A 57,671-nucleotide genomic window follows, 5' to 3' on the forward strand; every position below is an offset into this window, starting at 1 on the left:
CGAGCACGGTCACCCTGGTCTCGAAGCCGATGGCGTCCTTGATGTTGTCGGCGATGTTCTGGGCGCGCCCGGCCCCCTCGGCCAGGATGATGATGGCGTTGCTGCGGCCCTCCTCATAGCGCCTGCGCAACTGGTTGCAAAGGTCAGCCACGTCGTGCTCTACCTCGGGTATGATGGCGTACTCGGCCCCGGTGGCTATGGCGGACATGCTGGCCAGGTAGCCCGAGTTTCTCCCCATCACCTCGATGACGAAGGCGCGGTCGTGTGAGCTTGCCGTATCCTTGATGCAGTCGACGGCGTAGATGATGTTGTTGAGCGCGGTGTCGACGCCGAGCGCCATGTCGGTGAAGGCTATGTCGTTGTCGATGCTCGCCGGTACGCCGATCACCGGGACCCCGAGCTTGTGCAGGGCGAGCGCGCCGTTTAAGGAACCGTCCCCTCCGATCACGACGAGCCCTTCCACCCCGAAATCCTGCAGGTGCCGCACCGCCTTCTCGCGTCCGAGCACGGTGCGGAACTCCTCGCTGCGCGCCGACTGCAGAAAGGTGCCGCCGCGGTGCAGGATGCCGGCGACCTCTCTGGTCGTCATCTCGATGAAGTCACCTTTTAAAAGCCCGGCGTACCCCTTGCGGAAACCCACAACCTGCACGCCGCGTGCGAGGGCTGTGCGGGTCGCGCTCCGAATGGTGGCGTTCATGCCGGAGCAGTCGCCGCCGCTTGTCAGAATCCCTATCCTCTTCATCTGTCGCTCCGCTTTGCTGTTGCCGCCCTTGACGTTTCCCTCTGCGAGAGGGGGCCTCCAGGCCAGGGTTGAATATAACATGCGGGGAATCGTTTTCAACGACAGCGGCAAGGCGCCGCTAGGCCTTCTCCCGCTCTCCCCTGATCCACTCCATTCTCTCCTTGATGCTCTTTTCATAGCCGGAGGCCTTGGGTGTGTAAAAGCGCCTCCCGGCTAGCTCTTCCGGCAGGTAGTCCTGCACCACGATGCCGTCCTTGTGGTCGTGCGGGTAGAGGTAACCCTTCCCGTAACCTAAGCCTTTCATCAGCTTGGTCGGCGCGTTGCGGACCTGCATCGGTACCGGAAGCCCTCCGGACTTTCTCACCTCGGCGAGCGCCTCGTTGATCCCGGCGTAGCTCGCGTTGGATTTCGGCGCGGTGGCCAGGTAGGTGACCGCCTGGCCGAGGATGATCCTCCCCTCCGGCATGCCGACCAGACGGAACGCATCGAGCGCAGAAACCGCCATCTGCAGCCCGCGCGGGTCGGCGTTTCCCACGTCTTCCGAAGCGAAGATCACCATGCGCCTCAGGATGAAGATCGGGTCCTCGCCCGCTTCCAACATGCGCGCGAGCCAATAGAGGGCCGCGTCCGGGTCCGAGCCGCGCATGGACTTTATGAAGGCGGAGATGACGTTGTAGTGCTCCTCGCCCCCTTTGTCGTAGAGCAGCGGTTTTTTCTGCAGCGCGTCGCGCGCCGTCTCCAGGGTGATGGTCCCGTCCTGGGCGAGGCGGGCCGCCATGTCCAGGGTGTTCAGCGCGATCCTCGCGTCACCCCCTGCCTGCTCGGCGATGAAGGCGAGCGCCTCATCGGCCGCGGTGAGGCCGGCGGCGCCCAGTCCCCGCTCCTCGTCGGCTAACGCCCCCTTGAGGATCTCGAGGATGTCCTCGTCGGAAAGCGGGTGCAAAACGAGCACCTTGCAGCGCGACAAAAGCGGCGCGATCACCTCGAAAGAGGGGTTTTCCGTGGTGGCGCCGATCATGGTGAAGGTGCCGCGTTCCACGTAAGGAAGGAAGGCGTCCTGCTGGCTCTTGTTGAAGCGGTGGATTTCGTCCACGAAGAGGATGGTCCGCTTCCCCTGGTACTTGAGGGCTTCCTCAGCCTCCTTGACCACCTCGCGGATCTCCTTTATCCCGTTCATGATGGCGGAGAAGAAGATGAAGTGGCTCTTGGTGGCTCCCGCGATGATGCGGGCGAGGGTGGTCTTGCCGGAGCCGGGCGGGCCCCAGAAGATGAGGGAGGTGATCCTGTCGCTCTCGATGAGCCTTCTGAGCATCTTCCCTTCGCCCAGAAGGTGACCTTGCCCCAGATATTCGGAGATGGTGCGCGGCCGCATGCGCTCGGCAAGCGGCGCGAATTGTTCTTGGTTGCCGTTGAATAGATCCAATCAGAGCCTCTGTAGTTCCACGGCCCCCGGGCGGATGTCGATCGGTTTGATGCCCCAGATCTCTCTGGCGTACTCGTCGATGGTCCTGTCGCTGGAGAATTTACCCATGCCGGCGCAGTTCAGAATCGCGCGCCGCGCCCACTCGCGCTGGTCCCTGAAAAGCGCGGCCACCTGCTCGTGACAGGCGACGTACGAGGCGTAGTCGGCCAGGAGCATGTAGTGGTCGCCGAGGTCCAGAAGCGAGTCGGTGAGCGGGGTGAAAAGGTCGGGAGCCCACGGGGAGAAGAACCCCGAGGAGATCATGTCGATGACACGTTTCAGTTCCCGGTTGCCGTTGTAGTATTCCCGCGGATTGTAGCCGCGCTCGCGCAGCTGCATCACTTCGGCCGCGGTCATGCCGAAGATGAAGATGTTTTCGCGACCCACCTCTTCCATGATCTCGATGTTGGCGCCATCCAGGGTGCCTATGGTGAGCGCGCCGTTCAGGGCGAACTTCATGTTGCCGGTCCCTGACGCCTCGGTCCCGGCGGTGGAGATCTGTTCGGAGAGGTCGGAGGCGGGGAAGATCTTTTCCGCAAGGGAAACGCCGTAGTTGGCGAGGAACACCACCTTGATCCTGCCCGCCACGTCCGGGTCGTGGTTCACCACCGCGGCTACCGCGTTGATGAGCCTTATGATGAGCTTCGCCGCCGCGTAGGACGGAGCCGCCTTCCCTGCGAAGATGAAGGTACGGGGGGCCACGTCCCGCGCCGGGTCGTCCTTGATGCGGTTGAAAAGTGTGATCACGTGCAGCACGTTCAAAAGCTGGCGCTTGTACTCGTGGATCCTCTTCACCTGCACGTCGAACATCGAGTCGGGGTCGACGTCGATGTCGTTATGCTGCTTGATGTAGCGGCAAAGGTCCTCCTTGTTCCCCCGCTTCACCTGCTGCCAGCGCCCGAGGAACTCCGGGTCCCCCGCGATGGCGCGCAGCTTCTCGAGCTCGAAGAGGTTCTTGGTCCAGCCGTCGCCTATGTACTCGTCGATGAGGGAGGAGAGGGCGGGGTTGGACATCTTGAGCCAGCGTCTCTGCGTGATGCCGTTGGTCTTGTTGTTGAAGCGCTCCGGGTACATCTCGTAGAAGTCGTGGAAGAGCTCGTTTTTCAGGATCTCGGTATGCAGCGCGGCGACGCCGTTCACCGAGTGACTCCCGACGATGGCTAAGTGCGCCATGCGTATCTTCCTCTCCCAGTGCTCCTCCACGATGGACATGCGGGTGAGGCGTTCGGGTTCGCCCGGAAAGCGCGCCTTGATCTCCATCATGAACTGCTCGTTGATCTCGTAGATGATCTGCAGGTGCCTGGGGAGAATCTGCTCGAAGAACCAGACCGGCCACTGCTCCAGCGCCTCGGGGAGGATGGTGTGGTTCGTGTAGGCGAAGGTCTTCGTGGTGATCGCCCACGCCTCGTCCCAATCGATCCCTTCCTCGTCCATGAGAACGCGCATCAGCTCGGGGATGGCGAGGGTGGGGTGGGTGTCGTTCAACTGGATGGCGACCTTGTCGGGAAGCAGCTTCATGTCGCGATGCTTCTTCTTGAAGCGGTACAGGACGTCGTGCACGGTGGCCGAGGCGAGGAAGTACTCCTGCTTGAAGCGGAGCTCCTTTCCCTCGACGACGTTGTCGGCGGGGTAGAGGACCTTGGAGATGGTCTCCGATTGCATCTTCTTTTCTACCGCGCGAATGTAGTTTCCCTCGTTGAAGAACTTCAAGTCGAATTCGCGGCTCGACTTGGCGCTCCAAAGCCTAAGCGTATTCACGCTGTGGGTCTGGTAGCCGGGGATCGGGGTGTCGTAGGCCATGGCCATGACGTCGTCGGTATCGACCCATTCGCGCGCGAGCTTGCCGTTTTTGTCGAAGGTCGAGATGACCCGCCCGTAGAACTTCACCGTGTGCAGGTGCTCCTGCCGGTCGAGCTCCCAGGGGTTTCTGTAGCGCAGCCAGTTGTCCGGGATCTCCACCTGCGCCCCGTCGGCGATGTGCTGCCTGAAGATCCCGTACTCGTAGCGGATGCCGTAGCCGTATGCGGGAATCGACATGGTGGCCATGGAGTCGAGGAAACAGGCGGCAAGCCGTCCGAGGCCGCCGTTGCCGAGCCCCGCGTCCTGCTCCTCGTTGAGGATCAGGTCGAAGTCGTTGCCGAGCGAGGTGATCGCGTCCTTGAAATCGTCCCAGAGGCCCAGGTTGATGAGGCTGTTGGAGAGGGTTCTCCCCATCAGGAATTCCATCGACATGTAATAGACGCGCTTGTTGTCGGAATTGTAATAGGCCTGCTGTGTGTCGAGCCAACGCTCAACAAGATGATCCCTTACGGCATAGGCGAGAGCGTTATACCTGTCATACGGGGTGGCGGAGTATTTGTCCTTTCCCAGTGTGTATTCCAGGTGTTCCAGGAAGGACTTTATGATGAGCATCTGCTCGTCTAGTTCTTCGTTGATACCGATCTGCTCTTCGGTCATGAGTCACCCTGCATCTGCACGTAGTTATTACGGGAAAGGCGTCAACTGGAGCAGCCGCACCGCCCCAGTTTTCCGTTGGACATGATACAACAACTGTGCTAGTAAATCCTAGATTACAGTACAAGTAAAGGGCCAGTGATGAAAAAAATCGCCATTTTCGCCAAAGTGCACGATCCGCGCTGTCTCGGGGTCGCAGAGGAGCTCATCGAGTGGCTTGCTGCCCGGGGCATCACCGCTCAGGTCGAGAAGCACCTCTCCAGGCGTCTCAGGCGCACGACGCTGGCCGAGAGCGCGGAAAGCTCCGACATCGCGCAGGACGCGGATTTCGTCGTGGTTTTGGGCGGCGACGGCACCCTCATCGCGGCGGCCCGGCTCGTGGGGGAGCGCGACGTCCCGATCCTCGCGGTGAACCTCGGGAGCTTAGGTTTTCTCACCGAGATCACCCTGGGCGAGCTTTATCCATCGGTAGAGCGCTGTCTCGCAGGCGACTTCGAGGTGAGCGAACGCATGATGCTCATGGCGAGTGTCGAGCGCGACGGCGAGGTGGTCGAGCTGCATCGCGTGCTGAACGACGTGGTCATCAACAAGGGGGCGCTCGCGAGGATCATCGACATGGAGACCTCGGTGAACGGCCGCTACCTGACCACCTTCAAGGCCGACGGCCTCATCCTGTCCACGCCCACCGGTTCGACCGGCTACTCCCTCTCCGCGAACGGGCCGATCCTGCATCCCGAGCTCGAGTGCATCTCGCTCACCCCGATCTGCCCGCACACCCTGACCAACCGACCGCTCGTCATGGCGGCCGACGCGCACATAGCGATAAAGCTCAAGTACGCCCCCGACGAGTCCGTCTTCCTCACCCTCGACGGGCAGGTCGGCATGAAGCTCGTCTCCGGCGATACGGTCCAGATCACCAAGGCCGCGCACGTGACCCGGCTCATCCAGTCCCGCAGCAAGGACTACTTCGAGGTGCTTCGCACCAAGCTCAAGTGGGGTGAACGGTAAGTGCTCAGAGAACTCCAGATCACCAACCTCGCCATCATCGATAAACTCCACGTGGAATTCAGCCCCGGGCTCAACATCCTGACCGGCGAGACCGGCGCGGGAAAGTCGATCATCATCGACGCGGTGAACCTCATCTTAGGGGGGCGCGGCAGCTCGGACCTGATCCGCTCCGGCGCGAAGGAGGCCTCCGTGGAGGCGGTCTTCGATCTCACCGGGCGGGACGCGCTCCTTAAGTCTCTTGCCGCGGCGGGGATCGAGTGTGACGGCGAGCTCCTCGTGAGGCGCTCGGTGGCGCCCGGCGGCAAGAACCGTGTCTTCATCGGCGGCGGGCTCGCCACTACGGCCCTTCTTGCCGAGGTCTGCCGCAGCCTCATAAACATCTACGGCCAGCACGACGCCCAGACCCTCTTGAAGACCGACCAGCACCTGCTTCTTCTGGACGGCTTCGCGGGGAGCCTCCCCCTGCGCCATGAGTTCGCCGCCCGCTTCGAGGAGTACCAGGGAGCGAGGCAGGAGTTGAAGGCGCTCGAGGAGGGGGAGCGTGAGGCGGCGCGGCGCCTGGATCTCATCGCCTTTCAAAGCGGCGAGATCGCCGACGCGAAGCTCGTTTCCGGCGAAGAGGAGGAGCTTTCCGAGGAGCGCGTGCGTCTTGCCCACAGCGGCAGGCTCATGGAGGTCTCCCAGGGCGCCTTCGATCAGCTCTACGGCGGCGACGCCACCATCCTCGGCGGGCTCACCGGCGTCATCCAGGGGGTGGTGGAGGCAGGGCGCATCGACCCGGCCCTGACGCCGGTCGCCCAGGCACTGGAAACGGCCTACGCCCAACTCGAGGATGCCGCGCTTTCCCTGCGCGACTACGCCGCGCGCATCGATTCCGACCCGGCGCGCCTCGAGGAGCTCGAGGACCGGCTCGACCTCATCAACCGGCTCAAGAAGAAGTACGGCGCCACGGTGGAGGAGATCCTCGCCTACCAGGCCGAGATCGACGCGGAACTCGCCGCCCTCACCAACCGGGGCGAGACCCGCGAGGGGCTGCAGGCGCGCATCAGCGATCTCGAGGGGGAACTGGCGGCGCTCGGGAAAAAGCTTACCGGCGCGCGCGAGGCGGGAGCGGTACGGCTCAAGGAGGGGATGGAGCGCGAACTCTCCGAGCTCGCCATGAAACATGCCGTCTTTGAGACCTCCTTCGAGAAAAGCGCGGAACCCAGGTCCTTCGGCTTCGAGCGGGCCGAGTTCCTCTTCTCCCCGAACCCGGGCGAGCCGGCCAGGCCGATCGTGAAGGTCGCCTCGGGGGGCGAACTCTCACGCCTCATGCTCGCGCTCAAACAGCTCCACCCCGACTCCGAGGTGCCGACCCTGATCTTCGACGAGGTGGATACCGGCATAGGCGGGGCGACCTCGGCGCTCGTAGGTGAAAAACTGAAGCGCGTGGCGCGCGAACAGCAGGTGCTTGCCATCACCCATCTCCCGCAGGTGGCCGCCTTCGCGGACCAGCACCTGAAGGTGGAGAAGGGTGTGGAGCACGGTAGGACCGCCACCAGCGTCCAACTCCTGGAAGGAGAGGAACGGGTGGCCGAGGTGGCGCGCATGCTTTCAGGCGCGCGCGTCACCGACAAGACCCTGGAACACGCCAGGGAGATGATTCAGGAGGCGGCAAGATGATCAGAAAGGCCAGAATCGGCGACGTAAAGGACATTCAGAAACTGTTGACCAACTTCGCGAGCCGCGGAGAGATGCTCTCTCGCTCGCTTTCCGAGCTATACGAGGCGCTGCGCGACTTCTACGTTTTCGAGGAGGACGGGCAACTGCTAGGTACCTCGGCGCTGCACATCGTCTGGGAAGACCTGGCAGAAGTGCGCTCCGTGGCGGTTGCCGAAAGCGTCGGACGCCGCGGCATCGGGAGCCAGGTGGTGGGCGCCTGCATCGACGAGGCGAGATCGCTCGGTTTGAAGCGCCTCTTCTGCCTCACCTACAAGCCCGATTTCTTCGCAAAGTTCGGCTTCAAGGTGGCCGACAAGTCCGAGCTCCCGCACAAGGTGTGGGGTGACTGCATCAAGTGCGTGAAGTTCCCGGACTGCGACGAGATCGCCATGATACTGGAGCTTTGATGGAACTCACCCGGCATGCAGAGACGGTGGAGCGCCTGATCGGGGCGCGGCGCATCGACGGTTGGGAGATCGCGCTCTACGCCTCGCGGGATCTCGCCATCGAGGTGAAAGAGGGGAAGGTGGACGCCTTCCGCTGCGCCGAACCCTTCGGTGTGGCGGTCCGGCTCCTCGTCGGAGAGGGTCTCGGCTTCTCCTTCTCCACCACGATGGACCCCGCAGCACTCGAGCGGATGGTGGACGCGGCCCTGGTCGCCGCCCGCATGCAGAGCCCGGACTCGTGGTACACCCTTCCCGGACCCGCCGCATCCTACCCCGAACTCCCCTGGCTCTACGATCCCGCACTCCCGGCTCTTGACGAGGAGGTGAAGATCGGCCGCGCCCTCGAGCTCGAACGCCTGGTGCGCGCCTACGATCCGCGCGTGAAAAGGGTCAGAAAGTGCAGCTACGGCGAGTCGGTCTACCATACCCTGGTCCGGAACTCGCACGGCCTGAATGCAACCACGATGGGGAGCTACAACAGTTGCAGCGTTTCCGCCGTGGCCGAGGCCGACGGTGATGCCCAGACCGGCTGGGATTTCGCCTTTGCCCCGAGCTTTGCCGCCATCGACCCGGAAAAGGTCGCCGCCGGTGCCGGCCGCAAGGCGACGGCGCTTCTGGGCGCACGCAGCATGCCCACCATGCGCTGCCAGGTCGTGCTCGACAACCGCGTGGCGGCCGACCTCCTCGACGTCCTCACCACCTCGTTTCTCGCCGAGAGCGTGCACAAGGGTAAGTCGCTCCTCGCCGGCAGGGTAGGTGAGCGCATCTTCTCCGAACTGGTCTCGGTGCGCGACAACGGGGTCCTCGAGGGAGGGGTGGGGAGTGCCCCCTGCGACGGCGAAGGGGTGCCGCAGCAGGATACGCCCCTCGTCACCGCAGGCGTGCTCCAGGGGTACCTCTACGACAGTTACTGGGCGAAGCGCCTTGGCGCTGCGTCCACCGGGAACGCGCAGCGCGGCACCATCAAGAGCCCCCCCCGGTTAGGCGCGAACAACCTTTTCATCGAGCCCGGAACTGCGGACGCAGGCGCGCTTGTCGGCGGCGTGGCCAAGGGTGTGTTCATCACGGACGTGATGGGGATACATACGGCAAACCCCATTACCGGCGACTTCTCGGTGGGGGCCTCAGGGTTCTATGTGGAAGATGGGGAATTGCGGTATCCGGTGAAGGGGCTCGCCCTGGCAGGAAACCTTTTGGAACTCTTCAGGAAGGTGGATATGGTCGGCAGCGACCTGCGCTTCTTCGGTTCAACCGGCGCGCCGTCGCTCAGGATTGCGGAACTGGACGTGAGCGGCACATAAGGCCGCACCCCCGAGAGGGTGCGGCACAAAAGCCTGTTGCCGCCTAAATGCTTCTTTTACGGTTCGGCGTGCAGGATCTCGATCAGCCTGCGCACGAACGGGCTCACCACAGCGTAGTGCACCTCGACCCCGTCGCGGGTCCCCTCGATGATCCCCTTGTTCTTCAAAAGCGCCAGGTGCTGCGACACGGTCGCCTGAGGCAATGCGAGGCACTCCCAGATGTGCTTCACGTTGCATTCCTGGGCGCAAAGCCCCGCAACTATTTTCAGGCGGATCGGGTGCCCGAGCACCTTCAGCATTTCCGCTTCTTTCCCGTAATCCTTCGTCTTGTCAAATGCCAAGTTGGTATCCTCCGTCTGTGCTAGAAAACAATCTATATATGCTAATTGGACTTGTCAACGAATTACTTGCTGCCGCCTAGGTAGATCTCCTCAGAGAAATGACAGGCGGCTTTTTGTCCCGGCACCTTCTCTTCGAGCTCGGGGCGCTTCCGGCTGCACACCTCCTGCGCGTACGGGCAGCGCGGGTGGAAGGGGCAGCCGCTCGGGGGCGACACCGGGGAGGGGAGCTCCCCCTTGGCGATCACGTGCTTTCTGCGCCTGTTCGGATCGATGCTCGGGATGGCGGAGAGCAACGTCTCGGTGTAAGGGTGCAGGGGGCGCGAGAGCACCGCGTCGCGGCTTCCGGTTTCCACGATCCTACCTAAGTACATCACCGCCACCCGGTCGCTCATGTGCCGAAGCACCGAGAGGTCGTGGGTGATGAAGAGGAAGGAGAGCCCGAGGTCCTTTTTCACCTCCTGGAGCAGGTTGATGATCTGCGCCTGGATCGAGAGGTCGAGCGCGGAAACCGGTTCGTCCGCGATCACGAGCTTGGGGGCGACGGCGAGGGCGCGGGCGATCCCGATCCTCTGGCGCTGCCCGCCGGAAAACTCGTGGGGAAAGCGCATCATCTGTTCGGGAGAAAGCCCCACCCGTTGTAAAAGCTCCGCGACCCGTTCGCGCCGCTCGGACGCGTTACCGATGCCGTGGATCGCGAGCGGCTCCCCGACGATCTCGGCGACCCGCATGCGTGGGTTCAGCGAGGAGAAGGGGTCCTGGAAGACCATCTGCACCTCGCTGCGGTACCGGGTGAGCTCCTCCTTCGACATTGCGGCGAGCTCGCGACCCAGGTAGCGGATGCTCCCGGAGGTCGGCGCGGTGAGCCCCGTCAGCAGCCTCGCCATGGTCGATTTGCCGCAGCCGGACTCGCCGGCAAGACCCAGGGTCTCCCCCGGGTAGAGCTCCAGGTCCACCCCTGCGACGGCGGTGAGCGTCCTTTTCGGGGCGAACATCCCTCCGCGTACCGGGAACTCTTTCACAAGGTTTTCGGCGGTCAGTATGGGGGTCACGATACCTTCCTGCAGCGCACGAGATGTCCCGGCGCCACCTCCCGCATTTCGATGTTCGCTTTGCCGCACTCCGCGTCGCCGATCGGGCAGCGCTCCCTGAAGGGGCAGCCGATGAAGTCGCTTTTCAGGTCGGGCACGCCCCCGGCGAAGGTGGCGAGCTTTTCCCCGGGGGTACCGAACTCCGGGAGCGAGGCGAGGAGCCCTTTCGTGTACGGGTGCAGCGGGTTTGCGAAGAGTTCGGAGGTGGCGGCGCTCTCGACGATCTCGCCGGCATACATGATGGCGGTTTTATGGGCGCGCTCGGCCACGATCCCCAGGTTGTGCGTGATCAGGACGAGCCCCATCCGGTTTTGCGCCATGAGCCGGTCCAAAAGCTCGAGGATCTGGGCCTGGATGGTGACGTCGAGGGCGGTGGTCGGCTCGTCGGCAATGACGAGCTCAGGCCCGCAGGCAAGCGCCATGGCGATCATCACGCGCTGGCGCATGCCGCCCGAGAGCTGGTGCGGGTAGTCCCTTATGCGCTCTATAGCCGCCGGGATCCCCACCTGGGTGAGCAGGTCGACCGCTTCGCGCTCGGCGGCAGCCGCCGAGAGGCCGCGGTGGATGCGCAGTCCCTCCGCCACCTGATAGCCGACGGTGAAGACCGGGTTCAGCGAGGTCATCGGGTCCTGGAACACCATGGCGATCCGGTTGCCGCGGATCTCGCGCATCCCCTCTTCGGAGAGCTCGAGGAGCTCCTTCCCCTTGAAACGGATCGACCCGGCGACGATCTTTCCCGGAGGAGGAACCAGTCGCAGCACCGAGGCGGCCGTGATGCTCTTGCCGCAGCCCGATTCGCCGACGAGCGCCAGGGTTTCCCCCGCCTCCACGGCGAGATCAACGCCGCGCACCGCTTTTACCGTGCCGCCCTTCACGCGGAACTCGGTACGCAGTCCTGTTATTTCGAGAAGTACCGGCACGGGGCTCTCCGGGTCATTTGGGGTACAAAAATGGCGCGAACCGGCTCTGCGGGCCGCGCTGCGAAAAGTTTACCTTATACCATTATCCGGATTACTGGGCAATACAGGAGTGCGGCGCGTTGCTACTTGATTTCTGCGAGGCCGGCACCACGTGCAGACCCTGTTGCTCCTCGCGGTGCGGCAGGAAGTTCGGCGTCTTCAACAGCTTGATGAAGATGGGCACGAGCTCGGGGTCGAACTGGGTTCCGGCGTTCTCGGCGAGCTCCTGTATGGCTACCTCGAGCTTCAGTGCCGTTCGGTAGGGGCGGTCCGAGGTCATGGCGTCGAAGCTGTCGGCGATGGCGAGGATTCTTGACTCTAGGAGCAGCTCCTGGCCGGTGAGGCGGTTTGGGTACCCTTTGCCGTCGTAGCGCTCGTGGTGCTGCCCGATGCAAAGGCGGACGTCGTGTAAGAACTCGATCGGCTCCAGGATCTTCATCCCTATGCTCGGGTGCTGCTGCAACTCCGCGACGTCCTCGCTGGTGAGGGCATCCTCCTTGTGCAAAAGCGAGAGGTCGATGCCGATCTTGCCGATGTCGTGCAGGATCGCGGCGCGCTCGATCACCTTGAGGCGGTTGGCCGGGAGCTCGAGCTTGCGGGCGAGCGCCAAGGAGAAGCGGGTGACGCGCTCGGAGTGCCCCCTGGTGTAGCTGTCGGAGGCCTCGATGGCGGAGACGAGCGCCTGGATCGTGTTCAGGTAGGTTTTTTGCTGCTCGTCGTAGAGCATCGCGTTCTTCATGGCGATGGAGGCCTGGGCGGCTATGGTGGAGAGGAGCTCCAGCTCCTCGTGGTTGTAGACCGTGTTGTTCAGCTTGTTGACTACGGTGAGGGTGCCGATGATCTCGTCCTTCACCATGAGCGGCGCGCAGATCAGGGTCTTTCTCTCGAAGCCGAGCGGGCTCACCCGGTCGAACTCAGGCGTCAGGGCGATGTCGGTGATGAGCAGCGGCTTGCTGTTCTGGATCACCCAGCTGGAAACGCTGGAGGGTTTCATCGGGACGCGCAGGTATTGCGAGTTCGGGTCGCGGTAACCGATCAGGTTGGTGATGCGCAGTTCACCGTGCTCGGCGTCGTACAGCACGATGTAGCCGACCTGGGCCTGGAGCGTGTCCATGGTGGTCTTCACCACGAGCTGGTAGAGGTCCTCGACTTCGATGGTGGAATTGATGGCGAGACCTAAGCGGTTCAGGGTGGAGAGCTTGGCGACCGCCTTCTCGAGGTTGGTGTTCTTGTCCTCGAGCTCCCCGGCGAGGTCGGCGATCTTGTAGTTCGCCTCCTCGATCTCCTCGATGCGCTCCTCGAGGGTGATGTTCAGGTTTTCGATCTCGCGGATCTGTTCCTCGAGCCTGCCGTTCATCTGGTGCGTCTCTCGGTGGTGTTCCAGCTTCTCCTGGGCACGGGCGAGTTCCCTCTCATGGTTTACCGTCGCCTCCATGAGGTTCGCAATGGTGCCGACCATGTGGTTGAAGCTGTTGCCGAGGGTGTACATCTCGTGGCTCGAGGTGAGGCTGATCTCCTGGTCGAACTCGCCGTGCTCCACCTTCTCCATGGACCGGACCAGCTTGCGTATCGGGCGCTCCACGTAGATGACGAGGAATACGAATATGGTTGCCACGGTAAGGAGCACCAGCATGATCGCGGAGACCACGGCTATGTTGCGCTCCCGGGTGATGAACCCGTTCATGTAGCCCAGCGACAGCTTGATCTCGAGCAGACCGAGCGTCTCCTTGCTTGCCGGGTGGCATTTATAACACTGGGGGGCGTTGAAGATGCGCGCGTAGGAGAGGAAGACCCCGTCCTCGGGGAGTACCGAGAGGTTTCTGGTCGGTAGTTGCTGCCGGCCGAGCTCGGGGAGCGTGCTGCCGATCTCCTCGCGGTCGGCGGAGTTGAGGATCTTCCCCGACTCGTTGACGATCCTGATGGAGTTCACGAACTCGCGGGACTTGATCCGCGCGAAGATGGCGGCGACCTCGTCGGAACGGCCGGAGAGCATGGCGTTGGCAACGGAACTCTTTATCGTCTCAATGAGTACCGAGGTGTTGCGGTTCGCAATCTCGTGCAGCATTTCCTTCTGCTGCCGGTAGTTCTGATAGGCCACCGTAGAGATAATGACCACAAGTATGACAGTGATCAGGGCCAGTATCTTGATTTTAAGGGAGTTGCACATACGGTTCCGTACTTATAGGTGTGCGGCAAATCACGCAAAAACGCTAGGCCACACAGCGATATAGCCTTTTTTTCAACTTCTGGCAACAGTTTATTTAGTATAGGCGGCGCCGCGACGACGGCCCCAAACCGATTGAGTTCGGCACCTTAGCGCGAGATGGGGGAGGGGACCCCTCCCTGCCGCGACGGTGTCGTCATACATTTAATGAGAATGACAGCAAAACGCTTGCCAATTACGCCCCCTGCGACCAAGCATTAGAACGACAAAATTATTGACTTTGTCGGCTGTTCCATGGTTTATATCTAGGGCTTTTCAGGCTCGCGCCAAACCCATGTGTAAACGGAATTGATGAGTTTCTTCAGGACGTTGATCATAGTTGTCATCTGCCTCGCCGCCGGAGCGAGTGCCGCCGCGACGAGACCCGAGATGGTTCGGGTCGCTCTCTTGAGAGGGGCGGAAACGGTCCGCATCGACGGCGACGGCGTGCTCCTTACCGACGGCAGCGGCGAGCCGCTCCGGGTCGATATGCCCCTTGAGGTGAAGAGGTCGGGAAGTGCGGTAACCGTGAACGGCAGGACCGTGAACCGGCTGGTCGCCTCGGCTTTTTCCCGCGTCACCGTGAACGGCAAAGGGTACCGTGCCCTCATCGAGGTCACCCCGGGAGACAAGGGGCTCCTCGTCGTGAACGAGCTGCCGCTCGAGGAATACCTGATCGGGCTCATCAACTGCGAGATCAGCTCCGCCTGGCCCATCGAGGCGATCAAGGCGCAGGCGGTCATCGCTCGTTCCTACGCCATGTACCAGATCCAGGCCCGCCGAGGCGCCGCGTACCAGCTCGAGTCGAGCGTGATGGACCAGGTCTACGACGGCGCCGATGCCGAGGACGGCCGCGCCGCCTACGGGGTGCGCGAGACTGCCGGCCAGGTCCTGACCTATGACGGCAAGATCATCCAGGCCTTCTACCATTCCAACTGCGCCGGGCACACCGAGTCCTCCCGCAACGTCTGGGGACTCTCCATCCCGTACCTCCAGGGCGTCCCCTGCCGCTACTGCAGCGAGTCCAACCCCATCAAGTGGGATGTGAACCTCACCATGCGCAAGGTGGAGAGCGCGCTCAGGTCGGCCGGGTATCCGGTCTCCGGGCTCAAAGAGCTCCGTGTGCGCGGGCGCAACCAAAGCGGCAGAGTGCAGGACGTGGTTGCCGAGTGTGCCCGCGGGTCGGTCACCGTTCCGGGCGTCGCCTTCAGAAAGGCGCTAGGCTACGGCGTCGTTAAGAGCACCAACTTCGAACTGCGCATGAAAGGTGACGGGCTCCAGGTGGCCGGCACCGGCTCCGGGCACGGGGTCGGCCTTTGTCAGTGGGGCGCCAAGGGGCGCGCCAACGAGGGGTTCGCCTACCGGGAGATCCTGACCTACTACTACCCCGGGGTGAAGCTTGCCGAGGGGTACGGTCGATAACATGCGTCTTTCCGATTTCGACTACGAACTCCCGCCGGAGCTGATCGCGCAGCACCCGGCAAGCCGCAGGGACGCCTCGAGGCTTTTGACCCTGGATCGCGCAAGCGGGGCGGTCGCCGAGACCACCATCGCCTCCATCGCCGGAGAGTTCCGGGCGGGCGACCTGCTGATTTTGAACGACACCCGCGTGATCCCGGCACGGCTCAAAGGGCAGAAGGAGACTGGCGGCGCGGTCGAGGTTTTCCTGGTGCGCCGTCTCCCCGGCGCGGCCGAGATCTGGAGCTGCCTCATCAAGGCCTCCCGCTCCCCCGGCAAGGGGACCCGGATCCTCCTTCCCGGCGGCGTCAACGCGACCGTGGTGTCGCGCGAGGACGGGGAGTGGCAGGTCCTCTTCGAGGGGGCGGCCGACTTCATGAGCTGGGTGGAGGGGGCCGGGAGCATGCCGCTTCCACCTTACATCAAGCGGCAGCCCGAGGGGGAGGACCTGGAGCGTTACCAGACCGTGTTCGCCCGCGAGAAGGGGGCCGTCGCCGCCCCGACCGCCGGGCTGCACTTCACTCCGGAGCTTCTGGACGAGATACGGAGCCGGGGCGTTCAGATCGCGCCGCTCACCCTGCATGTGGGGCTTGGGACCTTCATGCCGGTGCGGGTGGAGGAACTCTCCGAGCACACCATGCACCGGGAGAGGTATCGGATCCCCGAGGAGACCGCCGCCGCCATCCGCAGGACCAAGGAGGCGGGGGGGAGGGTGATCGCCCTCGGAACCACGTCGCTGCGGGCTTTGGAGCATGCCGCGTCCTCCGGGGAACTCGTGGCCGGGGAGCGCGAGGCGGACATCTTCATCCTTCCCGGGTACCGCTTCCGGGTGGTCGACGCACTGATAACTAATTTTCATCTCCCCAAATCGACACTATTTATGTTAGTGTGCGCATTCGCCGGGAAGGAGACCATGCTGCACGCCTACGGCGAGGCGGTGAAGCGGCGTTTCAGGTTCTTCAGCTACGGCGACGCGATGTTCATCTCCTGATGCCGGAGGGGGAGGGTGTGACGCCCCCGAAATGGAAGCGGGTGACACCGCGGACGCAGGGCGATTGCACGGAAAAGAGACGTGGGGCCTGGGCTCCCCCCTTTGCGCAGGGGGGCGGGGGGGATTTGCCTCTGCCAACCCCGGCTAAATCCCCCTAAATCCCCCTTCGCAAAGGGGGACTTAAAAACCGAGACGGTTTCACAGAATTTAATGACGGGAAGAGTTATTGGCAGCCATATCGTTTGAACTCATCAAGAAGGACCCGGGCTGCTCGGCCCGGCTCGGCTCTCTGACAACAACGCACGGCAGGATCGAGACCCCGATCTTCATGCCGGTCGGCACGCAGGCGACGGTGAAGGCGATGACCCCGGAGGAACTGGTCGAGGTCGGCTCCCAGATCATCCTGGCGAACACCTACCACCTCTACCTGCGTCCCGGGCACGAGCTGATCGGGCGCCTGGGCGGCCTGCACCGCTTCATGCACTGGGACCGTCCCATGCTGACCGACTCCGGCGGCTTCCAGGTCTTCTCCCTCGGCGAACTGAGAAAGATCTCGGAGGAGGGGGTGAAGTTTCGCTCCCACATCGACGGCTCGCGCCACTTCATCTCTCCCGAGGTCTCCATCGCGATCCAGGAGGCGCTCGGCGCCGACATCGCCATGTGCTTCGACGAGTGTCCGCCGTACCCGGCGGAGCGCCGATACGTGGAAAAATCGCTCGAGCTCACCACGCGCTGGGCCAGGCGCTGCAAGGACGCCCACAAACGCGAGGACCAGGCCCTTTTCGGCATCGTCCAGGGGGGGATGCACGGGGACTTGAGGCGCGAGAGCGCGAAACAGATCACCGACATAGGTTTCGACGGCTATGCGCTCGGCGGCCTCTCCGTAGGCGAGGAAAAGGAAGTGATGCACGGCATGATGCAGGAGTGCAGCGACATCCTTCCTGAAAACGCGCCGCGCTACATCATGGGGATCGGCGCCCCGGAAGACCTCGTCGAGGCGGTCTACAACGGCTTCGACATGTTCGACTGCGTCATGCCCACGAGAAACGCGCGTAACGGTGCGCTTTTCACGAGCTTCGGCAGGATCAACATCAAGGGGGCGCAGTTCGCCGAGGACCAGGGACCGATCGATCCCCTTTGCGACTGTTACGTCTGCCGCAACTACAGCAGGGCCTATCTCCGGCATCTGTACCGCAGCCAGGAGATCCTCGCCTCGCGGTTGAACAGCTGGCACAACCTGCACTTCTTCCTGAACCTGATGAAACAGGTACGGGAGGCGATCGGCAAAGGCGAGTTCGTGCAGTTCAGGAAAGATTTCTATGCGGCAAGAAGCGCCGCTTTGCACCAGTGAAAGAGTAAGAAAACAATCCAGGAGGTAACTAAATGTTAGGTTTGGCGTTTGCGATGGCTGCTCCCCCCCAGGGTGCTGCTGCGGGCGGAGGTATGATGGCCCAGTTCCAGGGGGTGATCCCGCTGGTATTCATGTTCGCCATCTTCTACTTCCTGCTCATCAGGCCGCAGCAGAAAAAGGCCAAGGAGCACAGGGCGCTTTTGGACGCGCTCAAGAAAGGCGATCAGGTCGTAACTGCCGGCGGCATGCACGGCAAGGTGACCGCACTGGACGACCAGGTGGTGACCCTCGAGATCGCTCCCGGCGTCAACGTCAGGATCAACAAGGGGTATATTGCGTCTGTGAAGCAGGACTAATGCATTGATCCAATTTTTCCGAAAGGAGCTTTTCCCATGAAGGGTTATACCTGGCGCATTTCTCTCATCCTTATTTTCATCATCGCCTCGTGCGTCTACCTGACGCCGACGCTGGTCGACACGCTCCCCACGTGGTGGAGCGGTCTGCTCCCCAAGGACAAGATCCACTTAGGTCTTGACCTGCAGGGGGGTACCCACCTCGTCATGGAGGTTGAGACCCAGAAGGCCGTCGAAGGCTCCCTCGAGCTGATCGCAACCGACCTTGAGGACTCTCTCAACTCCCAGAACCTCCGCTTCAAGAGGGTGGCCCGTCTTGGCGGCGACAAGGTGCAGCTCACCCTTTACGACCGCGGTTCCGCCGACAAGGTGCAGGCCATGGTCAAGAAGAAGTACCCCGACCTCGAAGCCCTTCCGGTGTTCGACGAGGGTGGCTTCGTCAACATGCAGCTGCGCATCAACGAGAAGGAAGCCCAGGTCAGGAAGGACCGCGCCGTGGCGCAGGCCCTGGAGACCATCCGCAACAGGATTGACCAGTTCGGCGTTTCCGAACCGGTGATCCAGCGTGAGGGGCTCAACCACATCGTCGTGCAGCTCCCGGGCATCAAGGATCCGAAGCGCGCCATCGAGCTGATCGGCAAGACCGCCCGTCTCGAGTTCAAGCTGGTCGATGAGTCCGTTAACGCGGCAACCGCGACCGCAAGCTCGGTCCCCGAGGACGACGAGCTCCTCTACGAGAAGAGAACCGATCCCGCCACCGGCGCGGTCAGCGAGACGCCGCTTGTCGTGAAGAAGAAAGCCATGATCACCGGCGAGCTTCTGACCGACGCCCAGATCAGGATCGATTCCCAGTACAACCAGCCTTACGTCGCCATCGAGTTCAACTCGACGGGCGCGCGTCTGTTCGACCAGGTGACCGCGGCCAACGTCGGCAAGCGCTTCGCCATCGTGCTCGACAGCAACATCTACTCCGCTCCGGTGATCCGCGAGAGGATCTCCGGCGGTTCCGCCCAGATCTCCGGCTCCTTCACCGAGAAGGACGCCGCCGACCTCGCCATCGTGCTGCGCGCCGGTTCGCTTCCCGCACCGGTCAAGATCCTGCAGAACATCACCGTCGGTCCTTCCCTCGGGCGCGACTCGATCCACAAGGGTCTCATGGCAGGCCTCATCGGCGTACTTCTCGTCGTGAGCTTCATGGCGATGTACTACAAGATCTCCGGCATGGTGGCGAACTTCGGGATGGTGCTGAACATCCTCTTCCTGATGGGCGCGCTCTCGGCCCTTGGCGCCACCCTGACCCTGCCGGGCATCGCTGCTATCGTTCTCCTGGTCGGTATGTCGGTCGACTCCAACGTCCTCATCTTCGAGAGGATCAGGGAGGAGCTGCGGCTCGGCAAGACGCCGCACGCAGCCCTCGACGCAGGCTACGACAAGGCGTTTCTCACCATCATGGACTCGCACGTGACCGCCCTCATCACCGCGGCGGTGCTGTTCCAGTTCGGCACCGGTCCGGTCAAGGGTTTCGCCGTCTCCCTGAGCCTCGGTATCATCATCAACCTGTTCACGTCGCTTGTTTCCACCAAGGTGATCTTTGACGCCTTCCTGGAACGCGTCCACGTGAAGAGACTCAGCATATAAGGAGGGGGACGAACATGGAACTGATCAAGAAGACCAACATAGACTTCATCGGCATGAGGAAGTTCTCCTTCCTCGCCTCCGGCATCATGGCCATCATCGGCATTCTCGGCATCATCGCCATCGCCCGCGGGACCGCCAACATGGGGATCGATTTCTCCGGCGGCACCTCGATGCAGATCAAGTTCGCCCAGCCTGCCAACAGCCAGGCCGTGCGTGACGCGCTCGGCAAGGCCGGCATCAAGGAAGTGGAGCTGCAGGAAGTAACCGGCGGCAACCAGATCCTCATCAAGATGCACAAGTCGACCGGCAAGTCCGCCGACGCGGTTTCCGACGCGCTGAAAGCAGGCATCCCCGGAAACAGCTTCACCGTTGAAAGCTCCACCGAGATCGGCCCGTCCATCGGGGAGAAGCTCAAGCAGGACACCCTCGTAGCCGTGGCGCTCTCCATGCTCGGGATCATCATCTACATCGCCTGGCGCTTCGACTTCAAGTTCGGCGTGGGCGCGGTCGTCGCCACCATGCACGACGTCCTGGCCATGATCGCCGTGTTCTACGTGCTGCACCGCGAGGTCAACATCCTCTTCATCACCGCGGTGCTCACCATCGCCGGTTACTCGCTCACCGATACCGTCGTCGTCTTCGACCGTATCCGCGAGAACATGCACAAGAGTCTCAAGGACCCGATGCTCATCATCTTCAACCGCAGCATCAACGAGACCCTTTCCCGTACCATCATCACCTCGGTGACCACCTTCCTTGCTGCCGTTTCTCTCTTCCTCTTCGGTGGCGAGGTGATCCACGATTTCGCCTTCGCGCTGGTCGTGGGGGTCGTGGTGGCCACCTATTCTTCCATCTTCGTGGCGAGCCCCATCGTCGCGGTTTGGGAAAAGAAAGCGGTAGAGGTTGAGGCCGCCTAAGGAGGTGCCGTGAACAGGGAAAACGTACTCACCATCGTGGTGGCGTTGATCGTGGGGCTTCTCGGCGGGTACCTGATCTTCAGCATCGCCGGGCACAACAAGGCGCCTCAGCAGGAGATGTCGGTCCCGCAGGGCGCCGGTTCTCCGACCGACTACCAGCGCCGCATCATCGAAGCGGAGAAGATCGTTGCCAAGGATCCGGACAACCTTCAGGCGTGGATCCAACTCGGAAACGACTACTTCGACACCGATCAGCCCCAGAAGGCGGTGAACGCCTACGGCAAGGCCCTGGAACTGGATCCGAAAAACCTGAACGTGATGACGGACCAGGGGATCATGTACCGAAAGATCGGCTGGTATGACAAGGCGATCGCCAACTTCGAGAAGGCGCAGACCATCGATCCCAAGCACCTGCAGAGCCTCTATAACCTCGGCGTGGTGTATTGGCAGGACCTGAAGCAGCCGGAAAAGGCCAAAGAGGTGTGGATGAAGTACCTGCAGTTCGACTCCACGAGCCCGACGGCGCAGCAGATCCAGAGCGATCTGAGCACCATGGGGAACATGCCCCCAAGTTTCAAAAAGTAGAAGAAAAACCCGCTTCGGCGGGTTTTTTTTTGCCCGGTGCCGCACCACATTAGTTTCGCAGGGGCGCGGCGCTTATGATATTATTGCTCACTGTTTTTCATCGGGGGGAAGGTGAATGAAACCTGTTACGGATAGATGCTGGCGGGCAAGAGAAGCCGATGCCGGGACCATAGCTGAGCTCGCGCGCTGCGGCGTCTCTCCGCTTATCGCCCGCCTTCTTGCGCAGCGCGGCGTCTCGACTCCGGACGACGCCGAGGCGTACCTTAACCCGGTCCTCTCCAAGCTGCACGATCCCATGCTTTTGAAGGGGATGGCGCAGGCGGTGGAGCGGCTGGCGCGTGCCCTCTCCGATAACGAGCGTGTCTGCGTGCACGGTGACTACGACGTGGACGGCGTCACCTCCTCCGCGCTTCTCATCAGCTTTTTCAGGGGCATCGGCCTCGATTGCTTCCCGTACATTCCGAAACGGCTCACCGAAGGGTACGGCCTTTCCCCCCAGGGCGTTGCCGCCGCATCACAGGCGGGCGCCAAGGTGCTCGTCACGGTTGACTGCGGCATCACTGCAGTTGCCGAGGCAGCCCTTTGCCGCGAGGCCGGTATCGACCTGATCGTCACCGATCATCATGCTCCGGCGGCGGAACTGCCCGACGCCTGCGCCATCGTGAACCCGCTGCAGCCGGGGTGCCCGTTCCCCTTCAAATCGTTGGCCGGCGTCGGTGTCGCCTTTCACCTCGTCGTCGCACTGCGCGCGAGGCTGCGCGAGGAAGGGCGCTTCGAGCGCGGCAGCGAGCCGGACTTGAGGGAGTACCTCGACCTGGTGGCCCTTGGCACCATCGCGGACGTGGTGCCGCTTTTGGGGACGAACCGGGTGCTGACGAGCTACGGGCTGAAACAGCTTAGCTCCGGGAGCAGGGTCGGCATAGAAGCGCTCAAGGAGGTGGCGGGGATAACGGGTGACATCGGCTGCGGCGCGGTCGGCTTCCGTCTTGCTCCCCGCATCAACGCGGCGGGGCGACTCGAGGACGCAGCCTTAGGGCTCGAGCTTCTCCTCTGCAGCGATCCCCCGCGCGCCCGCACCATAGCAAAAGAGCTCGACGAGGCGAACGCCGAGCGGCAGGCCCTCGAACGGGCCACCTTCGAGGAGGCGCGCGCCATGCTCGAGCAGGGTGCCTGCCGCGGCAGAAAGAGCATCGTGCTAGGCTCCGAGATGTGGCACCCCGGCGTGATCGGCATCGTCGCCTCCCGCATCGTGGAGATGTTCCACCGTCCCGCCATCCTCTTCGCCTTCGAAGACGGCACCGGGCGGGGCTCCGGGCGAAGCATTTCCCGTTTCCATCTGCTGGACGCCATAAAAAGCTGCGCCGACCACCTGCTGCGCTTCGGCGGACACAGCCATGCCGCAGGCCTCTCCATAGCGCAGGATGAGCTGGAGCGTTTCGCGCTCAGCTTCGATGAAGCCGCCCAGGAGGTCCTCGACGCCGATGCGCTCACGCCGACGCTCGCCTTCGACCTGGAGCTCGAAGCCCTGGCCATCGACCAGGGGCTTGTCAAAGAGCTCGAGCGGCTGAAGCCGTTCGGCATGGGGAACCCGGAACCGCTCTTCGTTCTGAAGAGCGCCGTTGTTGAGGAGAGCCGCGTGCTGAGGGGCGGGCATCTGAAACTGAGGGTAGGGCAGGGTGGGCGCAGTTTCGACGCCATCGCCTTCGGCCTTGCCGAAAAAGGGATCCCGGACGGTCGGGTGGACCTCCTCTTCTCGCCGGCGATCAACGTGTGGAACGGCAGGACCTCGCTCCAGCTCACGGTGAAGGACCTGCGCCCGGAGGGAACATGTTAAGGGGGGAGCGCTTCAACAAGGCGGACCGCGTGATCAGGATCGGCTTCTGGAGTAACGCCGTCCTCATGGTCATGAAGCTTGCCGCCGGGCATTACGGCCATTCCGGCGCCGTGTTCGCCGACGGTATCGAGAGTGCCTGTGATTTCATCGCCATCGGGCTGACCATCATCGCCCTCAAGGTGGGGCGCAAGCCCTGCGACGAGGATCATCCCTACGGACACGGCAAAGTGGAAAGCCTTTCCGCCATCCTCGTTTCCCTGGTGATCTGCGGCACCGGTGCCTGGGTCCTTTACGGGGCCGCCTCCACCGTCAGAGCGGGTAGCTATGAGGCCCCGGCACTCGTCGCCGTGGTCACCGCGGCGGCGACCATCGTGGTCAAGGAGTCCTTGTACCGCTATTCCATCAGGGTGGGGGGGAGCCTCGGCAGCCCGGCGCTGCTCGCCATCGCCAAGGATCACAGAAAGGACGCCGTCACATCCATCGCCACCCTGATCGGCGTCGGCGGCGCCTATATGGGCTTCGGCATCATGGACCCGATCGCCGCAGGCGTCACCTCGATTTTCATCTTCCACATCGGCATCCACACCTTCCGCACCTCGGCGCACGAGCTCATGGACGGCCAGCCCGAACAGGAGATCCTCGACGCCATCTCGCGCCTGGCCGGATCGGTCGAGGGGGTGGACCAGGTGCACGAGATAAGGGCCCGCCACTCAGGACAGTACCTCATAGTAGACTTAAAGCTCGACATGCCCCCCGACATGACGGTCAAGCACTCTCACGACATCGCGACCGAGGTCAAAAAACGCATCTTCGACCACTTCAACAACGTGGGGGACGTCATGATCCACATCAACCCTTCCGACGAGCCACACGAGGATCTCATCCGGCTGTGACTTTTCCTTTACACCCACCTTTTCGGTCGGCTTTTGTCACAACTCTCTTGACAGATACTCATGTTAGGTAGTATTAGGATCAGTCGATTGCAGTGAATACAATGTTATTTTGGGGAGGAATGATGAAAAAAAGTAGTCTGTCGCTGTTCATCGCGGCCTTGATTCTCGTCGCTTCTACGGCCTTCGCGGGCAAGATGGCGACCGTTGACATCCCGGAAAAGCCCGAGATGTACGCCACCGCTCCGGCTGCGCTTACCCCGCAGCAGTGCGCCCAGTGTCACACCGGCGCCTTCAACGGCCTGAAGAACGCCGGCGGCAAGCACCGTTTCGATTGCCAGGCCTGCCACACCGTGATCCACGCTTACAATCCCAAAAAGGCCAACTACGACGAGGTGATGCCTAAGTGCGCCTCCTGTCACACCGATATCCACGGTCCGACCGCGAAGGACTGCGCCAGCTGCCACAGCAACCCGCACACCCCGCGCAAGGTTGCCATGACCCCGAGGCTTGCCGGCGCTTGCGCCACCTGCCATGCCGACGAGAAGGCAGAGCTGGTTAAGTTCCCGAGCAAGCACACCAACGTTTCCTGCGACCGCTGCCACACCTCGCACGGCTACAAGCCGTCCTGCTTCATGTGCCACAGGCCGCACTACAGGGATCAGCCTGTTGAAGCCTGCGCCAAGTGCCACTCGGTTCACAAGCCGAAGATGGTCACCTACCAGGGTACCGACTGGAACCAGACCTGCGCTTCCTGCCACGGCAAGATCGCTGAAAAGCTGAGGAAGACCGCCAGCCGCCACAACAAGGTCGCCTGCGCTTCCTGCCACAAATCCAAGCACGGCTACATCCCGCAGTGCACCGAGTGCCACAAGGCTCCGCATCCGAAGACCATCCTGGATCGCTTCCCGAAATGCCTGGGTTGCCACCTCGATGTTCACGACCTGCCGAGCATGAAGTAAGTTTCGCCTCTATGGCAAACAAAGGCCCCGGGAATCCCCGGGGCCTTTGTTGTTTCAGCGCCAAAACGTGACCTCCGTCACAAAAAAATCCCAGCCCATCCTGTATCGTAGCTTCCAGCTTGTTTTCCTGCAGAAGACCGTTCGCCCGCCGAAACCTCCCGCTTCTGCACTTCAACGTCAACCGCAGTCCTAACTCGAAGTTTCTGTGGCAACACGGAACGTAAAAGGAAGCTCGTGCGCGTTATAGTCCTGTTTCTGTTACTCCTGTCGTTCCCGCTTCTCGCCCCGGTCAAGCTCCACGCCATGGTCGACCCCGCGGTTACCGCTTCCGTCACCACTGCAAACCTCGATCGCCTTCTGGAACGTGCCATGGCCGACGACCTCATCGCAGGCGGGGTGGTGGTGGTCGGCAATCACGAGGGGATCCTCGCCACCGCGGCGCGCGGCCAGGTGAGTCCCTCCGCCGGGGCGCCCGCCATCACCGACCGTACCATTTTCGATGTCGCCTCCCTTACCAAGGTGATCGCCACCACCCCGGCGGTCATCAAACTCCTGGACGAGGGACGCATCGCGCTCACCAACCCCCTTTCCCGTTGGTTCCCCGAACTTGCAGGCACCGACAAGGGAAGCATCACCATCCTAAACCTGATGACCCACACCTCCGGCCTATCCGACGTGATGGTCGGCCAGGACCGCAGCGTTGATGGGCTCGTGCGCAAGGTGGCGGCACAGCGGTCGCGCCTTCCCGGCTCGGGCTTCGAGTATGCCGATATAAACTTCATCCTGCTCGGCGAACTGGTGCACCGCGTTTCCGGCGAGCGGCTGGACCGGTTCTGCCGCGAAGAGATTTACACTCCGCTCGGCACTCGCGACACGGCTTTTCTTCCCTCGCGTGACGGCACAAGCGATATCGCCCCGACCTCCGGGAGCCAGGGCGGGGTAGTGCAGGATCAGAACGCGCGCCTTCTGGGCGGGGTTGCCGGGCATGCCGGTCTCTTCAGCTCGGCCTATGACCTCGCACGCTATGCGCGTCTCATGCTGGGGAAGGGTACCCTCGACGGCACCCGGATCCTCTCGGAAGAGGCGGTCGGCCAGATGACGACCCCGTATCTATGCAACAACGGCCGGGTGAAGCGCGGCCTTGGCTGGGATATCTCTTCACCCTTCTCCGCACCGAAGGGGACCTTGTTCTCGGATGCCTCCTACGGCCACACCGGCTACAGCGGCTCTTCGATCTGGATCGACCCCCAGCAGGACATGTTCGTGATCATGCTGACCAGGCGCGTCGATTACCGTAACGTGCACAACTTCAACCAACTGCGCCGCAACGTTTCCACCGTTGCCGCCGCCGACTTCAGGGTAGGGGCGGGTGACGAGGTGCCTGCAGTCGAAGCGGAGGCCGTGAAAGCCCGCATCATCGCGGCGTCGGCCGCCGTGTTCAGGAAGGAGCCTCGCCGTTTCAGGCTCGCCTTATTCGGGCACCGTGACGATCGTCGTGCGGCGAAGTGTTCGGTCAAGCCGGGACGTCGGGCGGTACAGGCTCGCGCCGGGCATCGCAGCAAGATCACCGCCAAGGTTGCCAAGAACGATGCAAGCAAGGCACGCGCGGGTGCCAAAAAACGCCGCACACTATCAAGAAGCTGATCCGACGACTATGACGCTCGAAGCAGAAGTTTAAGAACCTTGCCATAGCTTTCAGATTGTGTTACCATTTCTCAGATTAAAAACAGCACATGCTTTTTGCTGGGGCTCTGACATGGAAACGTACGATACAGGTCTTGATCTTGGGATTCTTTGTCGCTGCTGTGACTGTCGCTCGTTTAGGCTGCCTGACACTACTGGGCTCACTGCCGCACAGGTAGCTACCATTGAGAAGCTGTGCAAACTCTGTATCGAGATCAACAACCCCAATGTCTCCAACCTCTAGTCGTTCACGCACCTGCAAGTTCCACTCTCACTTTTCCTTCTTGATCCTTCTGCTGCTGGTCTGTTTCGGGACCGTCTCCGCCGTTCATGCCGAGACCCTGTTTCAGCGCTCCAGCGTTCTCCTGCAGCAGCTTGCCGATAAGGCGCCCCTCGGCGACTACAGCTTCGTCGTGCTCGGCGACAGCCGCGGCAACGATGCCGTCTTCAAGAAGGCGCTGAGCGTTGCCGCCACCTACCGGCCGCTCTTCATCCTCCATGGCGGCGATTATTCCGACAAGGGGAGCGAAGAAGAAACGAGGAAGTTCCTGTCGCTGGTGGAGAGTACCGTCCCGGGCATCCCGGTCTTCGTGGTCTTCGGCAACCATGAGAGCCCGACCGTCTTCGAGAAGCTGGTTGCACCAAGGCAATACCGCTTCGGGAGCAAGCGGCTCGGCTTCAGGGTGGTCGTCGTCGACAACGCCGAAGAGGAGCTGAAGGCTCCAGAGCTTTCCTTCCTCCGGGAGGAGCTCGTCGCGGCGCCGAAAGCGACTTTTCTCGCCATGCACGTGCCGCCCCAGACTTCGCGCTGGCGCGGTCACACCTTTACCGACGGTGCCGCCGAATTGGAGCGCGTCATCGCCTCCTCAAGTCCGGTCCAGGCAAGCTTCTTCGCCCACTCGCACGTCTACGACCGTGACCTCTTCGGCGGCAAACCCGCCTTCGTTTCGGGCGGGGCGGGGGCTCCGCTTGCCTGGATGAGCCGCTACGGCGAGCGCGTCTATCACATCATCGTGGTTCGGGTGAAAAACGGCCGGGCAAGTTATCAGATGGTGCCCCTCAAGTGACCGACGCTCCACAGCTGCCCGCCGAGCCGTGCGTGGATACCGACACCGCTTTGCTCGAGCAGTGCCGCCGCGAGGCGATCGCTCTTCTGCTGGAAAACTCCACCTCTTACGGTGTGCTCGCCTCTGCGCGCAACGACCGCTCGAGCGCGCGCAACTACGACGCCATCTTCGGACGTGATGCCGCCATCTGCGCCCTCGGCATGGCCGTTTCCGGCGAGGACTCCCTCGTCCAGGCGGCGCAGCAGGGGGTGCTGACCCTGGCACGGCACCAGGCGGGAAACGGGCAGATCCCGAAGTACGTGAAGCCGGAAACGGGAGAGGTCGACTTCTGGTACGCAGGGTGTATCGACGCGACCCTCTGGTGGCTGATCGCGCTCCATTTTCTCGACCGTACCCACCGCCGGCTCGGCTTATCAGAGCGGCTCGCCGCCCATTCCGACCGTGCCCTCCAATGGCTGCAATGCCAGGAACATCAGGGATGGCACCTGCTGCAGCAAAACGAGGCCTCGGACTGGGCCGATATCATGCCCCGCTCCGGCTTCGTGCTTTACACCAACGCGCTCTGGTACTGGGTCAAGCGGCTCTACCAGCTCCCCTGCACCGGCGAGACCAGGCGTTTCGCACAGCAGCTCTTTCACCCCTTCGATGCAGCCGTACCTTTCCAAAAACGCGTGCGCCTCATGCGCCACTACATCCGCAACCGCAGCCGGTCCACCCCCTTCATGCTGAGCTGGGTCAACCTGTCCGCCTGGGGAGAGGAAGTCGACATCTTCGGCAACATCCTCGCCTACCTGACCGGTCTCGGGTACCCTTCCGACGCCTGCAAGATGGTTTCCGCGGTGGTCGCACTCAGGGCTCACGAACCGCACCCGGTGCGCGTGGTCGGGGTCCCCATCGACGAGCACTCGGGCGCCTGGCGCTCCTACATGGCACGGCACAGGCAGAACCTCCCCTGGCAATACCATAACGGTGGCGCCTGGCCTTTCGTGGGAGGCTTTTGGGTGATGCTGCTCGCGGCCCTCGGAGAGAAGGAGATGGCACGTGAAGAACTGGTCAAGATGGCGCACAGCAGCCGCGTCAACGGATGGGAATTCAACGAGTGGTTTCACGGCAGGACCGGGGAACCGATGGGGATGCCGAGGCAGTCGTGGAACGCCGCCATGTACCTGCTCGCCTGCTACAGCCTGACCGGTGATCTTCGTCTTATCATCTGAGGCCCGCTGATATTCCTTGTTTTTTTCCGCTTAGAGGGTGACATTAGTCCCACTCATGATTATTATTGTGCACATGCTATTCAAGGAGGTTGAGACTATGAGACGCTTGATCCTGATGTTCGTTGCGCTTATGACCATCGCATCCCTTTCCGGATGCGGCTATAACACCATGCAGGCCAAGGAAGAGGCGGTATTCGCAGCCTGGGGCGACGTAGAGGCCTCCTACCAGCGCCGTGCCGACCTGGTGCCCAACCTGGTCGAGGTGGTGAAAGGGTATGCGAAACACGAGGCGGACACGCTCAAGGCGGTCACCGAAGCACGTGCCAAGGTGGGCTCGATGCAGGTCACCAAGGACGCTATCAACGACCCCAAGACGATGCAGAACTTCCAGCAGGCACAATCCCAGCTCTCCGGCGCCCTTTCGCGCCTGATGGTTGTCGTCGAGCGCTACCCCGAACTGAAGGCCAACCAGAACTTCATGGACCTGCAGAACCAGCTTGAAGGGACCGAGAACCGCATTAACGTTGCGCGCGTGCGTTACAACCAGTCGGTCCAGGACTTCAACACCTCGATCCGCACTTTCCCGAATTCACTTACCAACTCCGTGCTCCTGCACCTGCAGCGCAAGGAGCCCTTCAAGGCTGAAGAGGGAGCGAAGGTGGCGCCGAAGGTCAAGTTTTAACCTTATCGGTTAATCGAAAAGCAGCAGGATGAGAGCGAGGTGTGGGAGTTCATGAAGAAACTGCTCTTCCTTTTGATAGCGCTTCTGGTGGCAGGGGGGGCTTGGGCCGCCGAGGTGCCACCCCTGCGTGGGCACGTGAACGACTACGCCTCGATGCTCTCTCCTCAGGCGGCACGTGAACTCGAGGACGAGCTCACCGCCTTCGAGAAGAGCGACTCCACCCAGATCGTGGTCCTCACCATTCCGAGCCTGGAAGGTGAGGTGGTCGAGCAGTACTCGATAAAAGTCGTGGAAAAGTGGCAGATCGGCCAGAAAGGGAAGGACAACGGCGCGCTGCTGCTGGTCGTGAAGAACGATCGCAAGATCAGGATCGAGGTGGGGCGTGGCCTTGAAGGTAAGCTGACCGACCTGATGTCCGGGCGCATCATCCGCAACGAGATCTCCCCCGCCTTCAAGCAGGGGAACTTCGACGTCGGCATCGCCCGAGGTGTCGCCGCCATCATGGCCACGGTCCGCGGCGAGTACAAGGCGGAACCGACCGATCTGCGTCACGGCAAAAAGGGCGCCCCCCCCATCCTCACCCTGCTCCTCTTCGTGCTGGTCGCCTCCGTGTTCCTGGGCGGCATTTCCCGTTTTCTTGGCGGTGTGGCCGGAGCCATCGGACTTCCCATCGCGGCTTTCATATCCTTCTCCGGGCTCTCGATGCTGCTTCTCGGCATACTTGCCGTGGCAGGTTTTCTCGCCGGTCTCTTCATCGCCTTTCTCTTCTCCTCAGGTGGACGGGGCGGCTTCATGGGCGGCCCCCCTTTCTTCGGCGGCTACGGTGGGGGCGGTTTCGGAGGAGGCGGCTTCGGCGGGGGAGGGGGCGGCTTTTCAGGTGGCGGCGGGAGTTTCGGCGGCGGCGGCGCTTCGGGAGACTGGTGATGGACCTTTCGCATAAGTCGATTGCTCACAATTATTTCAGCGACGCGGAAAAAGAGGCGATCCGTCAGGCCGTGGTTCGTGCCGAAGCGGCGTCCAGCGGTGAAATCGCCACCATGGTGGTCTCGGAGAGTGACCGCTATCGTGAGGCGGAGGCTTTAGGCGCCCTGCTCCTCGCCGGTTTTATTGGTGTGGTGGTCGCCGTCTTGTGGCATCACGTCACCATCTGGACCTACATACCGGTGGTGGCCCTGCTTTACCTGCCGCTGCTTTTTTTCCTGCGCCGTTTTCCGCAGCTAAAACTTTCCTTCGTCGGCCCCAGGCGTCTAACCGAGGCGGTGCAGGAACGCGCCCTGGTCGCCTTCTACCAGCAGGGGCTTTATAAGACCCGGGAGGAAACCGGGATCCTCATCTTCATCTCGCTTCTCGAGCGCAAAGTCTGGATCGTAGGTGACCGCGGCATCAACGAAAAGATCCCCCCGGGCTACTGGAAAAAGCTCGCCGAAGAGCTTGCCCAGGGGCTGCGAGCCGGTCGAGGCGGTGAGGCCGTCTGCGGCGTCATCGCCACCTGTGGAGAAGAGCTCGCGCGCCACTTTCCCCGTAGGGTCGACGACCGCAACGAGCTAGCCGACAACCTCATCATTTCCTGATCATTTTTTTTGCGAACCTGCCGATATAGACATTGAAATCCCGTCCCACTGTTTCTCGTTATCATGGCTCGCCCTGCGCCCGCCGCGCCCCCGTCCGTTGCGACGTCCGGTCTTTCGGCATCCGCGGCATGGCGTCGATTCATAACATTTTTGTCCTGCAGGAGAAGTAGCATGACCGCAGAAGTAAAGCCCACCACCGCCTCGGCGCCGATCCGCAAGCCTCTTGGGGAGATCTTCGTCGAACGCGGCCTCCTCACAAGGGCCTCCGTTGACCGTCTCATCACACACGCCAAGAGTAAAAACATACGTTTAGGGGAGCTTTTGGAGGTGATCGGCCTCGTGACGCCCGAAGAGCTGGCGGAGGCACTGGCGATTCAGTACCACGTCAGAAAAATCGGCGACTTCGCCAAGTACAGCTATCAGGCCAACGTGCTTAGTCTCATCCCCATCGACATGGCGGTAAAGCACTGCATCTTCCCGCTCAAGCTGGATGACGGCAGGCTGGGGCTCGCCGTAGCCGACCCGACTACGGACAAGCTTTTCGCGAGCATCTCGGCACAGCATAACCTGAAACTGGTGCTCTACGTCGCCACCCGCCTCGACATCAACCGCGCCATCGCCCGGCACTACTTGGGTCAGACCATAGGTGGCGGTGCAAGCAAGACCATCCTCCTTGTCGAGGACGACCAGCTCTCCCGCGAGATGGTGGCGAAGATCCTGACCCGCCAGGGGTACCAGGTGGAAACCGCCCTGGACGGCATGGACGCCTTCAGTAAAATCTTCACCCTGAAGCCCAAACTGGTCATCACGGACAAGGTGATGCCCAAACTGGGAGGGTACGAGTTTCTCTACGCCATCCGCAACATCCCCGAGTTCCGCTACATGCCGGTGATCCTCATGACTGCAGCGGCGACCCCCGACGAGGAGAAGGAGGCCCTGGAAAAGGGTTTCTTCGACTTCGTGCTGAAACCCGTGAAGGAGATCGGCCTTCTCACCCGCGTGAAGCGGGCCTTCGCGAGCAGGGAAGACCTGTATGGGAAAACCGCCTGACGCTACCGTTGCAAAGCGGCCGTTTCCCGGCGGCCGCCCCTTCCTCTTTTCTTCATATCCCAATTCAACTAATGAAATGATCGAGCTGCGCCGATAAGTTACCGGTAGGTGTCGCCGCCGCGCGCGCCCCGTACGGCCGGTCCACCCGTTGAGGTCCAGACCGCTGGAGAACAGATATGCGCAGTTCACTGCCAGAGACAACAAAATATTCGGGGACTACGCTGATGGCGCGTACCGTTGCACTGGTTCTTGCCGTCAACCTCTTCGTCATCGTTTTGGGAGCGGTGACGCTTCGCCAGAGCCGGGACCAGTACCTGCGAAGCGCGGAGGTCCAGGGGCGTAATCTCACCCAGACGCTCGTCTACAGCATCTCCGGCGTTTTCGACGCTGCCGATATTGCGCTCCTGAGTGTTGCGGACGAGGTTGAGCGGCAGAACCGGCAGGGAGGCATCTCGCCGGACACCCTGAACGCCTTCATCATCGCCAAGCATACCCGGTTACCTGCCCTGGACAGCATACGCATGGCCGACGACAAGGGGATCATCCTCTACGGCACCGGGGTCGATCGCAGTGCCAAGAAGAGCATCGAGGGGCGGGACTATTTCATCAAGTTGCGCGACACCCCCCAGGATGGGCTGGTCATTTCCAAGCCGGTCCTGGGGCTGATCAGCGGCAAATGGGTGGTTATCCTCGCTCGCAGGGTTAGCGGTGCAAACGGTTCTTTCGCGGGAGTAGTTTACTGCGCCATCCCCCTTGAGAAGATCCGCAACATGTTCTCCACTATCGACGTCGGTGTGAGAGGGCGCATCACCCTGCGCGACGAGTCCCTTGGTTTGATCCTGCGGCACCCGCAGCAGCTCCCGGTCAGTACCGAACTTGGTCGCAAGCCTGCTTCTCCCGAGATGCAAAAGCGCATCGCTGGAGGGATGTCGAGTGATACCTATTATTCCGATCTGACCACTGACGGGACGCCGCGGCTCGTTTCCTACAGCAAGGTCGGCCGGTATCCCCTGTACATCAGCATTGCCTTGCTTCCCGATGAGATCCTGACGCGTTGGCACCGCGAACTCATACAGATCCTGGCGCTGGTTGTGCTTTTTCTTGCGGTTACCTCCGCACTGTCCCGGGTGATCTATCTCCGTTTGCGGCGTCAGGTGCAGGCCGAGGAAGAACAACGCCGTGCGAGGGAAGAGCTCGAGGTGAGGGTCGCAGAGAGAACCGAAGCACAGCTTGTGACCAACGAACAGCTGAAACTCGAGCTCGCCGTGCGGGAGCGCGCCGAAGAAGAACTGCGCCGCGGGCGCAACATGCTCGCCCAGATCATCAACACCATCCCCCAGTTCGTCTTCTGGAAGGATTGCGACAGTATCTACCAGGGGTGCAACATCGTCTTCGCAAAAGCGGCCGGGCTCGACGACCCCGAGTTGATCGCCGGCAAGAGCGACTACGATCTCCCCTGGCTGAGGGAGGAGTGCGACGCTTACCGCAACGACGACCGCATCGTCATGGAGAGCAACCGTCCCAAGTACCACATCATAGAGCAGCAGTTGCAGGCGAGCGGTCGGCGCCTGTGGGTGGACACCACGAAGGTTCCGTTGTGCGACGATACGGGGACTGTGACGGGCATACTCGGGGTGTACGACAACATCACCGAGAGAAAGATGATCGAGGAGGCGCGCGACCGGGCTCTCGCCATGCTCGAATCGCTGCTTGCTTCGTCCCCCACCGCGATTCTCGTCTACGAAGGGGAGAGCGGCACCTGCGTAAAGGCGAACCAGGCGGCGGCGGATCTGGCGGGGGGGACCGTGCAGCAACTGCTCAGTCAGAATTTCCGCGAAGTCCCCTCCTGGGAAGCTGGGATGCGGGCTGCAGCGGAGCTGGTGCTCTCCGACGGTCGGACGAGGAGCATCGAGATCGATACGACATCCTCGTTCGGAATACAGCTGCAAGTGGAATGCTTCCTGTCGCGCTTCGAAGTGGAGGGGAAGCATCATTTGATGTTTATCGCGGTGGACATGACCGAGCGCAAGCGCCTGGAACAGGAGAAGCGCCTTATCGAGTCCCAGATGCTCCACGTGCAGAAACTTGAGAGCCTCGGCGTGCTCGCGGGCGGCATCGCCCACGACTTCAACAACATCCTGATGGTGATCCTCGGCAACGCCGATCTTGCGCTGATGCGGATGGCGCCCGGTGCGCCCGCCTGTGAAAACCTGACCCAGATCGAACAGGCCGCAAGCCGTGCCGCCGACCTCGCCCGTCAGATGCTCGCTTATTCAGGGAGGGGTAAGTTCGTCATCGAGAAACTCGACATGACGAGGCTTGTGCAGGAGATGGGGCAGATGCTCGAGGTCTCCATCTCCAAGAAGGTGATGCTGCGTTACGATTTTGCACCGGAACTCCCGTCGGTAAGCGGCGACGCGACGCAACTGCGCCAGGTCGTTCTGAACCTCGTGCTCAATGCGAGCGAGGCGGTGGGCGATGCCAACGGCATGATCGTCATCAGCACCAAACGCCTTTACTGCGACCGCGCGTACCTATCCGAGTCCTGGATCGACGACCGGCTCCCAGAAGGGGACTACGTGGTGCTCGAAGTTTCCGATAACGGCTGCGGTATGGACCGCGAGGTGATACCCAGGATCTTCGATCCGTTTTTCACCACAAAGTTCACCGGACGCGGCCTCGGCATGGCAGCCGTCTTGGGCATCGTGAGGGCGCACCATGGAGCCATCAAGGTTTACAGCGAGAAGGGAAGGGGGAGTACCTTCCGTCTGCTTCTCCCCTGCGTCGACGGGGACGCCGATCATCACGAACTTGCCGATCTCGGTCGGCTCTGGCAAGGGGCCGGCACAGTGCTGCTTGCCGACGACGAGGAGAGCATCCGGGGGCTCGGGCGCGACATGCTGGAGACCATGGGCTTCAAGGTGCTGCTCGCCTGCGACGGGCTGGAGGCGCTCGAAGTCTATCGTCAGCATAAAGAGGAGATCGTCTGCGTGCTGCTCGATCTGACCATGCCCAATCTGGACGGGGAACAGACCTTCCGTGCCCTGCGGGAGTTGAATCCCTGCTTGAAGGTAATCATGTCCAGCGGATATAACGAGCAGGAGGTGAATCTGAAGTTCGCGGGGAGCGGACTGTCAGGTTTCATCCAGAAACCGTACAACGTTGCCGAGATGAGCAGGAAGCTGCATGCGGTGCTGGAGGGGTAAGAAGCGAGCTTACCTTCCAGGAAAGGCGGTGCACCGATACAGGCCAGGAAGTATTCGGCGACAAGGGGGTGATTTATGTGCAGAGGCATAATCGGCTGCTACATCTTCCTCTCTTTTCTTCTCACGGGATGCGGTCTGGCAGTGCGATATCCCCGGGAATGCAGTTATGAAATGCCCAGTACCGGGATTCACGATTTCTTTGGGGTTGGCACCCCGAAAGCCTCGACGAAGTCTGAATTTCTGAAGGAGTGGGGGAAACCCGATGAGGTAATAAACGGTGCTGACGGAAAAGACACCTGGGTCTACCGCGGAAAGATGTGGTGCGGCCCGATCCCGGTCTTTATTCTGCCGGTACCACTGCTGCTGCCGCTTTGCGACAGATTCGACCGCATCACCTTCAATGGGGAGCGAGGCGAGTCGCTCCATACCCGAAAGGGTAATTTCTTTTACATTATTATTCCACTGGCCGCTGGGGACGACCCTCCGTGCCGATGCCCCGTGACCGTCGCCCCCTCGTATGCCGGGAAAAGCGCTCCTGATTCGTCAGCTCTGGTGGTTCTGTATCAAACCGGACTATCCCTGCCGAACCTTTACACGATGGTGTACCTGGACGGCCATTACGTCGCCGCCTTCAGAGGCTCGACCTGTTATGCCTTCCTTACGCCACCGGGGAAAAGGGAATTCACCATCGGCAGCGAACCGCGAACCCGGTGCACTTTCACGCTGGAGGCCGGCCACTCCTACTATGTAAGGGTAAACAGGAACGTTTTCAGCAAGACAGATTTCGAGATGGTCGGTCCCGTGGAAGGAAAAAACGAGACGGCCGGCTGTACCGTGCTTGGGCCGCCTTGAGGATGAAGGAGGGGGGGGCTAGCAGTGAGTGCACAAAAAAGCCGGGAGGAGCTAAGTCTCCTCCCGGCTTTTTTTACGTGGAGCCGACAGGCTACTTGCCGCCGACGACCATGAGCTCGCTCACGAGCCTGGTGAAACGGAGCGGGTCCTTGATCGGCGAGCCTTCGGTCAGAAGGGCTTGGTCGAAGAGGAGCTCGCTGTAGTCGGCGAGTTTCGGGTTCGACTTGTCTTTCTCGTACATGGCGGTCATCACCTGCATGATCTGGTGCTCGGGGTTGAGCTCGAGGATCCTTTTCCCTTCCGGCACTTCCTGGTTCATCGCCTTAAGGATCTTCTCCATGTTGGCGTTGAGCCCCATCTCGTCCGCTACGAGGCAGCAGGCGCTCTCGGTGAGACGGGAGGAGAGCCGCACCTCCTTGACCCTGTCCTTCAGGGTTTCCTGGATGAAGTCGAGGATGCCGCCGAACTCCTTCTTGGCCTCCTCCTTCTTCGCCTCCTTCTCCTTCTTTTCCTCCTCGCTGTCCAGCTCGAGGTCGCCCCTGTCGATCGCCTTCAGGTGCTTTTCCTGGTACTCGTTGATCGCCTGCACCACCCACTCGTCGACCGGATCGGTCATGTAGAGGACCTCGTAGTCCTTCTTGCGCAGGGCCTCCATGTAGGGGGAGTTCTCAACCGACTCGCGGGACATGCCGGTGATGAAGTAGATCTCCTTCTGTCCTTCGGGCATGCGCTCGACGTATTCCTTGAGCGACGTGAACTTCCCTTTCTCGGTCTTAGAGCTCTCGAAGAGGAGGAGGTCCTGCAGCTTCTCCTTGTTGGCGTAGTCGAAGTGGATCCCTTCCTTCAGCACCGGACCGAACTCGCCGTAGAACTTCAGGTAGTCGTCGATGTTCTTCTCCTTCATCTCGGAGAGGGTGGAGAGTACCTTGCCGACGAGCGATTTCTGGATGCGCTTGATCTGCACGTCCTCCTGCAGGATCTCACGGGAGACGTTGAGCGGCAGGTCCGCCGAATCGACCACACCCTTGATGAAACGGAGGTAGTCGGGGAGAAGCGCCTCGCAGTTGTCGGTGATGTAGACCCGCTTCACGTAGAGGTGCACGCCCTTTTTGTGGTCGCGCAGGAAGAGGTCGTAGGGCTTGTGCGACGGGATGTAGACGATGGACTTGAACTCGCTCACCCCCTCGGCCGAGTAGTGGATGGTGGAAAGGGGCTTGTCGTAGTCGTGGGAGATGTGCTTGTAGAACTCCTCGTACTCCTCCTCGGTGATCTCGCTCTTCGGACGGGTCCAGATCGCCTTCATGGAGTTCAAGGTCTCCTCGACGGTATTCTCGATGGTGCCGCCCCCCTCGATGACGTTGCCGTCCTGATCCTTCACCGGCTCGGTGCGGGTCACGTCCATAACGACCGGGTACTGGACGTAGTCGGAGTACTTCTTCACGATGGAGCGGATCTTCCACTCATCGAGGAACTCCTTCATGTCGCCTTTCAGGTGCAGCACGATCTCGGTGCCGCGGGTCTCCTTCTCACATTCCTCGATGGAGTAGGAGCCGTCGCCGGCCGATTCCCAGCGGCAGCCGAACTGCTTCTCGCCCGCCTTGCGGGTGGTGAGCTCCACCTTGTCCGCGACCATGAAGGAGGCGTAGAAGCCGACGCCGAACTGGCCGATCAGCTCCGGATTGTCGGAAAGGTTCTTTTCCTTCAGGGCTGCCACGAAGCTCTTGGTGCCGGACTTGGCGATGGTGCCGATGTTGTCGGCAACCTCATCCATGCTCATGCCGATGCCGTTGTCGGTGATGGTGAGGGTCCCCGCCTCCTTGTCGGCGTGCAGCTTGATCTTCCATTCGGTGTTTCCCTCCAGCAGTTCCATGTTGGAGTGGGATTCGAACTTTATCTTGTCAATGGCGTCAGATGCGTTAGAGATGAGCTCCCTTAAGAAGATTTCCTTGTTGGAGTAGAGGGAGTGGATCACCAGGTCCAAAAGCTGCTGGACCTCGGTCTCGAACTTCTTGACGGTTTTGGCCATGTCTTCGTGGTCTCCTTTGTGCTTGAGTGGGTGCTCGCCGGAAGATAAGCATTGTGGCTTCTGATTTCAAGGGGCGGGAGGAAAAAAACGAAAAGCTTTACCACAGAGGACACAGAGGTCCACAGAGGTCACAGAGGTCACAGAGGTCACAGAGGTCACAGAGGTCACAGAGGAGAGGCCGTAAAGGTTTAAAACCCGCTTCACGCTGTTCCTCTGTGTGGGACGTGGCTTTTACTCTGTGTCCTCTGTGTTCCGGTTTTACGGTTTTTAAAGCTTCAGGTATTGCCTCAGTATGGCGGGGTGCAGGTGCTCTTTCATCACCTCCCACGCCTCGCGTAGCGCCTCGGCGTCTTGCAGGGCGTGGTGCGGCGAAAGGTCACGACAGGCGTCGTCGTGCGCCTGCTTGAGCAGCGGGCGCAGTTCGGGAAGGCTCTCGCTGTAGAAATGCAGCGGGGTAGGGTAGAGGTTAGGGGGGAGTTCGTGATGCAAAAGCTCGAGCATGAGCACCCAGTCGTACCCGGGCGCATCGGTCACCACGCGTACCGGGACACCGAAGCCTGCGAGCCATTCGCGCAACCGGCGCGCCGCGTAGCCGCTTTCCTGGAAGAATTCGCCGCCGGTTAACTGCGGCAGCACCTTCTCGACCACGAACGCTGAGCACCCCTCGCGGCTCCAGCCGTTTTCCAGCTCCGCGTAGTAGCTCTCGCCGCTCTCGGCGACCAGGGCTATGCTGATCAACTGCGGGTAGTCGAAATCGGTGAACTCGGTGTCCAGGAAAAGGAGCTTGGGTCTTTGCGTGACGAGGTTCTCTGGAATGGGGACGCTCTTCACCTTATGGGGCCTGCGCTGCGCCGCGTGTGACTGGCAGAGCGTCTTTGCGAAGCCGTGGCCAAGCTGCAGCGATCCCGGTTCGCCGCACTCCTCGCAGAGTGCGGCCGCTCTGTGTTCCGCGTCCCGGGCGAGTTCCTTCACGATGAAGGAGCCAGACTCCACCCGGACAAAGAGCCCGCCCAGTCGCTCCTCGGCCTTGAAGTGCCCGATGCGCGGCATGCCGAGGTGCTCCATCGCCTCTATGGCGGTGCAGAGGTCCCACACCAGCGGATACCACCCCTCGCCGCAACGCACGCTTCCGGCAGGCTCCTTCAGGTAGCGCGGGAAGCGCGAGAGGAGCTTCTCCCGTGCGATGCTCCCCTCCGGTTTCACCCACTTGTCCCAGGACAGGAACATCTTCTCCGTGGCGCGTTTGAAGCGGACGATGAGGTCGACCACCCCGAGGGCGAAGGCCGAAAGACGCTTTTTAATTGTGTTCAGTACCGGCATAGTTTTCATTAGCACCAGATTCTACCAGAGTACCCCGTTTCTTGACACCATTTCCCAGCTATGTTAATAAAGTCGGGCTAAAACTCTATGCCCGGCAAGGGGATAGCCCCACCAAACACCTCGCAGCGCAACAAGGAGCCCCATGTATTTCCCCGATTTCGCTTCGTTCCAGACCCTGTCAGCACAGGGCAACCTGATTCCGGTTTACCGTGAGATCCTGGCCGACCTGGACACTCCGGTAGGTGCCTTCAAAAAGATCGACGACGGCCGTTTCGGCTTTCTGTTCGAGAGTATTGAGGGGGGGGAGAAGTGGGGGCGCTACACCTTTCTTGGCTCATCGCCGGCGGTAGTGATCCGCGGCAAGGACAACTGGGTCGAGATCGTGGAGGGGGGGGCGGTGAGCCGCGTCGAGGTGGCCGATCCGCTGAACTACATCCGCGACTACATGGCCCGCTACCAGCCGGTCGAGGTAGCCGGGATTCCGAGGTTCTTCGGCGGCGCCGTGGGGTACCTCGGCTATGACGCGGTGCGCCATTTCGAGACCCTGCCGGACAGCAACCCGAGGCTCATCGATACCTACGACTCCTACTTCATCATCACCGACACCATGATCATCTTCGACAGCCTGAGCCAGAAGATCAAGGTCGTTTCCAACGCGCATCTCGACGGAGATACCTCTCCCGAGGCGGCCTACGCCGACGCGGTGAGCAAGATAGAAGGGCTCATCGAGCGCCTGAAGAAACCCCTTCCCGCGCAGCCGAAGAAAGCCGCCACCGGGAAGGTGGAACTCTCCTCCAACGTGAAGCGCGAGGAGTTCGAGCAGGCGGTGACCCGTGCCAAGGAGTACGTGAGAAGCGGTGACATCATCCAGGTTGTGCTCTCCCAGCGCTTCTCAGGTGAGCTGACCGTAGATCCCTTCGACATCTACCGGGTGCTGAGGACGCTCAACCCTTCGCCCTACATGTTCTTCCTCCGCCTCGAGGACACCATGGTGGTCGGGGCATCCCCCGAGGTCATGGTCCGCAAGGAGGGGGAGCTTGTCGAACTGCGCCCCATCGCAGGCACCCGTACGCGCGGCGCCACACCTGCCGCCGACGAGGAGCTGGCGCGTGACCTTCTGGCCGATCCCAAGGAGTGCGCCGAGCACGTCATGCTGGTCGATCTCGGGAGAAACGATCTCGGGCGCGTCTGCACCACGGGGAGCGTGAAAGTCTCCGAGCTGATGGTCATCGAGCGATACTCGCACGTCATGCACATCGTCTCCAACGTGCAGGGAAACCTCGCCCCTGGCTTCGATGCCTTCGACGTGGTGCGCGCCACCTTCCCGGCGGGAACCCTGTCGGGGGCGCCGAAGGTGCGCGCCATGGAGATCATCGACGAGTTGGAAGTGGCGCGGCGAGAAGTCTACGGCGGGGCCGTCGGCTATTTCTCCTTCTCTGGCAACATGGACATGGCCATAGCCATCCGCACCCTCGTCATCAAGGACGGCAAGGTGCATCTGCAGGCCGGCGCCGGCATCGTGGCCGACTCCGACCCCGCCTCCGAGTACATGGAGACGGTGAACAAAGCGAAGGCCGTGGTTAAGGCGATCGAGGCGGCCGAGCGTGGCATCGACTAGACCTTATTGTTTGGAACGCTCAGGAAAAGGCGACCGGAATTCCGGCCGCCTTTTTTTATTGGTGTGCCCGGGAATTCTCGATAAGAAGCCTGTCAGGTAACCCGAGTCCTCTCTTGCCGAGAACGGTGGCCTTATAGCTCCCCCCTTTGCGAAGGGGGGACGGGGGGGATTTGCTTTTGTCGTTGTTCTTCATCTGTTCATTTATTTAACGCAGCGTCCGCGATGGCTGCGGCCGCATGAGCTTATATGGTTCGCCCGAGGCAAATCCCCTCTGTCCCCCCTTCGCAAAGGGGGGAACGTGGTGCCAAGCTCACTGCTTCGAGGCTAAAGTAAAGATGCGTCCCGGAATTTCCTGAAGAACCTTCGCAAAGGGGGGACGTTAGGGCTCATGCAGTGCTTTGTAGGTAGCTGTGCTTCGCGTTCCCCGGAATGCCCTGAAGAACCTGTGAATTTTTGGGGGGCGCCCGGCAGGAGCTCCCGCGGACGCGTGAGAAGTTGATACGCGCGCGCTGCAAAATTCCACGACCACGTTTCAAGTTTGTGCGTACGTGTTGCAAACTCGTACGAGGACGTTTCAACTTTGTACGCGCACGTTGCAAACTTGTACGGGGACGTTTCACGTTTGTATGTGGTCGTTGCAAACTTGTACGGGGACATTTCACGTTTGTACGTGGTCGTTGCAAACTTGCAGGGGTACGTTTCAAGTTTGTACGGGGTCGTTGCAATCTTGCTCGAGGACGTTTCAAGTTTGTACGTGCGCGTTGCAAACTTCCACGGGGACGTTTCTAGTTTGTACGCACGCGTTGCAAACTTATGCGGGGACGTTTCAACTTTGTACGCACGTGTTGGAAATTTCCGCGGGCGCGTTGCAAATTAGCATGCGCTAGTTGAAAAAACGTACCCACGCGTATGGGATATGCACTGGCAGATTTCCCTCTGCTGTTAAAAGGTCTGACTCAAACTTTTTTACGCGGAACCGCCATGTTAATCGGTAACTGTGTTTGTAGCGCTTATTCATTCTCAAGAAATCTAAGCGGCAAGGATCTGACAAGATGTGTGCAATTTAATTTTATGTTGTAAAGGAAATAACACACAGGAGAAAAAAACATAGTAAAATTTTCCCGTTAATCCATCCTTCCGTCCGATCTGTTTAATGCAGCCGCAGGAGCCGATTGTATGGGTAGTGCTTGTCCCGTGAAGAAAGTCCTCATTGTCGAAGATGACGATTCCCACGCAGAACTGATACGGCGCGGATTCAGCGATTGTACCGACCAGTACGAGCTGACCGTCGCCGTAAGCCTCCAGGAAGCCCTGGTACGGGTCCGCAGCCGTGACTACGACATCGTGCTCACTGATTATCTTTTACCCGACGGCAAGGGGGGAGACCTGGTTGCCCAATCCGCCGACATCGCCCCAGTTGTAGTAATGACGTCGCACGGAAACGAACAGGTAGCGGTCGAGGCGATGAAATCTGGCGCCATCGACTATGTGGTCAAGATGCCCGAGGTTTTCGAGGCCATGCCGCGCATCGTGGAGCGCGCTTTGCGCGAGTGGGACCACATCCTGGAGCACCGCCGGGCCGAGGAGGCGTTGAGGCTGCAAAGCCACCGCCTGGAGCACGAGGTGGCGGAACGCGAACTGGCGCAGGAGGCGCTGCAGGAACAGGCGCTCCTCTTGAAGAAGGAGATCGCCGAACGAAAACTCGCCCAGGAGACCCTGCGCCTTAGCGAGGAGAAGTTTCACAAGGCCTTTGACAGCGCCCCCCTCATCATGGTGATCACCGACATGGAGGACGGCGTCTTCATCGACGTGAACCGCAAGTTCGTAGAACTTTCCGGCTACAGTCGGGAGGAGGTGCTTGGCAGAACCTCGACTTCCCTCGGCTGGATCGACACGGCGGACCGCGCGGCGCTGCTGGACAAACTCAACCGGCAGGGGGTCGTCACCGGACATGTGGTCACGCTCCACGCGAAGGACGGCCGCGTACTGAAAGGTGAGTATTATTGCGAACGGATCGTTGTGGACGGAAGCGAGCGGCTTTTGGCCATCGCCCTCGACATCACCGAGCGGGTCAAACTCGAGGAACAGTTGCGCCACTCCCAAAAGCTCGAGGCGGTCGGGATCCTCGCGGGCGGCGTGGCCCATGACTTCAACAACATACTCACCGTGATCGGCGGGTACTGCGAACTGTTGAAACTCGATCTCGATGAGGGGAACCCGGTCAGGGACAAGGTGCTGCAGATTTCAGCCGCAGCGGATCGGGCCGCCAACCTGACCCGAAGTCTCCTTGCCTTCAGCCGCAAGGGAGAGGTGAAGGCGGCTCCGGCGAACTTGAACGAAATCGTCAAGGGGGTCCAGAAGTTCCTGCAGCGCATCATCGGCGAGGACATTGCCCTCAGCACATCCCTGTGCGAGGAACCGCTCTGGGCCGTTGTCGACACCGGCCAGATCGAGCAGGTGCTGATGAACCTCGGGGCCAACGCGCGCGATGCCATGCCCAAGGGAGGGCGGCTCATGGTCCAGACCGAGTACCACGAGATTGACGAGGCCTTCGTGCACGCCCACGGCTTCGGTGAGCCCGGCCACTACGCCCTTTTGACCGTCTCCGACACCGGGGAGGGAATGGACGAGACGACGCGGAAGAAGATCTTCGATCCCTTCTTCACCACGAAGGTCGTCGGCAAGGGGACCGGCCTCGGCCTTGCCATCGTGTACGGGATCATCACGCAGCACAGGGGGTTCGTGAACGTCTACAGCGAGCCCGGCATAGGCTCCACCTTCCGCATCTACCTTCCCGCCATCGGGACGGAAAAGCGCGAGAAGACGGTGGCACCCCCTCCAGAGCCGGTGATGCAGGGGACGGAGACCATCCTCGTCGCGGAAGATGACCTGCACGTTCTCGACCTGGTTTCCTCCATCCTGCAGCAGTTCGGCTACACCATCATCCATGCCGCCAACGGTCTTGAGGCGGTGCAGAAATTCAAGGAAAACCCGCAGATCAACCTGGTGCTCATGGACATCATCATGCCGGTGATGAACGGTAAGGAAGCGGCAGAGAACATCCGCGGCATGTGCCCCGACGCCAAGATCCTCTTCACGAGCGGTTACACGGCCGACATCATCCGCAGCAGAAGCGATCTGGACGAGGGGGCCGAACTGGTTATGAAGCCGGTAAAGCCGGCCGTCCTCCTCAAGAAGGTCCGCGACATGCTGGACCGTTCTTAACGTCCAAAGGAGTGGCCGCAGGCATGGTAACCCAGATAAGCACCATACGCCGTTTCTCACTAATGCTGGCCCTACTCTGGAGCGCGGGCATCGCGGTATCCTTCGCGTGGTTCTACAAGCACGAGCAGGGGACGGTGCTGGAGATCGCACGCGCCGAGGCTCGGGCCACCTACGAGAAGGACAGCCTCTACCGGCGCTGGGCAACCAAACACGGCGGCGTCTACGTCGCGGTGAGCCCCTTAAATCCACCGAACCCGAACCTCGCCCACATCTCCGAGCGCGATATCGCCACCCCGTCCGGACGCGCCCTTACCCTGGTCAACCCCGCATACATGACCCGGCAAGTCTTCGAACTCGCCGACAGCCAGAACCACCTGGTGCGCGGTCACATCACGAGCCTGAAACCGATCCGGCCCGAAAACGCCCCGGACCCGTGGGAGGCCCGTGCCCTGCAAAAGTTCGAACAGGGTGCCCGGGAGGTAAGCGAGGTGCAGATGATGAACGGGCGCCGATACATGAGACTCATGCGCCCCTTTGTAACCGAGGAGGGATGCCTCAAGTGCCACGCCGATCAGGGGTATAAGGTCGGGGACATCCGTGGGGGGATCAGTGCGTCGGTCCCTATAGAATCTCACGACGGTGCCTTCTCGTCGGTGATTACGGGAGGAGTGGCAAGTCACGCCATCCTGTGGTTTCTTGGGATCGGGATGATCGGCACAGGGTCGCGCGTCCTGACCCGCAGCGCCCGGGTCCTCGAAAAAAGCGAGGAGCGATACCGCACCGTCGCCGACTACACCGACGACTGGGAATACTGGCAGGCGCCGGACCGGACCTTCATGTACGTGTCCCCTTCCTGCAAGCAGCTCTGCGGTTACGGCCACGAAGCATTCTATGCCGACCACACCCTCATCGAGAGGGTCATCCATCCCGATGACCTCGCCGCATACCTGGACCACGAACATGCCTCTTTCGAGGGGAACCCAAAGCCGATCGATTTCCGCATCGTGCGCCCTGACGGGGAAGTGCGCTGGATCTCGCACATCTGCCGCGTCGTCTACACGAAAGATGGTGCCGAGAACGGTGTAAGGGCTAGCAACCGCGACATTACCGACCGAAAGCGTGCCGACGAAACTCTCAGGGAGCAGGCGCTTCTCCTGGAAAGCGAGGTGCGTGAACGAAAGGAGCGCGAGCTCGAGTTGGAGGCGAAAAACGCCGAACTCGAGCGCTTCACCTACACGGTGTCCCACGATCTCAAGAGCCCCCTTATCACCATCAAGGGGTTCGCCGGGGCCGTCATCAAGGATCTGCAAAACGGCCAGTCGCAGCGATTTGAAGGCGACGTGCGCCGCATCATGGCCGCAGCCGACAAGATGACGGCACTCCTTGACGACCTATTGGAGCTTTCCCGTGTCGGACGCATCGTGAATCCGCCGACCCTTATCGATATGAACGCCCTGGCTCACGAGGTGCTCGCCCAACTGGCAGGCCCACTGGAGCAGCGAGGCGTCGAGGTTCTGTTGCAGCAGGATCTCCCCACGGTGTGGGGTGACCAGCGCCGCATCTGCGAGGTGCTCCAGAACCTCCTGGAAAACGCCATAAAGTATGCCGGTGAGCAGCCGCACCCCTGCATCGAGGTCGGGAAGCGCGACGGCGATGGCAGCACGGTCTTTACGGTTCGCGACAACGGCATGGGGGTGGCGCAGCAGTACCATGAGACCATCTTCGGCCTGTTCAACAAGCTCGATGCCCGTTCCGAGGGGACCGGAATCGGCCTCGCCCTTGCGCGGCGCATCGTCGAGTTCCATGGCGGGAAGCTGTGGGTCGAGTCGGATGGCGCGGGGCAGGGGAGCACTTTCTGTTTCACGCTCAACATGATGCCGCCTGCCGCGGCAACTGAAAGCTGAAAGGGGGAACACATGGTGGAAGGCGAACCGTTGTGCATTCTTTTAGTGGAAGACAACCCGGACCACGCAGAGCTCGCGCTTAGAAACCTTTCCGACGCGGGCCTTGCCAACCGCGTGTTCCACGTCGAGGACGGCGAGGCCGCTCTTGACTATCTGCACAACCGCGGGCGCTACGCCGACCAGCTGAGCTACCCGCGCCCGCACCTCGTACTGCTTGACCTGCGCTTGCCGAAAGTCGACGGCATAGAGGTGCTCAAACAGGTGAAGGCTTCGGAACAGTTGAAGGCGATCCCGGTAGTCATCCTGACCACCTCGGCGGCCGAGCGCGACCTTGCCCAGGCCTACAACCATTACGCCAACAGTTATTTGACGAAGCCGGTGGACTTCGACTCCTTCAGCCGTCTTCTGCAAGACCTCGGTTTCTACTGGCTTGCCTGGAACAAGCGCCCCTCCGGCTAGGGAGGGCAAAATTCTTTTTGGGGGTGTGAAATATTCCCACGCCCGCGGGTGGGATACCACACCAATTTACCCCGTATCACCCCTCCTGATCCGCCTCTTTTGCGCATTTCCTGTCGGAATCTCTTGAGTTTCTTCGGCAAAACCTTTATATTTTTGCGATTCGCATAAGACACCAAAAGAGTGGGGTTCCCGCGACGCCGCATCTAGCGCCTCCGGTTCCAGCAGGTTACCAGCCATGCTCCTGATGATAGACAACTACGACTCCTTCACCTACAACATCGTCCAGTATCTTGGCGAACTGGGCGAGGAGGTGAAGGTTTTCCGCAACGACAAGATCACCCTTGACGAGATCGAGGCGCTCGCGCCCGACCGGATCGTGGTGTCCCCCGGGCCGTGTTCGCCCGAGGAGGCAGGCATCTCGGTCGAGGCGATCCGCCGCTTCGCCGGCAAGATCCCGATCCTGGGCGTCTGCCTGGGGCACCAGTCCATCGGCTACGCCTTCGGCGGCAAGATCATCCGGAGTGCGACCCTGATGCACGGCAAGACCTCGCCCATCCATCACGACGGTCAGGGGCTTTTCAAGGGGCTTCCGAACCCGTTCGCCGCCACCCGCTACCACTCCCTCATCGTCGAGCGCGATACGCTTCCCGCCGAGCTGGAGGTAACCGCCTGGGTTGAGGAGGGGGAGATCATGGGGATGCGGCACCGCACCCTTCCGCTCTGGGGGGTGCAGTTCCACCCGGAATCCATACTCACCCAAGGGGGGATGGACCTTTTGAAGAACTTCCTCGAGATGTCGAGATAGTACCCGGCCGGGACAGCTCTCCCGGCCTTTAAATTCTTTTGTGAAGGAGTCGCTATGATTCGCAAGGCAATAGCACGCGTGGTCGAGAGGGAAAACCTGAGCGAGGCGGAGATGATCGAGGTAATGGACCAGATCATGTCCGGTGGCGCTACGCCCGCACAGATCGCATCCTTCATCACCGCCCTCAGGATGAAGGGGGAAACGGTGGACGAGATCACCGGCGCCGCGCGGGTCATGCGCGACCGGGCCATGCCGATCCGGGTCGGCAAAAGCGTCCTCGGCATCGACCGTGACGACATCAACCTCGACCGCGAGACCATCCTCGATACTTGCGGCACCGGCGGCTCCGGCACCAACTCCTTCAACATCTCCACCACCGTCGCCTTCATCGTCTCCGCCTGCGGCGTCAAAGTCGCCAAGCACGGCAACCGCGCGGTCTCTTCCTCCTGCGGTTCTGCGGACGTCCTCGAGGCGCTCGGCGTGAACCTGGACGTGACCCCCGAAACGGTTGAGCGCAGCATCGCGGAGATCGGCATCGGCTTTTTATTCGCCCCGGCGCTGCACGGCGCCATGAAGCACGCCATAGGTCCGCGCCGCGAAATCGGCGTCCGCACCATCTTCAACATCCTGGGACCGCTCACCAATCCGGCCGCGGCCGACTGCCAGGTGCTCGGCGTCTACCGCGAGGACCTGGTGGAAAAACTCGCCCACGTGCTCAAGAAACTCGGGTGCCGCCGCGGTTACGTGGTGCACGGCTGCGACGGGATGGACGAGGTCACCCTTACCGGCGAGAGCACCATCGGCGAGGTCGGGCCGGACGGGGTCAAGGTGTACAAGGTCACCCCCGAGCAGTTCGGCCTTGAGCGCGCGCCGCTGACCGAACTGCATGGCGGCGACGCCCAGGGGAACGCGGTCATCGTCCGGGATATCCTCTCCGGCAAGGACGGCGCCAAGCGCAGGATCGTTCTTTTGAACGCGGCCTACGCGCTGCTTGCCGCCGGCAAGGTTCAGGACGTCGCCGAGGGGATCCGCCTCGCCACCGAGACCATCGACTCGGGCAGCGGCCTTAAACAGCTGGAGCGGCTCATAGCACTCACCAACGAGGTGGCATAACAGATGACCCAGGTACCGGACGTACTGAAGAAGATCGTGGACTACAAGCAGGGCGAGCTGGAAACGGCGATGGCCGCCGTACCGCTAAACGAGATCATGGACCGTCTGGGCGATCTGGAGGACACCCCGCGCGGTTTCCAGAACGCCATCATCAACGCACTCGGCTCCGGCTGGACCCCCATCATCGCAGAGGTCAAAAAGGGCTCCCCGTCCAAGGGGCTGATCCGGGCCGATTTCGATCCGCTGCAGATCGCCACCACCTACCAGGACAACGGCGCAACCTGCCTCTCCGTGCTCACCGACGAGCATTTCTTCATGGGGCACCTGAGCTACTTGGCCCTGATCCGTGAACAGGTCTCGCTCCCCCTGATGCGCAAGGATTTCATCTTCGATCCCTACCAGATCTACCAGGCCCGCGCCGCCGGGGCCGACGCCATCCTCCTCATCGCCGCCATGCTCGACGTGCCGCAACTGCGCGATTTCCACGCGCTGGCGCGCGACCTTTCCATGGACGTGCTCCTCGAAGTTCACGACGAGCGCGAACTGGAGATGGCGCTGCAGACCGACTGCAGCATGATCGGCATCAACAACCGTAACCTGCGCACCTTCGAGGTGGACATCGCCACCTCGGAGCGTCTGGCCGCCATGGTGCCGGCGGGGCGCATCGCCGTCGCGGAGAGCGGCATCAACAAACGCGAAGAGATCGTGCGCCTCATGGAAAAGGGGCTGCACGCTTTCCTGATCGGCGAATCGCTCATGCGCGAGGCCGATGTGGGGGCGAAACTCGCCGAACTGGTGGGGTAGGGCGCCCGTATTATGGAATGTAATGTTCCAACTGAAAAGGAGAGGCTATGAATACCAAGTTCCTGCTTGATGAATCGCGCATCCCGAAACAGTGGTACAACATCATCCCCGACATGCCGGGTCCCCTCGAGCCGGTGATCAACCCGGCGACCCTGAAGCCGGTCACCCCCGAGGACATGACCCCGATCTTCCCGATGTCGCTCATCGAGCAGGAGATGTCGAACCAGCGTTGGATCGACATCCCCGAAGAGGTGCGTGAGAAGTATCGTATCTGGCGTCCGTCGCCCATGTTCCGTGCCCACAGGCTTGAGCAGGCGCTCGGGACTCCGGCGAAGATCTACTACAAGTACGAAGGTGTGTCGCCTGCCGGCTCGCACAAGCCGAATAGCGCCATCCCGCAGGCATGGTACAACAAGCAGGCCGGCATCCGCAGGCTCGCCACCGAGACCGGCGCCGGGCAGTGGGGGAGTTCGCTCGCCCTTGCCTGCTCCATGTTCGGTCTGGAGTGCACCATTTACATGGTCAAGGTTTCCTGCACGCAGAAACCCTACAGAAAGAGCATGATGCAACTTTGGGGCGCCACGGTGATCCCGTCTCCCTCCGAGTTCACCAACGCCGGGCGCACCATCCTCGCACATGACCCGGACAACATGGGGAGTCTCGGCATCGCCATCTCCGAGGCGGTCGAGGACGCGGCGACCCACGATGATACTAACTACGCGCTAGGGAGCGTCTTGAACCACGTATGCCTGCACCAGACCGTGATCGGACTCGAGGCGAAAGAGCAGATGGCGCTCGCGCAGGACTACCCGGACGTGGTCATCGCCTGCTGCGGCGGCGGTTCCAACTTCGCCGGACTTGCCTTCCCGTTCCTTAGTGACCGGGCCAACGGCAAGAAGGTGCGCTGCCTGGCCGTCGAGCCCGCCTCCTGCCCGACCCTCACCAAAGGGGTCTATGCCTTCGACTACGGCGACACCGCGAAGCTTGCGCCGATCACCAAGATGTACACCCTGGGGCACGACTTCATGCCGCCGGGGATTCATGCCGGCGGGCTTCGTTACCACGGCGAGTCCGCGCTCATCTCGCAGCTCTACCACGCCGGCGAGATCGAAGCGAAGGCGTACAAGCAGAACTCCTGCTTCGAAGGGGCGCTTCTTTTCGCCAGGACCGAGGGGATCGTGCCTGCGCCCGAGTCCTCCCACGCGCTGCGCGCCGCCATAGACGAAGCGGTGCTCGCCAAGGAGGAGGGGAAGGAGAAGACCATTCTTTTCGGTCTCTCCGGCCACGGTCAGCTCGATATGGGGGCCTACGATGCTTATCTCTCCGGGAAACTCGAAGACTTCGAGTACCCTGAGGAGTCGATCCGCCAGTCGCTGGAAAGGCTGCCCAAGGTCTGCTTGTAGAAGGCTGAAGGGGGCCGGCGGCGCGCTGCCCAGCCGCAGTCCGCAGTCCGGCCGGTCAGGCTGGGGCGCTGCTGGCAGTAAATTGAACAATTCTAAGGGTATACGCCCATGACAAAGGTCAAGATCTGTGGCATAACATCGGTGGACGATGCTCTCATGGCGGTTGATGCCGGAGCCGACGCCCTGGGGTTCGTCTTCTTTGAGAAGTCTCCCCGTCATGTCACCCCGGAGGCTGCTGCCGGGATCATCGCCAAGCTCCCTCCGCTCGTGCAGGTCGTGGGGCTTTTCGTCAACGCAGATCTGGACGTGGTGAACCGAACCGCCGACCACTGCGGTATCGACATCGTGCAGCTGCACGGCGAGGAGAGCCCCGAGTTCTGCCGGTTGGTGCGGCGCCGCGTCATGAAGGCCTTCCGTGTCCGCGGACCCGAAAGTCTCGTCCCGCTGCCGGAATTCCACGTGGCCGCCTACCTGCTGGACGCGTACTCGCCCAATGCCCACGGTGGGACGGGGGAGGTGTTCGACTGGGAATGCGCCATTGCCGCCAAGGAGCACGGCCCCATCGTGCTTGCCGGAGGGCTCACCCCCGACAACATCGCCGCCGCCGTGACACAGGTACGCCCCTACGGGGTCGACGTATCAAGCGGCGTCGAGACATCGCCCGGCCTAAAGGATCCCGACAAGGTGCGGCGCTTCATCCAACTGGCAAAGCATCCGCACCCGATCTAAGCAGACGAAAATAAGGTGAAAACCCATAACTCCCATAATTCACATAACTCCCATAATTCACATTTAACAACGCAGAATGCAGAACCGGTTTCTAACCCAAAGCAAAGGAGTGGCAATGAAGATTATCGTAACCGATGAGGTGGCTCAGGAAGGACTGGCGATATTGCAGCGTGACCCGCGCGTGCAGATGGACATCAAGCTGGGACTGAAGAAAGAAGAGCTTTACTCGATCATTGGTGATTACGACGTTATCATCACCAGAAGCGGCACCACCGTTGACAAGCCCCTGCTCGACGCAGCGACCAACTTGAAGCTCGTCGCCCGCGCCGGCGTAGGCGTCGACAACGTTGACGTGGACTATGCCTCTGCCAAAGGCGTCATCGTGGTCAACGCCCCCTTCGGCAACACCAACAGCGCGGCCGAACACGCCATGGCGCTGCTTCTTTCTTTCTGCCGCAACGTCACCAAGGCGAACGGCTCCCTCAAGGGCGGCGCCTGGAAGCGCGCTCCCTTCACCGGCTTTGAGCTCAAAGGCCGGACCGCAGGCGTCATCGGCCTCGGTAAGGTAGGCGGCCGCGTCGCCACCCGTCTGAAAGCGTTCGAGTGCGAAGTTCTCGCCTGTGACCCGTATATCGCCGAGAAGCGCGCCAATGACCTCGGCGTCAAGCTGGTCACCCTCGACGAAATCATCAAAAACTGCGACATCATCACCGTGCACACCCCGCTCACCAGCGAGACGCACAACATGATCGGCAAGAAGGAACTGGCCGGGATGAAGGACGGGGTGATCATCATCAACGCCGCCCGCGGCGGGATCATCAACGAAGAGGCGATGCTGGAAGCCCTCGACTCCGGCCGCGTAGCCGGCGCAGCCTTCGACGTATGGAGCCAGGAGCCGCCCGACACCGAGATCCTCAAAAAACTCATCGCTCACGAGAAGATGGTCGTCACCCCGCACCTGGGCGCCAACACCTTCGAAGCACAGGTGAACGTCGCCGTCGACGTGGCCAAGGAAATCCTGCGCTACATGGACGAGCAGCCGATCGAGAACGCCATCAACATCCCGAAGTTCGACGCCTCCCTCATGGGGCAGATGCGTCCGTACCTGAACCTCGTGAACGTGCTGGCCGACTTCATCATCCAGCTGGTCGACACCAACCTGAACAAGATCACCTTCACCTTCACCGGCGGTCTCGCTCAGTACGACTGCACCCCGATCACCGTCTGCGGCCTCGCTTCGCTGCTGAACCGCAGGGTCGAGCAGGAAGTCAACATGGTCAACGCCCAGCTCGTGGCGGACAACATGGGGATCGTGGTCGAGGAGGTGAAGAGCACCCACTCCGATGATTTCTCCAACATGATCACCGTGACCATCGAGGGCTCCGGCGAGAAGCGCCTGATCTCCGGCACCGTGTTCGAAGGGGTGCCGCGCATCGTGAAGCTGCGCGACTACCAGATGGACTTCCGTCCGGAGGAGCACATGCTGCTTCTGGCCTACGGCGACCGCCCGGGCATCATCGGCAAGATCGGCACCATACTCGGCAAGCACGAGATCAACATCGCAGCCATGAACCTCGGGCGCCGCGAGAAGAAAGGGGAGGCCATGGTCATCCTTTCCCTCGACTCCGCAGTCCCCGCCGAGGTCGTGGAAGAGGTGAGGCAGGCGACCGAAGCCAACTTCGTCAAACCGCTCTACCTCGTCACCGCGAAGTAACGTAGCGATAGCTGCAGAACGAAAAAGCCCCCCGGCGTCAGCCGGAGGGCTTTTTTTATGATTTGAATATTGGGACTTTTGCTTTTGAAGGGTTTCAGCCTTAAGAAACAAGCTTTGAAGCTTCAACGCAAAGACGCAAAGCCGCCAAGTCGCAAAGAAAACCTTCTGGATGGAAACAGCAAAACCAAAGTCCAAGACATGGAAGGTCTTTCGGGTTAACCGTTTTTCCCTTCGCGTCTCCGCGCCTTTGCGTCTTTGCGTTGATGCATCTGTAGGGGCTAACATTCATGCGCCCCTACGGAGGGCTGGCTTGTTAGGAGATCTTCCTTCCGCCGCAGGCCTTCAGCCGTGCGTGCGCTTCGCGCAGGGCCGCCTCGGTGGTCTCCCAGTTGATGCAGCTGTCGGTGATGGATACGCCATAGACAAGCTCGGCGAGGTTCTTCGGCAGCGCCTGGTTGCCGTCTTTAAGGTAGCTCTCGATCATCACGCCGGAGATGGAACGGTTGCCGGCGACGATCTGGTCGATGACGGACCTCAGCACTTCGGGCTGGCGCTCGTATTTCTTCTCGGAGTTGCCGTGGCTGCAGTCCACCATGAGGGTCGGGGTGAGGCCCGCCTTCTTCAGCATCTCCTCGCTTTTGGCGATGTCCTCGGGATAGTAGTTCGGCTTCTTGTTGCCGCCGCGCAGCACCATGTGGACGTCGGGGTTGCCCGTGGTCTGGATGATGGAAGAAAGCCCGTCACGGTTGATGCCGAGGAAGCTGTGCGAATGGAGCGCAGCATTCATGGCGTCGATGGCGATCTGCAGGTTCCCGTCGGTGCCGTTTTTGAAACCGATCGGGAAGGAAAGCCCGCTCGCCATCTCGCGGTGCGTTTGCGATTCCGTGGTACGCGCGCCGATGGCGCCCCAGGAAAGGAGGTCGGCCAGGTATTCGGGGGTGATGGGGTCGAGCATCTCGGTCGCCACCGGGAGTCCCATCTCCGTCACCTTGCAGAGGAGGCCCCTGGCGATGCCCAATCCCTTGGAGATGAGATGTGTGCCGTCCATGCCCGGGTCGTTGATGAGCCCCTTCCAGCCCACGGTGGTGCGTGGCTTCTCGAAGTAGACGCGCATGATGAGGAGGAGTTCTTCCGACACTTCCTTAGAGAGGGCGGCGAGCTTCTCCGCGTACTCCAGCGCCCCCTTGGGATCGTGGATGGAGCAGGGGCCGACCACAACCATGAGCCTCTTGTCTTCGCCCCTCAGTATCTTGGCGATGGCTGCGCGACTCTCGGTTACGCAGGCGCCTGACTGCACGGAGATCGGGAAGACCTGGCGTAAGTCGGTCGGTGCAATGATCGGGGTGATGCTTTTGATCTTCAGGTTGTTGGTCTTAATCATCGTAGACTCCGCGCTAGCAGTTTTTAATGTGGCGTAATCTAGCGCGTTTCCCAGCCGCTGTCAAAAAAAAATGCCCGGGGGCGTAGGAATTTTGCCCTGAGCATATTTTTGTATGGTGCAGGTATAAAAAACGCTGTAAAAGCCGACGGTTCAGCCGCGTCTGGCGTGATCTGCGCCGTTTCGGTCCGCGGTCAGCGCGCCGCGCACCGAGTCGAAGGAAGCCTCCTCTGCACCCGCCTCCAGCATCGCCTTGGCCGCGCGGTGGGAATCGCCCGGCTCAACGTCCACGCCCCGTATCGCGTCTGTTAAGAGTGTCACCGCAAAACCTTCACGTAGCGCGTCCAGGACCGTTTCCTTTACGCAGTAGTCGGTAGCGAGTCCGCCGATGTACAGGCGGTCCAGGGCCATGCGGCGCAACAGCATGGTGAGCGGGGTGCCGTTCTCGGTGACGCCGGCCATGGCGGAATAGCCGTCGTCCCAGTCGGCCATCCCCTTCGAGACGACGATGGTACCCTCCGGGAACCTCAGGTGCGGGTGAAAGGCTGCTCCGGCGGTTCCCTGGATGCAGTGCGGCGGCCAGATACCGCCGTTCTCCCTGAAATGCTTGCTGGTCGGCGGGTGCCAGTCCCGCGAGGCGAATATGGGGGTACTCGTCTCGCTGAAGAGGCCGAGGTAGCGGTTGAGCGGCGACAGGACCTGGTCGCCGTCCGGAACGGCCAACGCTCCGCCGGGGCAGAAATCAACCTGAACATCTACGACAAGAAGGGCGGCTCTCCTTTTCATCGAGACCTCCTTTGCAGGCGCTGAGCGGTTATCCGCCGTACCTGCTCTGGATCTGGGACATCAATTTGAGCCGGAGCGTGTTGACACCCGGGCTGATGGAGACCTTGTACAGGTGGGGGTTGACGAGGCGCAGGCAACCCTCGGGCAGCCGCCTGAGTTGGCTGTTCGAAAGCTCGACACAGCTTTGCAGGGTGGGGGAGGGGGCGCACCTTTTGCCGTTCTCCATCACCGTGCTGCGCAACTCTACCAGTCGCGCCTCCCGCGGTATCCGCTTGTGCTGGATCGGATTGGCCGGGTCGAAGACCTGTGCTCCGGGGAGAACTTCCTCGTCATGTAGGGCGATGACATCCTGGATGAAGGAGCCGTCGGGGGCAACAGCGCGCAGCACCCGCTTGCGGTCCGGCAGGGTGGCCTTCGCAAGGTCACTCGTTATCTTAAGCTTCGCCTCGCCTTCGATCTTCACGAGCTTGTAGACCCCACCGAGGGCGCCTCCTCCTTCTCCCGCACAGGTGGCAAGCCGTGTGCCGACGCCGTAGATGTCCACCTGCCCTCCCTCGCTCCTGATCGATTCGATGACGAACTCGTCAAGCTCGTTGGATGCGACGATCTTTACACCGGAGAAGCCGGCTGCGTCGAAGGCGCTTCTGACCTGGCGTGAGAGATAGGCGAGATCGCCTGAGTCGATGCGCACCCCGACCAGTTCATGGCCGTGCTCCCGCAGTTCCCGGGCCACGGTGAGCGCGTTGGGGAGCCCGCTACCAAGGGTGTCGTAGGTGTCGATGAGGAGGATGCAGCTGTCCGGGAAATTGTCTGCGTAGCGGCGAAAAGCCGTAAGTTCGTCCGGGAAAGCCATGATCCAGCTGTGGGCGTGGGTACCCCTGACCGGGATGCCGTAGCGCATGCCGGCGAGAACGTTACTCGTGCTGCACACCCCGCCGACATAAGCCGCCCGGGCCTCCGACAAACCGCCGTCGGGACCCTGGGCTCGCCTCAGGCCGAATTCGAGGACGGTGGCATCCCCGGCGGCCAGTTTGATGCGCGCGGCCTTGGTGGCGACGAGGGTCTGGAAGTTGATGATGTTCAACAGTGCCGTTTCCACGAACTGTGCTTCGGCAAGTCCTCCCTCGATGGTCACGAGCGGTTCGGTGCCGAACACCACGGTCCCTTCGCCGGGGGCGATGACCTTTCCTTGGAACCTGAATCCGGCGAGGTAGGCGAGAAACGATGGGCGGAAAAGTTTCAGGCTGTCAAGGTAGGCGAGTTCCTCATCGCTGAAGGAGAGTTCTTCGAGGTATGAAAGGGCCGGCTCCAACCCGGCAAAGACGGCGTATCCACCCTTGAACGGGTTGTGACGGAAAAAGAGGTCGAAAACGGCGGGACGTTCGTGCATCCCCTGCTCATGGTAGCCTGCGAGCATGGTTAGCTCATAGAGGTCGGTAATCAGCGGCGAATAACGCATGGCGCCTCCCTTTGAGTCATTTGGCACCCTGAATTATCGCACGACGCAGCTTTTCTGCCAGTTCCGGGTCGATGATTTTCAGTAATAGGTACTCCGCCTGTGCCTTGCCGGCATCGTTCAGCAGTAGATGTGACAGTCCAAGCTTGTAAAGTGCGTTTGCATTTCCGGGCCAGAGAGAGAGGAGATCCTTGTAAGCGGTCGCTGCTTCCTCGTAGCGGTCTACCCTGAAATAGACTTCGCCGAGGTTGGAAATTGCAAGGGCGAGAGAAGGGTCCAGCTCTACCGACTTCTTGAGCGAGTCTATGGCGTGCGGATAATCACCGGCGAGTGCTTGGGCGGTGCCGAGGTTCAACCAGGACAACGCGTTGTGCGGCTCAAGGGCGATGCTCCTGCTGAAGGCCTCGGCCGCCTCCGGGTAGTCCCCGTCGCCGTTCAGCTCCACCCCTGCCTCGAACCAGTCGTCCGCCTCAAGGTACTCCTCGCCACCTATCCTGAGCGGTTCACCCATCGGGGCAAGGGCGCCGGTTGCAAAGCCGGTGACGACGAGCAGTGCGATGTATGTGCCCTTGCGGTGCTTCATGGCGAACCTCCGCGGAAAGCACAAAGATAGCATGTTAGAAAATATTTACAAAAGAGGGCGGTTCTGGCGCCTCCGTATGTTTTTGCTGACATCCCCGGCGCCATTTGGTAGATAAAGTAGGCGCCGCGGGACATGTCGTGGCGGGGAATTAATCAGAAAGGGGATCGTATGGAACATCTGCTTGTCATCGGCTGCGGCGCCATCGGACGCAGGGTCGCTTCTCTCGCGCTGGAGCGAGGGATGAAGGTCTGCACTTTCAACAGGAGCGAAGTGCCTCCGCTGGAGGGGGTAACGCACTGTGCCGGGAATCTGGATGAGCCGCAAACTCTGGCGGGACTT

47 protein-coding genes (2 of these 47 cut by a window edge) are annotated in these 57,671 nt (G+C 61.4%); 34 read left to right on the forward strand and 13 right to left on the reverse strand.

What is annotated here, in order from left to right; all coding sequences use genetic code 11:
• The 3 genes from pfkA to E8L22_RS10850 all read right to left on the reverse strand — a co-directional run.
• A protein-coding gene (pfkA, locus tag E8L22_RS10840) for a 6-phosphofructokinase (RefSeq protein ID WP_136525195.1) crosses the window boundary here: on the reverse strand, positions 1-742 show its 5' portion. The gene continues 218 nt to the left of window position 1, outside the view; only the first 742 of its 960 coding nucleotides appear in the window; the start codon lies at positions 740-742; its stop codon lies off the left edge, out of view.
• A gap of 118 nt (positions 743-860) precedes the next feature.
• Complete coding sequence (locus E8L22_RS10845) at positions 861-2,114, reverse strand: replication-associated recombination protein A (protein ID WP_136526090.1); 1,254 nt, start codon at positions 2,112-2,114, stop codon at positions 861-863.
• Between the two features lie 51 nt (positions 2,115-2,165).
• Entirely contained in the window at positions 2,166-4,661 is a 2,496-nt protein-coding gene (locus E8L22_RS10850; protein ID WP_136525196.1) for a glycogen/starch/alpha-glucan phosphorylase, read from the reverse strand.
• Between the two features lie 138 nt (positions 4,662-4,799).
• Here E8L22_RS10850 and E8L22_RS10855 point away from each other — a divergent pair, with 138 nt between their 5' ends.
• The 4 genes from E8L22_RS10855 to E8L22_RS10870 are packed head-to-tail and all read left to right on the forward strand — an operon-like array spanning position 4,800 to position 9,114.
• Positions 4,800-5,666, forward strand: coding sequence for an NAD(+)/NADH kinase (locus E8L22_RS10855; RefSeq protein ID WP_136525197.1), 867 nt, complete (start codon positions 4,800-4,802; stop codon positions 5,664-5,666).
• Entirely contained in the window at positions 5,667-7,328 is a 1,662-nt protein-coding gene (gene recN, locus E8L22_RS10860) for a DNA repair protein RecN (RefSeq protein WP_136525198.1), read from the forward strand.
• A complete protein-coding gene (locus tag E8L22_RS10865) occupies positions 7,325-7,774 on the forward strand; it encodes an N-acetyltransferase (RefSeq protein WP_129125610.1) in 450 nt (149 codons plus the stop codon). Before recN ends, E8L22_RS10865 begins: the two co-directional genes overlap by 4 nt.
• Complete coding sequence (locus tag E8L22_RS10870; protein WP_136525199.1) at positions 7,774-9,114, forward strand: TldD/PmbA family protein; 1,341 nt, start codon at positions 7,774-7,776, stop codon at positions 9,112-9,114. Before E8L22_RS10865 ends, E8L22_RS10870 begins: the two co-directional genes overlap by 1 nt.
• Positions 9,115-9,170: 56 nt before the next feature.
• Here the strand turns inward: E8L22_RS10870 and E8L22_RS10875 are convergent, their stop codons facing one another.
• The 4 genes from E8L22_RS10875 to E8L22_RS10890 form a co-directional block, all read right to left on the reverse strand.
• The gene (locus E8L22_RS10875; RefSeq protein WP_162604587.1) at positions 9,171-9,455 is read right to left on the reverse strand and encodes an ArsR/SmtB family transcription factor; all 285 of its coding nucleotides are present in this window, start codon (positions 9,453-9,455) and stop codon (positions 9,171-9,173) included.
• 62 nt (positions 9,456-9,517) lie between these two features.
• Positions 9,518-10,447 carry an oligopeptide/dipeptide ABC transporter ATP-binding protein gene (locus E8L22_RS10880; protein ID WP_246044679.1) on the reverse strand — a complete coding sequence of 310 codons (930 nt, stop codon included), beginning with the start codon at positions 10,445-10,447 and terminating at the stop codon, positions 9,518-9,520.
• A gap of 53 nt (positions 10,448-10,500) precedes the next feature.
• A complete protein-coding gene (locus E8L22_RS10885; protein WP_136525200.1) occupies positions 10,501-11,463 on the reverse strand; it encodes an ABC transporter ATP-binding protein in 963 nt (320 codons plus the stop codon).
• Positions 11,464-11,554: 91 nt separating this feature from the next.
• A complete protein-coding gene (locus E8L22_RS10890; protein ID WP_136525201.1) occupies positions 11,555-13,669 on the reverse strand; it encodes a GAF and HD-GYP domain-containing protein in 2,115 nt (704 codons plus the stop codon).
• Between the two features lie 366 nt (positions 13,670-14,035).
• Here E8L22_RS10890 and E8L22_RS10895 point away from each other — a divergent pair, with 366 nt between their 5' ends.
• The 19 genes from E8L22_RS10895 (at position 14,036) to E8L22_RS10985 (ending at position 36,009) form a co-directional block, all read left to right on the forward strand.
• Positions 14,036-15,127: a SpoIID/LytB domain-containing protein gene (locus tag E8L22_RS10895; protein ID WP_246044618.1), complete on the forward strand. Its 1,092-nt coding sequence runs from the start codon at positions 14,036-14,038 to the stop codon at positions 15,125-15,127.
• Position 15,128: 1 nt separating this feature from the next.
• Positions 15,129-16,154: a tRNA preQ1(34) S-adenosylmethionine ribosyltransferase-isomerase QueA gene (queA, locus tag E8L22_RS10900; protein WP_136525203.1), complete on the forward strand. Its 1,026-nt coding sequence runs from the start codon at positions 15,129-15,131 to the stop codon at positions 16,152-16,154.
• A gap of 226 nt (positions 16,155-16,380) precedes the next feature.
• A complete protein-coding gene (gene tgt / locus E8L22_RS10905; protein WP_136525204.1) occupies positions 16,381-17,505 on the forward strand; it encodes a tRNA guanosine(34) transglycosylase Tgt in 1,125 nt (374 codons plus the stop codon).
• A gap of 32 nt (positions 17,506-17,537) precedes the next feature.
• Complete coding sequence (yajC, locus tag E8L22_RS10910; RefSeq protein WP_136525205.1) at positions 17,538-17,861, forward strand: preprotein translocase subunit YajC; 324 nt, start codon at positions 17,538-17,540, stop codon at positions 17,859-17,861.
• A 36-nt stretch (positions 17,862-17,897) separates the two neighbouring features.
• Positions 17,898-19,496: a protein translocase subunit SecD gene (gene secD / locus E8L22_RS10915; RefSeq protein WP_136525206.1), complete on the forward strand. Its 1,599-nt coding sequence runs from the start codon at positions 17,898-17,900 to the stop codon at positions 19,494-19,496.
• Between the two features lie 14 nt (positions 19,497-19,510).
• A complete protein-coding gene (gene secF / locus E8L22_RS10920) occupies positions 19,511-20,413 on the forward strand; it encodes a protein translocase subunit SecF (protein WP_136525207.1) in 903 nt (300 codons plus the stop codon).
• A 9-nt stretch (positions 20,414-20,422) separates the two neighbouring features.
• The gene (locus E8L22_RS10925; protein ID WP_136525208.1) at positions 20,423-20,998 is read left to right on the forward strand and encodes a tetratricopeptide repeat protein; all 576 of its coding nucleotides are present in this window, start codon (positions 20,423-20,425) and stop codon (positions 20,996-20,998) included.
• Between the two features lie 115 nt (positions 20,999-21,113).
• Positions 21,114-22,832 carry a single-stranded-DNA-specific exonuclease RecJ gene (gene recJ / locus E8L22_RS10930; protein WP_136525209.1) on the forward strand — a complete coding sequence of 573 codons (1,719 nt, stop codon included), beginning with the start codon at positions 21,114-21,116 and terminating at the stop codon, positions 22,830-22,832.
• On the forward strand, positions 22,826-23,725 hold the full coding sequence (locus tag E8L22_RS10935; RefSeq protein WP_136525210.1) for a cation diffusion facilitator family transporter: 900 nt from the start codon (positions 22,826-22,828) through the stop codon (positions 23,723-23,725). The genes recJ and E8L22_RS10935 overlap by 7 nt, the downstream gene beginning before the upstream one ends.
• A 122-nt stretch (positions 23,726-23,847) precedes the next feature.
• Positions 23,848-24,684, forward strand: coding sequence for a cytochrome c3 family protein (locus tag E8L22_RS10940; protein WP_246044619.1), 837 nt, complete (start codon positions 23,848-23,850; stop codon positions 24,682-24,684).
• 234 nt (positions 24,685-24,918) lie between these two features.
• On the forward strand, positions 24,919-26,328 hold the full coding sequence (locus tag E8L22_RS10945) for a serine hydrolase domain-containing protein (protein ID WP_136525212.1): 1,410 nt from the start codon (positions 24,919-24,921) through the stop codon (positions 26,326-26,328).
• A gap of 323 nt (positions 26,329-26,651) precedes the next feature.
• The gene (locus E8L22_RS10950) at positions 26,652-27,434 is read left to right on the forward strand and encodes a metallophosphoesterase family protein (protein ID WP_246044620.1); all 783 of its coding nucleotides are present in this window, start codon (positions 26,652-26,654) and stop codon (positions 27,432-27,434) included.
• A gap of 32 nt (positions 27,435-27,466) precedes the next feature.
• Positions 27,467-28,648 carry an amylo-alpha-1,6-glucosidase gene (locus E8L22_RS10955; RefSeq protein WP_136525214.1) on the forward strand — a complete coding sequence of 394 codons (1,182 nt, stop codon included), beginning with the start codon at positions 27,467-27,469 and terminating at the stop codon, positions 28,646-28,648.
• Between the two features lie 97 nt (positions 28,649-28,745).
• Positions 28,746-29,330 (forward strand): LemA family protein, encoded by a 585-nt coding sequence (locus E8L22_RS10960; RefSeq protein ID WP_136525215.1) that lies wholly within the window; start codon positions 28,746-28,748, stop codon positions 29,328-29,330.
• Positions 29,331-29,381: 51 nt separating this feature from the next.
• Positions 29,382-30,254 carry a TPM domain-containing protein gene (locus E8L22_RS10965; RefSeq protein ID WP_136525216.1) on the forward strand — a complete coding sequence of 291 codons (873 nt, stop codon included), beginning with the start codon at positions 29,382-29,384 and terminating at the stop codon, positions 30,252-30,254.
• Positions 30,254-30,901 (forward strand): TPM domain-containing protein, encoded by a 648-nt coding sequence (locus E8L22_RS10970; protein ID WP_136525217.1) that lies wholly within the window; start codon positions 30,254-30,256, stop codon positions 30,899-30,901. Before E8L22_RS10965 ends, E8L22_RS10970 begins: the two co-directional genes overlap by 1 nt.
• A gap of 171 nt (positions 30,902-31,072) precedes the next feature.
• Entirely contained in the window at positions 31,073-31,951 is an 879-nt protein-coding gene (locus E8L22_RS10975) for a response regulator (RefSeq protein ID WP_136525218.1), read from the forward strand.
• A 224-nt stretch (positions 31,952-32,175) separates the two neighbouring features.
• Positions 32,176-35,157 (forward strand): ATP-binding protein, encoded by a 2,982-nt coding sequence (locus tag E8L22_RS10980; protein WP_246044621.1) that lies wholly within the window; start codon positions 32,176-32,178, stop codon positions 35,155-35,157.
• 75 nt (positions 35,158-35,232) lie between these two features.
• A complete protein-coding gene (locus E8L22_RS10985; protein ID WP_136525220.1) occupies positions 35,233-36,009 on the forward strand; it encodes a hypothetical protein in 777 nt (258 codons plus the stop codon).
• 91 nt (positions 36,010-36,100) lie between these two features.
• On the opposite strand, the gene htpG is transcribed toward E8L22_RS10985, so the two are convergent.
• Positions 36,101-38,035 carry a molecular chaperone HtpG gene (gene htpG / locus E8L22_RS10990; RefSeq protein ID WP_136525221.1) on the reverse strand — a complete coding sequence of 645 codons (1,935 nt, stop codon included), beginning with the start codon at positions 38,033-38,035 and terminating at the stop codon, positions 36,101-36,103.
• A 267-nt stretch (positions 38,036-38,302) separates the two neighbouring features.
• Positions 38,303-39,364 (reverse strand): 3'-5' exoribonuclease, encoded by a 1,062-nt coding sequence (locus E8L22_RS10995; protein WP_136525222.1) that lies wholly within the window; start codon positions 39,362-39,364, stop codon positions 38,303-38,305.
• 133 nt (positions 39,365-39,497) lie between these two features.
• Here E8L22_RS10995 and trpE point away from each other — a divergent pair, with 133 nt between their 5' ends.
• The 10 genes from trpE to serA all read left to right on the forward strand — a co-directional run bounded on the left by trpE (position 39,498) and on the right by serA (position 53,129).
• A complete protein-coding gene (gene trpE / locus E8L22_RS11000) occupies positions 39,498-40,973 on the forward strand; it encodes an anthranilate synthase component I (protein ID WP_136525223.1) in 1,476 nt (491 codons plus the stop codon).
• A 1,176-nt stretch (positions 40,974-42,149) separates the two neighbouring features.
• On the forward strand, positions 42,150-44,198 hold the full coding sequence (locus tag E8L22_RS11005; protein WP_136525224.1) for a response regulator: 2,049 nt from the start codon (positions 42,150-42,152) through the stop codon (positions 44,196-44,198).
• Between the two features lie 23 nt (positions 44,199-44,221).
• Entirely contained in the window at positions 44,222-46,102 is a 1,881-nt protein-coding gene (locus E8L22_RS11010; RefSeq protein WP_136525225.1) for an ATP-binding protein, read from the forward strand.
• Between the two features lie 12 nt (positions 46,103-46,114).
• Positions 46,115-46,561: a response regulator gene (locus tag E8L22_RS11015; protein ID WP_136525226.1), complete on the forward strand. Its 447-nt coding sequence runs from the start codon at positions 46,115-46,117 to the stop codon at positions 46,559-46,561.
• Positions 46,562-46,796: 235 nt separating this feature from the next.
• Complete coding sequence (locus tag E8L22_RS11020) at positions 46,797-47,366, forward strand: anthranilate synthase component II (protein ID WP_136525227.1); 570 nt, start codon at positions 46,797-46,799, stop codon at positions 47,364-47,366.
• A 54-nt stretch (positions 47,367-47,420) separates the two neighbouring features.
• Positions 47,421-48,479: an anthranilate phosphoribosyltransferase gene (gene trpD / locus E8L22_RS11025; RefSeq protein WP_136525228.1), complete on the forward strand. Its 1,059-nt coding sequence runs from the start codon at positions 47,421-47,423 to the stop codon at positions 48,477-48,479.
• A 3-nt stretch (positions 48,480-48,482) separates the two neighbouring features.
• The gene (trpC, locus tag E8L22_RS11030) at positions 48,483-49,283 is read left to right on the forward strand and encodes an indole-3-glycerol phosphate synthase TrpC (RefSeq protein ID WP_136525229.1); all 801 of its coding nucleotides are present in this window, start codon (positions 48,483-48,485) and stop codon (positions 49,281-49,283) included.
• A gap of 47 nt (positions 49,284-49,330) precedes the next feature.
• Complete coding sequence (locus E8L22_RS11035; protein WP_136525230.1) at positions 49,331-50,686, forward strand: TrpB-like pyridoxal phosphate-dependent enzyme; 1,356 nt, start codon at positions 49,331-49,333, stop codon at positions 50,684-50,686.
• Between the two features lie 108 nt (positions 50,687-50,794).
• Positions 50,795-51,415 (forward strand): phosphoribosylanthranilate isomerase, encoded by a 621-nt coding sequence (locus E8L22_RS11040; protein WP_136525231.1) that lies wholly within the window; start codon positions 50,795-50,797, stop codon positions 51,413-51,415.
• Between the two features lie 115 nt (positions 51,416-51,530).
• On the forward strand, positions 51,531-53,129 hold the full coding sequence (gene serA / locus E8L22_RS11045; RefSeq protein ID WP_136525232.1) for a phosphoglycerate dehydrogenase: 1,599 nt from the start codon (positions 51,531-51,533) through the stop codon (positions 53,127-53,129).
• A gap of 313 nt (positions 53,130-53,442) precedes the next feature.
• Here serA and E8L22_RS11050 read toward each other — a convergent pair whose 3' ends face one another.
• The 4 genes from E8L22_RS11050 to E8L22_RS11065 all read right to left on the reverse strand — a co-directional run bounded on the left by E8L22_RS11050 (position 53,443) and on the right by E8L22_RS11065 (position 57,332).
• A complete protein-coding gene (locus tag E8L22_RS11050) occupies positions 53,443-54,510 on the reverse strand; it encodes a 3-deoxy-7-phosphoheptulonate synthase (RefSeq protein ID WP_136525233.1) in 1,068 nt (355 codons plus the stop codon).
• 150 nt (positions 54,511-54,660) lie between these two features.
• A complete protein-coding gene (locus E8L22_RS11055) occupies positions 54,661-55,293 on the reverse strand; it encodes an isochorismatase family protein (protein WP_136525234.1) in 633 nt (210 codons plus the stop codon).
• Between the two features lie 28 nt (positions 55,294-55,321).
• Positions 55,322-56,752, reverse strand: coding sequence for a nicotinate phosphoribosyltransferase (locus E8L22_RS11060; RefSeq protein WP_136525235.1), 1,431 nt, complete (start codon positions 56,750-56,752; stop codon positions 55,322-55,324).
• Positions 56,753-56,768: 16 nt separating this feature from the next.
• Complete coding sequence (locus tag E8L22_RS11065; protein ID WP_136525236.1) at positions 56,769-57,332, reverse strand: tetratricopeptide repeat protein; 564 nt, start codon at positions 57,330-57,332, stop codon at positions 56,769-56,771.
• 168 nt (positions 57,333-57,500) lie between these two features.
• Here E8L22_RS11065 and E8L22_RS11070 point away from each other — a divergent pair, with 168 nt between their 5' ends.
• On the forward strand, positions 57,501-57,671 hold the 5' end (the start) of the coding sequence (locus E8L22_RS11070; RefSeq protein WP_136525237.1) for an SDR family oxidoreductase. It continues 678 nt past the right edge of the window; only the first 171 of its 849 coding nucleotides appear in the window; its start codon is at positions 57,501-57,503; its stop codon lies beyond the right edge, outside the window.

The organism is Geomonas ferrireducens, assembly GCF_004917065.1.
GTDB classification, from domain to species: domain Bacteria; phylum Desulfobacterota; class Desulfuromonadia; order Geobacterales; family Geobacteraceae; genus Geomonas; species Geomonas ferrireducens.

Coding starts and splice junctions, on each gene's coding strand:
- E8L22_RS10845 (WP_136526090.1), bottom strand. CDS start 2,114: ATGCGGCCGCGCACCATCTCCGAATATCTGGGGCAAGGTCACCTTCTG.
- E8L22_RS10850 (WP_136525196.1), bottom strand. CDS start 4,661: ATGACCGAAGAGCAGATCGGTATCAACGAAGAACTAGACGAGCAGATG.
- E8L22_RS10855 (WP_136525197.1), top strand. CDS start 4,800: ATGAAAAAAATCGCCATTTTCGCCAAAGTGCACGATCCGCGCTGTCTC.
- E8L22_RS10865 (WP_129125610.1), top strand. CDS start 7,325: ATGATCAGAAAGGCCAGAATCGGCGACGTAAAGGACATTCAGAAACTG.
- E8L22_RS10870 (WP_136525199.1), top strand. CDS start 7,774: ATGGAACTCACCCGGCATGCAGAGACGGTGGAGCGCCTGATCGGGGCG.
- E8L22_RS10880 (WP_246044679.1), bottom strand. CDS start 10,447: ATGTTCGCCCCGAAAAGGACGCTCACCGCCGTCGCAGGGGTGGACCTG.
- E8L22_RS10890 (WP_136525201.1), bottom strand. CDS start 13,669: ATGTGCAACTCCCTTAAAATCAAGATACTGGCCCTGATCACTGTCATA.
- queA (WP_136525203.1), top strand. CDS start 15,129: ATGCGTCTTTCCGATTTCGACTACGAACTCCCGCCGGAGCTGATCGCG.
- yajC (WP_136525205.1), top strand. CDS start 17,538: ATGTTAGGTTTGGCGTTTGCGATGGCTGCTCCCCCCCAGGGTGCTGCT.
- secD (WP_136525206.1), top strand. CDS start 17,898: ATGAAGGGTTATACCTGGCGCATTTCTCTCATCCTTATTTTCATCATC.
- secF (WP_136525207.1), top strand. CDS start 19,511: ATGGAACTGATCAAGAAGACCAACATAGACTTCATCGGCATGAGGAAG.
- recJ (WP_136525209.1), top strand. CDS start 21,114: ATGAAACCTGTTACGGATAGATGCTGGCGGGCAAGAGAAGCCGATGCC.
- E8L22_RS10935 (WP_136525210.1), top strand. CDS start 22,826: ATGTTAAGGGGGGAGCGCTTCAACAAGGCGGACCGCGTGATCAGGATC.
- E8L22_RS10940 (WP_246044619.1), top strand. CDS start 23,848: ATGAAAAAAAGTAGTCTGTCGCTGTTCATCGCGGCCTTGATTCTCGTC.
- E8L22_RS10960 (WP_136525215.1), top strand. CDS start 28,746: ATGAGACGCTTGATCCTGATGTTCGTTGCGCTTATGACCATCGCATCC.
- E8L22_RS10965 (WP_136525216.1), top strand. CDS start 29,382: ATGAAGAAACTGCTCTTCCTTTTGATAGCGCTTCTGGTGGCAGGGGGG.
- E8L22_RS10970 (WP_136525217.1), top strand. CDS start 30,254: ATGGACCTTTCGCATAAGTCGATTGCTCACAATTATTTCAGCGACGCG.
- E8L22_RS10975 (WP_136525218.1), top strand. CDS start 31,073: ATGACCGCAGAAGTAAAGCCCACCACCGCCTCGGCGCCGATCCGCAAG.
- E8L22_RS10980 (WP_246044621.1), top strand. CDS start 32,176: ATGGCGCGTACCGTTGCACTGGTTCTTGCCGTCAACCTCTTCGTCATC.
- E8L22_RS10985 (WP_136525220.1), top strand. CDS start 35,233: ATGTGCAGAGGCATAATCGGCTGCTACATCTTCCTCTCTTTTCTTCTC.
- htpG (WP_136525221.1), bottom strand. CDS start 38,035: ATGGCCAAAACCGTCAAGAAGTTCGAGACCGAGGTCCAGCAGCTTTTG.
- E8L22_RS10995 (WP_136525222.1), bottom strand. CDS start 39,364: ATGAAAACTATGCCGGTACTGAACACAATTAAAAAGCGTCTTTCGGCC.
- trpE (WP_136525223.1), top strand. CDS start 39,498: ATGTATTTCCCCGATTTCGCTTCGTTCCAGACCCTGTCAGCACAGGGC.
- E8L22_RS11005 (WP_136525224.1), top strand. CDS start 42,150: ATGGGTAGTGCTTGTCCCGTGAAGAAAGTCCTCATTGTCGAAGATGAC.
- E8L22_RS11010 (WP_136525225.1), top strand. CDS start 44,222: ATGGTAACCCAGATAAGCACCATACGCCGTTTCTCACTAATGCTGGCC.
- E8L22_RS11015 (WP_136525226.1), top strand. CDS start 46,115: ATGGTGGAAGGCGAACCGTTGTGCATTCTTTTAGTGGAAGACAACCCG.
- E8L22_RS11020 (WP_136525227.1), top strand. CDS start 46,797: ATGCTCCTGATGATAGACAACTACGACTCCTTCACCTACAACATCGTC.
- trpD (WP_136525228.1), top strand. CDS start 47,421: ATGATTCGCAAGGCAATAGCACGCGTGGTCGAGAGGGAAAACCTGAGC.
- trpC (WP_136525229.1), top strand. CDS start 48,483: ATGACCCAGGTACCGGACGTACTGAAGAAGATCGTGGACTACAAGCAG.
- E8L22_RS11035 (WP_136525230.1), top strand. CDS start 49,331: ATGAATACCAAGTTCCTGCTTGATGAATCGCGCATCCCGAAACAGTGG.
- E8L22_RS11040 (WP_136525231.1), top strand. CDS start 50,795: ATGACAAAGGTCAAGATCTGTGGCATAACATCGGTGGACGATGCTCTC.
- serA (WP_136525232.1), top strand. CDS start 51,531: ATGAAGATTATCGTAACCGATGAGGTGGCTCAGGAAGGACTGGCGATA.
- E8L22_RS11050 (WP_136525233.1), bottom strand. CDS start 54,510: ATGATTAAGACCAACAACCTGAAGATCAAAAGCATCACCCCGATCATT.
- E8L22_RS11055 (WP_136525234.1), bottom strand. CDS start 55,293: ATGAAAAGGAGAGCCGCCCTTCTTGTCGTAGATGTTCAGGTTGATTTC.
- E8L22_RS11060 (WP_136525235.1), bottom strand. CDS start 56,752: ATGCGTTATTCGCCGCTGATTACCGACCTCTATGAGCTAACCATGCTC.
- E8L22_RS11065 (WP_136525236.1), bottom strand. CDS start 57,332: ATGAAGCACCGCAAGGGCACATACATCGCACTGCTCGTCGTCACCGGC.